The organism is Streptomyces albidicamelliae, assembly GCF_025642175.1.
Classification (GTDB): domain Bacteria; phylum Actinomycetota; class Actinomycetes; order Streptomycetales; family Streptomycetaceae; genus Streptomyces; species Streptomyces albidocamelliae.
Genome location: NZ_CP106795.1, coordinates 5,934,421 through 5,991,908, shown reverse-complemented (window position 1 = coordinate 5,991,908; position 57,488 = coordinate 5,934,421). Strand labels below are relative to the sequence as shown.

At 70.8% G+C, this 57,488-nt stretch carries 48 protein-coding genes and 4 pseudogenes (2 of these 52 only partly in view); 17 read left to right on the top strand and 35 right to left on the bottom strand.

Annotated features, from left to right (window positions below; translation table 11 throughout):
* Nucleotides 1-555, bottom strand: the 5' portion of a protein-coding gene (locus tag N8I86_RS27480) for a GNAT family N-acetyltransferase (RefSeq protein WP_073890113.1). Its footprint begins 294 nt before the window's first position; 555 of the gene's 849 nt are visible here — the first part of the coding sequence; it begins with the start codon at nt 553-555; its stop codon lies beyond the left edge, outside the window.
* A gap of 119 nt (nt 556-674) precedes the next feature.
* Between N8I86_RS27480 and N8I86_RS27475 the strand changes: the two genes are divergently transcribed.
* The gene (locus N8I86_RS27475; protein ID WP_263278933.1) at nt 675-1,022 is read left to right on the top strand and encodes a barstar family protein; all 348 of its coding nucleotides are present in this window, start codon (nt 675-677) and stop codon (nt 1,020-1,022) included.
* A gap of 29 nt (nt 1,023-1,051) precedes the next feature.
* Here N8I86_RS27475 and ispG read toward each other — a convergent pair whose 3' ends face one another.
* The 8 genes and pseudogenes from ispG to N8I86_RS27440 all read right to left on the bottom strand — a co-directional run bounded on the left by ispG (nt 1,052) and on the right by N8I86_RS27440 (nt 12,898).
* Nucleotides 1,052-2,209: a flavodoxin-dependent (E)-4-hydroxy-3-methylbut-2-enyl-diphosphate synthase gene (gene ispG, locus N8I86_RS27470; protein WP_073890111.1), complete on the bottom strand. Its 1,158-nt coding sequence runs from the start codon at nt 2,207-2,209 to the stop codon at nt 1,052-1,054.
* Nucleotides 2,210-2,379: 170 nt separating this feature from the next.
* A complete protein-coding gene (locus N8I86_RS27465) occupies nt 2,380-3,684 on the bottom strand; it encodes a M50 family metallopeptidase (protein WP_073890109.1) in 1,305 nt (434 codons plus the stop codon).
* Entirely contained in the window at nt 3,681-4,952 is a 1,272-nt protein-coding gene (gene dxr / locus N8I86_RS27460) for a 1-deoxy-D-xylulose-5-phosphate reductoisomerase (protein ID WP_073890108.1), read from the bottom strand. Before dxr ends, N8I86_RS27465 begins: the two co-directional genes overlap by 4 nt.
* Nucleotides 4,953-5,179: 227 nt before the next feature.
* Nucleotides 5,180-7,120, bottom strand: coding sequence for an acyl-CoA dehydrogenase family protein (locus N8I86_RS27455; protein WP_073890106.1), 1,941 nt, complete (start codon nt 7,118-7,120; stop codon nt 5,180-5,182).
* Nucleotides 7,121-7,340: 220 nt separating this feature from the next.
* The gene (locus N8I86_RS27450; protein WP_073890104.1) at nt 7,341-8,786 is read right to left on the bottom strand and encodes an aldehyde dehydrogenase family protein; all 1,446 of its coding nucleotides are present in this window, start codon (nt 8,784-8,786) and stop codon (nt 7,341-7,343) included.
* Between the two features lie 221 nt (nt 8,787-9,007).
* Nucleotides 9,008-9,745 carry a PucR family transcriptional regulator gene (locus N8I86_RS39435; RefSeq protein WP_404830881.1) on the bottom strand — a complete coding sequence of 246 codons (738 nt, stop codon included), beginning with the start codon at nt 9,743-9,745 and terminating at the stop codon, nt 9,008-9,010.
* Nucleotides 9,722-10,665 (bottom strand): annotated as a pseudogene (locus N8I86_RS39430) (PucR family transcriptional regulator ligand-binding domain-containing protein); the annotation flags it as partial. The gene N8I86_RS39435 and the pseudogene N8I86_RS39430, both read right to left, overlap by 24 nt.
* A 106-nt stretch (nt 10,666-10,771) precedes the next feature.
* Nucleotides 10,772-12,898, bottom strand: a complete 2,127-nt coding sequence (locus N8I86_RS27440; protein WP_073890101.1) for a 6-phosphofructokinase — start codon at nt 12,896-12,898, stop codon at nt 10,772-10,774.
* A 292-nt stretch (nt 12,899-13,190) separates the two neighbouring features.
* On the opposite strand from N8I86_RS27440, the gene gabT reads away from it, so the two are divergent.
* Nucleotides 13,191-14,525, top strand: coding sequence for a 4-aminobutyrate--2-oxoglutarate transaminase (gabT, locus tag N8I86_RS27435; protein ID WP_263278932.1), 1,335 nt, complete (start codon nt 13,191-13,193; stop codon nt 14,523-14,525).
* A gap of 434 nt (nt 14,526-14,959) precedes the next feature.
* Here the strand turns inward: gabT and N8I86_RS39075 are convergent, their stop codons facing one another.
* Complete coding sequence (locus N8I86_RS39075) at nt 14,960-15,082, bottom strand: hypothetical protein (RefSeq protein WP_317633658.1); 123 nt, start codon at nt 15,080-15,082, stop codon at nt 14,960-14,962.
* On the opposite strand from N8I86_RS39075, the pseudogene N8I86_RS39425 reads away from it, so the two are divergent.
* Nucleotides 15,026-15,607: pseudogene (locus N8I86_RS39425) on the top strand (phosphatase PAP2 family protein); the annotation flags it as partial. The gene N8I86_RS39075 and the pseudogene N8I86_RS39425 overlap by 57 nt on opposite strands.
* Here the strand turns inward: N8I86_RS39425 and N8I86_RS27425 are convergent.
* From N8I86_RS27425 to N8I86_RS27390, 8 genes are all read right to left on the bottom strand, one after another.
* The gene (locus N8I86_RS27425) at nt 15,549-17,375 is read right to left on the bottom strand and encodes a chitinase (protein ID WP_263278931.1); all 1,827 of its coding nucleotides are present in this window, start codon (nt 17,373-17,375) and stop codon (nt 15,549-15,551) included. The pseudogene N8I86_RS39425 and the gene N8I86_RS27425 overlap by 59 nt on opposite strands.
* Before the next feature lie 69 nt (nt 17,376-17,444).
* On the bottom strand, nt 17,445-17,921 hold the full coding sequence (locus N8I86_RS27420; RefSeq protein ID WP_263278930.1) for a hypothetical protein: 477 nt from the start codon (nt 17,919-17,921) through the stop codon (nt 17,445-17,447).
* Between the two features lie 120 nt (nt 17,922-18,041).
* Nucleotides 18,042-19,472, bottom strand: a complete 1,431-nt coding sequence (locus tag N8I86_RS27415) for an NAD(P)/FAD-dependent oxidoreductase (RefSeq protein ID WP_073890095.1) — start codon at nt 19,470-19,472, stop codon at nt 18,042-18,044.
* A gap of 22 nt (nt 19,473-19,494) precedes the next feature.
* Nucleotides 19,495-20,295: an ABC transporter permease gene (locus tag N8I86_RS27410; RefSeq protein ID WP_073890093.1), complete on the bottom strand. Its 801-nt coding sequence runs from the start codon at nt 20,293-20,295 to the stop codon at nt 19,495-19,497.
* Entirely contained in the window at nt 20,296-21,225 is a 930-nt protein-coding gene (locus N8I86_RS27405; RefSeq protein WP_073890091.1) for an ABC transporter permease, read from the bottom strand. It lies immediately after the preceding gene.
* 2 nt (nt 21,226-21,227) lie between these two features.
* A complete protein-coding gene (locus tag N8I86_RS27400; RefSeq protein ID WP_073890089.1) occupies nt 21,228-22,394 on the bottom strand; it encodes an ABC transporter ATP-binding protein in 1,167 nt (388 codons plus the stop codon).
* Nucleotides 22,391-23,638 carry an ABC transporter substrate-binding protein gene (locus N8I86_RS27395; protein WP_263278929.1) on the bottom strand — a complete coding sequence of 416 codons (1,248 nt, stop codon included), beginning with the start codon at nt 23,636-23,638 and terminating at the stop codon, nt 22,391-22,393. The genes N8I86_RS27400 and N8I86_RS27395 overlap by 4 nt, the downstream gene beginning before the upstream one ends.
* Before the next feature lie 112 nt (nt 23,639-23,750).
* A complete protein-coding gene (locus N8I86_RS27390; protein ID WP_263278928.1) occupies nt 23,751-25,286 on the bottom strand; it encodes a gamma-aminobutyraldehyde dehydrogenase in 1,536 nt (511 codons plus the stop codon).
* A gap of 209 nt (nt 25,287-25,495) precedes the next feature.
* On the opposite strand from N8I86_RS27390, the gene N8I86_RS27385 reads away from it, so the two are divergent.
* Nucleotides 25,496-26,059, top strand: a complete 564-nt coding sequence (locus tag N8I86_RS27385; RefSeq protein ID WP_263278927.1) for an NADAR family protein — start codon at nt 25,496-25,498, stop codon at nt 26,057-26,059.
* A gap of 414 nt (nt 26,060-26,473) precedes the next feature.
* On the opposite strand, the gene N8I86_RS27380 is transcribed toward N8I86_RS27385, so the two are convergent.
* Entirely contained in the window at nt 26,474-27,679 is a 1,206-nt protein-coding gene (locus N8I86_RS27380; RefSeq protein WP_263278926.1) for a DUF4190 domain-containing protein, read from the bottom strand.
* 75 nt (nt 27,680-27,754) lie between these two features.
* Between N8I86_RS27380 and N8I86_RS27375 the strand changes: the two genes are divergently transcribed.
* The gene (locus N8I86_RS27375; protein WP_382987401.1) at nt 27,755-28,921 is read left to right on the top strand and encodes an adenosine deaminase; all 1,167 of its coding nucleotides are present in this window, start codon (nt 27,755-27,757) and stop codon (nt 28,919-28,921) included.
* Between the two features lie 34 nt (nt 28,922-28,955).
* The gene (locus N8I86_RS27370) at nt 28,956-29,642 is read left to right on the top strand and encodes a glycerophosphodiester phosphodiesterase (RefSeq protein ID WP_073890452.1); all 687 of its coding nucleotides are present in this window, start codon (nt 28,956-28,958) and stop codon (nt 29,640-29,642) included.
* A gap of 36 nt (nt 29,643-29,678) precedes the next feature.
* Here N8I86_RS27370 and N8I86_RS27365 read toward each other — a convergent pair whose 3' ends face one another.
* Nucleotides 29,679-30,206 carry a hypothetical protein gene (locus tag N8I86_RS27365; RefSeq protein WP_263278925.1) on the bottom strand — a complete coding sequence of 176 codons (528 nt, stop codon included), beginning with the start codon at nt 30,204-30,206 and terminating at the stop codon, nt 29,679-29,681.
* 46 nt (nt 30,207-30,252) lie between these two features.
* Here N8I86_RS27365 and N8I86_RS27360 point away from each other — a divergent pair.
* Nucleotides 30,253-30,530, top strand: a pseudogene (locus tag N8I86_RS27360) (GNAT family N-acetyltransferase); the annotation flags it as partial.
* Between the two features lie 5 nt (nt 30,531-30,535).
* Here N8I86_RS27360 and N8I86_RS27355 read toward each other — a convergent pair.
* Both N8I86_RS27355 and N8I86_RS27350 read right to left on the bottom strand, forming a co-directional pair.
* Nucleotides 30,536-31,729, bottom strand: coding sequence for a polyamine ABC transporter substrate-binding protein (locus N8I86_RS27355; protein WP_073890075.1), 1,194 nt, complete (start codon nt 31,727-31,729; stop codon nt 30,536-30,538).
* A 310-nt stretch (nt 31,730-32,039) separates the two neighbouring features.
* Entirely contained in the window at nt 32,040-33,479 is a 1,440-nt protein-coding gene (locus N8I86_RS27350) for a gamma-aminobutyraldehyde dehydrogenase (RefSeq protein ID WP_073890073.1), read from the bottom strand.
* Between the two features lie 205 nt (nt 33,480-33,684).
* Between N8I86_RS27350 and N8I86_RS27345 the strand changes: the two genes are divergently transcribed.
* From N8I86_RS27345 to N8I86_RS27315, 7 genes are all read left to right on the top strand, one after another.
* Nucleotides 33,685-34,203 carry an Lrp/AsnC family transcriptional regulator gene (locus N8I86_RS27345; protein WP_073890070.1) on the top strand — a complete coding sequence of 173 codons (519 nt, stop codon included), beginning with the start codon at nt 33,685-33,687 and terminating at the stop codon, nt 34,201-34,203.
* Nucleotides 34,204-34,205: 2 nt separating this feature from the next.
* On the top strand, nt 34,206-35,570 hold the full coding sequence (locus tag N8I86_RS27340) for an aspartate aminotransferase family protein (protein ID WP_073890069.1): 1,365 nt from the start codon (nt 34,206-34,208) through the stop codon (nt 35,568-35,570).
* A 198-nt stretch (nt 35,571-35,768) separates the two neighbouring features.
* Complete coding sequence (locus N8I86_RS27335) at nt 35,769-36,509, top strand: ABC transporter ATP-binding protein (protein WP_073890068.1); 741 nt, start codon at nt 35,769-35,771, stop codon at nt 36,507-36,509.
* A complete protein-coding gene (locus N8I86_RS27330; protein WP_263278924.1) occupies nt 36,491-37,960 on the top strand; it encodes a hypothetical protein in 1,470 nt (489 codons plus the stop codon). The genes N8I86_RS27335 and N8I86_RS27330 overlap by 19 nt, the downstream gene beginning before the upstream one ends.
* A 113-nt stretch (nt 37,961-38,073) precedes the next feature.
* Nucleotides 38,074-38,481 carry a VOC family protein gene (locus N8I86_RS27325; protein WP_073890450.1) on the top strand — a complete coding sequence of 136 codons (408 nt, stop codon included), beginning with the start codon at nt 38,074-38,076 and terminating at the stop codon, nt 38,479-38,481.
* Nucleotides 38,482-38,518: 37 nt separating this feature from the next.
* Entirely contained in the window at nt 38,519-39,643 is a 1,125-nt protein-coding gene (locus N8I86_RS27320) for an LOG family protein (protein ID WP_263278923.1), read from the top strand.
* A 159-nt stretch (nt 39,644-39,802) separates the two neighbouring features.
* The gene (locus N8I86_RS27315) at nt 39,803-40,492 is read left to right on the top strand and encodes an LAETG motif-containing sortase-dependent surface protein (RefSeq protein ID WP_263278922.1); all 690 of its coding nucleotides are present in this window, start codon (nt 39,803-39,805) and stop codon (nt 40,490-40,492) included.
* A 109-nt stretch (nt 40,493-40,601) separates the two neighbouring features.
* On the opposite strand, the gene N8I86_RS27310 is transcribed toward N8I86_RS27315, so the two are convergent.
* The 6 genes from N8I86_RS27310 to N8I86_RS27285 form a co-directional block, all read right to left on the bottom strand.
* On the bottom strand, nt 40,602-41,621 hold the full coding sequence (locus N8I86_RS27310; protein ID WP_073890062.1) for an ABC transporter ATP-binding protein: 1,020 nt from the start codon (nt 41,619-41,621) through the stop codon (nt 40,602-40,604).
* Nucleotides 41,621-43,222, bottom strand: coding sequence for an ABC transporter permease (locus tag N8I86_RS27305; RefSeq protein ID WP_073890448.1), 1,602 nt, complete (start codon nt 43,220-43,222; stop codon nt 41,621-41,623). Before N8I86_RS27305 ends, N8I86_RS27310 begins: the two co-directional genes overlap by 1 nt.
* Before the next feature lie 38 nt (nt 43,223-43,260).
* Nucleotides 43,261-44,334, bottom strand: coding sequence for a thiamine ABC transporter substrate-binding protein (locus tag N8I86_RS27300; RefSeq protein WP_263278921.1), 1,074 nt, complete (start codon nt 44,332-44,334; stop codon nt 43,261-43,263).
* Nucleotides 44,335-44,547: 213 nt separating this feature from the next.
* On the bottom strand, nt 44,548-45,654 hold the full coding sequence (gene rlmN / locus N8I86_RS27295) for a dual-specificity RNA methyltransferase RlmN (RefSeq protein ID WP_073890059.1): 1,107 nt from the start codon (nt 45,652-45,654) through the stop codon (nt 44,548-44,550).
* Between the two features lie 169 nt (nt 45,655-45,823).
* Nucleotides 45,824-46,390: a hypothetical protein gene (locus tag N8I86_RS27290; protein WP_263278920.1), complete on the bottom strand. Its 567-nt coding sequence runs from the start codon at nt 46,388-46,390 to the stop codon at nt 45,824-45,826.
* Between the two features lie 359 nt (nt 46,391-46,749).
* Nucleotides 46,750-47,337: a TetR/AcrR family transcriptional regulator gene (locus tag N8I86_RS27285; RefSeq protein WP_263278919.1), complete on the bottom strand. Its 588-nt coding sequence runs from the start codon at nt 47,335-47,337 to the stop codon at nt 46,750-46,752.
* Nucleotides 47,338-47,463: 126 nt separating this feature from the next.
* Between N8I86_RS27285 and N8I86_RS27280 the strand changes: the two genes are divergently transcribed.
* Entirely contained in the window at nt 47,464-48,489 is a 1,026-nt protein-coding gene (locus tag N8I86_RS27280) for a hypothetical protein (RefSeq protein ID WP_263278918.1), read from the top strand.
* 86 nt (nt 48,490-48,575) lie between these two features.
* On the opposite strand, the gene N8I86_RS27275 is transcribed toward N8I86_RS27280, so the two are convergent.
* The 6 genes and pseudogenes from N8I86_RS27275 to N8I86_RS27250 all read right to left on the bottom strand — a co-directional run.
* Entirely contained in the window at nt 48,576-49,505 is a 930-nt protein-coding gene (locus tag N8I86_RS27275; protein WP_263278917.1) for an NmrA family NAD(P)-binding protein, read from the bottom strand.
* Between the two features lie 334 nt (nt 49,506-49,839).
* A complete protein-coding gene (locus N8I86_RS27270; protein WP_263278916.1) occupies nt 49,840-50,670 on the bottom strand; it encodes an alpha/beta fold hydrolase in 831 nt (276 codons plus the stop codon).
* Between the two features lie 404 nt (nt 50,671-51,074).
* Nucleotides 51,075-52,481 (bottom strand): Dyp-type peroxidase, encoded by a 1,407-nt coding sequence (locus N8I86_RS27265; protein WP_263278915.1) that lies wholly within the window; start codon nt 52,479-52,481, stop codon nt 51,075-51,077.
* A gap of 121 nt (nt 52,482-52,602) precedes the next feature.
* A complete protein-coding gene (locus N8I86_RS27260) occupies nt 52,603-53,187 on the bottom strand; it encodes a hypothetical protein (RefSeq protein WP_198960331.1) in 585 nt (194 codons plus the stop codon).
* A 164-nt stretch (nt 53,188-53,351) separates the two neighbouring features.
* Entirely contained in the window at nt 53,352-54,473 is a 1,122-nt protein-coding gene (locus N8I86_RS27255; protein ID WP_263278914.1) for a catalase family protein, read from the bottom strand.
* A gap of 1,161 nt (nt 54,474-55,634) precedes the next feature.
* Nucleotides 55,635-55,775 (bottom strand): annotated as a pseudogene (locus N8I86_RS27250) (NUDIX hydrolase); the annotation flags it as partial.
* A gap of 214 nt (nt 55,776-55,989) precedes the next feature.
* Between N8I86_RS27250 and ku the strand changes: the two are divergent.
* Together ku and N8I86_RS27240 are read left to right on the top strand one after the other, a co-directional pair.
* Nucleotides 55,990-56,913, top strand: coding sequence for a non-homologous end joining protein Ku (ku, locus tag N8I86_RS27245; RefSeq protein WP_263278913.1), 924 nt, complete (start codon nt 55,990-55,992; stop codon nt 56,911-56,913).
* 125 nt (nt 56,914-57,038) lie between these two features.
* Nucleotides 57,039-57,323 (top strand): YfbM family protein, encoded by a 285-nt coding sequence (locus N8I86_RS27240; protein ID WP_263280159.1) that lies wholly within the window; start codon nt 57,039-57,041, stop codon nt 57,321-57,323.
* Nucleotides 57,324-57,433: 110 nt separating this feature from the next.
* Here N8I86_RS27240 and N8I86_RS27235 read toward each other — a convergent pair whose 3' ends face one another.
* Nucleotides 57,434-57,488, bottom strand: the 3' portion of a protein-coding gene (locus N8I86_RS27235) for a hypothetical protein (RefSeq protein ID WP_073890046.1). It continues 134 nt past the right edge of the window; only the last 55 of its 189 coding nucleotides appear in the window; its start codon lies beyond the right edge, outside the window — the gene reads right to left on this strand; its stop codon occupies nt 57,434-57,436.

Below are 57,488 nucleotides of genomic sequence, written 5' to 3'. Positions count from 1 at the left end.
GAGTTCGGCGACCCGGGCCTGGTAGAGCAGGCCGCCGTCGCCGGCCAGCGGGGAGACGCCGACCTCCTCGGTGAACATCGCGACGCACGCCGGCATGATCGTCTCCATCTCGTCCTTGCGGACGCGGCGGACGTACGGGTCCGGGGCGATGTCGGCGGGCATCCGGTCGGTGACCATGAGCGGCTGGTGGGCGCGGACCTCACGGGCGGGGCCCCACTGCGGCTCCAGCAGCCGCCACAGCTCCGCGGTGGGGCCGGCGGGGCCGACGATGGAGGAGCAGCGGCGGCCGGCCCGCCGGGCCCGGTCGGCGAAGGCCCGGACGGCCCGCGGGGTGGCGCAGATCGGGACCAGGTTGGCGCCGGCGTAGCACAGCGACGTGAGCATGCCGTCCTCGTACCAGCCCCACATCTCGCCGCCGAGGCGCCAGGGGTCCAGTCCGGCGATCTGGACCCGGGAGGCCACGAAGGCGTTCGCCACCGGCTCGCGGTCGAGGACGGCGAGCGCGGCGTCAAGGTCGCTCGGTTCGAGCACCCGTGAGGTGGTCTGGGTCAACACGTGCGGGGCCTCACCCTGGGGGTTCTGCTGGTCCCGGCACTGTACCTCGCTCGTTTGTGCCGCGCTTCGCCTCGTGTCCCGCCCGACGCCGCCTCCCGTTCGCCCGATCCCCGGCGGCCTTGGCGGGAGTTCTCCGGTGCGGGGGCGCGCTGGACCTCACCGGGGTCACCGACAAGCCCGGCCTGACGGACCGCGTCGCCCGGGCCCTCGCGCTGCCCGACTGGTTCGGCCGCAACCGGGATGCGCTGGCCGACTCCCTGTGCGACCACACCGTCTGGCCCGAGGGCGCGGTCGAACAGGGAAGCGCAGAGGTGGCCGGGTCCCGTCCGCCGGGATGGACGGGACTCATGGACGCAGTGGTGGCCTGCCGGCAGGCGCGGTCGGCCCGCCGGGAGGCGCGGTCGGCCCCCTGGCAGGCGCGGTCGGCCCCCTGGCAGGCGCGGTCGGTCCGCTGGAAGGAGCGGTAAGGAGTGGTCGGCTTGCTGGAAGGGCGCGGTCAGTCCGCGACCGAGACCGACGGCTCGCCGGAGGCCACGCCGTCCTTCTCCATCTGCTCGGCCAGCTTCATGGCCTCCTCGATGAGGGTCTCCACGATCTTGGACTCGGGGACGGTCTTGATGACCTCGCCCTTGACGAAGATCTGGCCCTTGCCGTTGCCGGAGGCGACGCCGAGGTCGGCCTCGCGGGCCTCGCCGGGGCCGTTCACGACGCAGCCCATGACGGCGACGCGCAGCGGGACCTCCATGCCGGTCAGACCGGCGGTGACCTCTTCGGCGAGCTTGTAGACGTCGACCTGGGCGCGGCCGCAGGACGGGCAGGAGACGATCTCCAGGCCGCGCTGCTTGAGGTTCAGCGACTCCAGGATCTGCAGGCCGACCTTGACCTCCTCGGCCGGCGGGGCCGACAGGGAGACGCGGATGGTGTCGCCGATGCCCTGGGAGAGCAGGGCGCCGAAGGCGACGGCCGACTTGATGGTGCCCTGGAAGGCGGGGCCGGCCTCGGTGACACCGAGGTGGAGGGGGTAGTCGCACGCCTCGGCGAGCTGGCGGTAGGCCTCGATCATGACGACCGGGTCGTTGTGCTTGACGGAGATCTTGATGTCGCGGAAGTCGTGCTCCTCGAAGAGGGACGCCTCCCACAGCGCGCTCTCGACCAGCGCCTCCGGGGTCGCCTTGCCGTACTTCTGGAGCAGGCGGCGGTCCAGCGAACCGGCGTTGACGCCGATGCGGATCGGGGTGCCGTGCTCCTTGGCGGCCTTGGCGATCTCCCTGACCTTGTCGTCGAACTGCTTGATGTTGCCCGGGTTCACGCGGACCGCGGCGCAGCCGGCCTCGATGGCCGCGAAGACGTACTTGGGCTGGAAGTGGATGTCCGCGATCACCGGGATCTGGGACTTCCTCGCGATGGTCGCGAGGGCGTCGGCGTCGTCCTGGGTGGGGCACGCCACGCGGACGATCTGGCAGCCGGACGCGGTCAGCTCGGCGATCTGCTGGAGGGTGGCGCCGATGTCGGACGTCCGGGTCGTGGTCATCGACTGGACCGAGACGGGCGCGTCTCCGCCGACCGCCACGGTCCCGACCTGGATCTGCCGGCTCTTCCGGCGCTCGGCGAGCTTGGTCGGAACGGACGGCATGCCGAGAGAAATCGCAGTCATCTGCTGTGCAACCCCAAGTCGTGGATCAAGGTCCGGTCCCGTGGACGGCGGGCTCCAGGCTTCGAGATTACGTCACCGCCCCGGGCGACAGCACATCCCACCCGCCAAACCCACCCGATGGAAGGGGCCCGGAACCAGAGGGTCCCGGGCCCCTGTCGAACAGCGTGGGGCTAGGAGATTTTGACGGGGTTAACGACATCCGCGATCAGGACGAGGATGGTGAAGCAGACGAAGATTCCGGCCACCACGTAGGCCACCGGCATCAGCTTGGCCACGTCGAACGGGCCGGGGTCCGGGCGGCGCAGGATGCGGGCCAGGTTGCGCCGCAGGGACTCCCAGAGCGCGCCCGCGATGTGCCCGCCGTCGAGCGGGAGCAGCGGGAGCATGTTGAACAGGAACAGCGACAGGTTGAAGCCGGCGAGCAGCATCACGAACATCGCCACCTGCTGGGAGGCGGGGATGTCGAGGGTGGCGATGTCGCCGGTGATGCGGGCCGCGCCGACGATGCCCATCGGGGAGTCCGGCTCGCGCGGGCCGTCGCCGAAGGCGGCGTCCCACAGGGCCGGGATCTTCCCGGGCAGGGCGGCGAGGGAGTCGACGGCGTCGCCGACCCGGTCGGTCATCCAGGTGACGGAGTCCCCGAAGTCCAGCTTGACCACGCCGGTGGCGGAGCTGAAGCCGAGGAAGCCGGCCTTGACGTACTTGCCTTGGACGTAGGTGCCGCTGGAGTCCTTCTTGGCGACCAGGTTGGTGGCGATCTTCGCGTGCAGGGTCAGCTGCTTGCCGTCCCGCTCGACGACGATCGGCACGGTTTTGCCGGCGCTGTCGCGGATGAGGTCCGAGAGGGTGTTCCAGTTCTCGGTGGGCCTGCCGTCGAAGGAGACGATCCGGTCCCGCTTCTGCATGCCGGCGGCCTGGGCCGGGGAGGCCGGGTCGGACTTCTTGCAGCTGTCGCGGTTCTCGCTCTGGGAGATGACGCAGGGCGAGACGGAGGCGACGGTGGTGGTCTGCTGCTGGATGCCGAAGCCCATGAGCACGGTGAAGAACAGGGCGACCGCGAGGACCAGGTTCATGAACGGTCCCGCGAACATGACGATGACCCGCTTCCACGGTTTGCGCGTGTAGAACATGCGCGTCTCGTCACCGGCCTCGAGCTCCTCGAAGGCCGCCGAGCGGGCGTCCTCGATCATGCCGCGCCACGGTGAGGTGGAGCGGGCCGAGACCCGGCCCTGGTCGTCGGGCGGGAACATGCCGATCATGCGGATGTAACCGCCGAGCGGGACGGCCTTGATGCCGTACTCGGTCTCGCCCTTCCTCCGTGACCAGACGGTCGGGCCGAAGCCGACCATGTACTGCGGGACGCGGATGCCGAAGAGCTTGGCCGTGGACAGGTGCCCCAGCTCGTGCCACGCGATGGAGACGAGCAGGCCGACCGCGAAGACCACTATGCCGAGGATGAACATCAGGGTCGTCATGCACGCGCCTCCGCGGTCGCCGTCGTGGCTGTGAGTTCACGGGCCCGGGCTCGCGCCCAGGTCTCCGCTTCGAGGACGTCCGACACGGTGAGTGAAGTTCCCGTGGCCGGGGTGCCGTGTTCCTCGACCACCCGGGTGACGGTCTCCATGATGCCGTTGAAGGGCAGCGCGCCGCCCAGGAAGGCTTCGACGCACTCCTCGTTGGCCGCATTGAACACCGCCGGAGCGGTGCCCGCGAGCTGCCCCACGTGCCGGGCGAGGTTCACCGAGGGGAAGGCCTCGTTGTCCAGCGGGAAGAATTCCCATGTGGAGGCCTTGCTCCAGTCGAAGGCGGGCGCCGCGTCCGGGACGCGTTCGGGCCAGCCCAGTCCGATGGCGATGGGCCCGCGCATGTCGGGGGGCGTCGCCTGGGCGATCGTGGATCCGTCGGTGAACTCGACCATCGAGTGGACATACGACTGGGGATGCACGACCACCTCAATGCGGTCGAAGGGAATGTCGTAGAGGAGGTGTGCCTCGATGACTTCCAGACCCTTGTTGACGAGGGTGGCCGAGTTGATCGTGATGACCGGGCCCATCGCCCAGGTGGGGTGCGCGAGGGCGTCCTGGACGGTGACGTCCGCCAGCTCGTCCCTGGTCCGGCCGCGGAAGGGGCCGCCGGATGCGGTGACGACCAGCTTGCGCACGTCGGCGCGGGTGCCGGCGGCCAGGGACTGGAAGAGGGCGGCGTGCTCGGAGTCGACCGGGATGATCTGGCCGGGCTTGGCGAGTGCCTTGACCAGCGGGCCGCCGACGATCAGCGACTCCTTGTTGGCCAGTGCGAGGGTGCGGCCGGCTTCCAGGGCGGCGAGAGTGGGCGCGAGGCCGATGGAGCCGGTGATGCCGTTGAGCACGGTGTGGCAGGGGGAGGCGGCGACCTGGGTGGCCGCGTCCGGTCCGGCGAGGATCTCGGGCAGCGGCTCCCCGGCGCCGTACTCGGCGGCGAGCGCCTCGCGCAGGGCGGGTACGGCGTCCTCGCGGGCGACCGCGACGGTCCGCACCCGCAGCCGGCGCGCCTGCTCGGCGAGGAGGGCGACCCGGCCGCCGTTCGCGGAGAGGGCGGTGACGCGGAAGCGGTCGGGGTTGCGCAGCACGAGGTCGATGGCCTGGGTGCCGATGGATCCGGTGGAGCCGAGGATCACCACGTCCTTGGGGCCGTCCCCGGCGAGGGGGTCGTAGACGAGGTGCGGGTCGGCGAGGGGTGCCGGACGGGCGGGACTGTCGGTCATCCCCCCATTGTTGCCGCAAGCGCGCGGTGTCAGGACAGCGCGGTCCCTCGGGTGGGTGGGCGGGCGGCGGGCGTTGCCGGGTGAACGGTCGTACATCGCGTCGAACGCCGCCCTGTATGCGGCTTTTACCCCTCTCCTGAACCCGCGTGAAGGACGAGCCGTCGCACACATGCCCGGGTGCCGCACCGCCCCTACGGCGGACGGGTGCGGAACCCGGGCGGCGGGGACTACTGGCCGCCGAAGGGACGGCGGGCGTTCTCCCGCTCGGAGGGTCCGGGGGTCGCGTCGGCGATCCAGGGTCCGTCACCGGAGGGGTCGACGATGCCCTCCTCCAGCCACGCGTAGGCGCCGCCGAGGACGCCCTTGACCACCTTGCGGTCGACGTCGTCGGTGTTGGTCCACAGCCGGCCGAAGAGCTCCTCGATCCGGATGCGGGCCTGGCGGCAGAAGGCGTCGGCGAGCTGGTAGGCCTCGCGGCCGTGCTCGCCCCGGCCGCGCAGCAGTTCGGCCCGGACGCAGGCCGCGCTCATCGCGAACAGCTCGGCGCCGATGTCGACGATCCGGCCGAGGAAGCCCTGCTTGGTCTCCATCCGGCCCTGCCAGCGGGACATGGCGTAGAAGGTGGAGCGGGCCAGCTTGCGGGCGGTGCGCTCGACGTAGCGGAGGTGGCCGGAGAGATCGACACCGTTCTTGAACTCGCCGTACGAGGTGGGCAGTTGTCCGGGTCCGGCGACCAGTTTGGGCAGCCACTTGGCGTAGAAGACACCCGCGTTGGCGCCCGCCTTCGCCTTGTCGGACAGGGACTTGTCGGGGTCGATGAGGTCACCGGCGACCGACAGGTGGGCGTCGACCGCCTCGCGGGCGATGAGGAGGTGCATGATCTCCGTCGAGCCCTCGAAGATGCGGTTGATCCGCAGGTCGCGCAGGATCTGCTCGGCCGGGACCGCGCGCTCGCCCCGCTCGCGCAGCGACTCGGCGGTCTCGTAGCCGCGGCCGCCGCGGATCTGGACCAGTTCGTCGGCCATGAGCCAGGCCATCTCGGAGCCGTACAGCTTGGCGAGGGCGGCCTCGATGCGGATGTCGTTGCGGTCCTCGTCGGCCATCTGCGAGGACAGGTCGAGTACGGCCTCCAGGGCGAAGGTGGTGGCCGCGATGAAGCTGATCTTCGAGCCGACGGCCTCGTGCAGGGCGACCGGCTTGCCCCACTGCTCGCGCTCGGCGGCCCACTCGCGGGCGATCTTCAGGCACCACTTGCCGGCCCCGGCGCACATCGCGGGCAGCGAGAGCCGGCCGGTGTTGAGGGTGGTGAGCGCGATCTTCAGGCCGGCGCCCTCGGGCCCGATGCGGTTGGCTGCGGGGACCCGGACCTGGTGGAAGCGGGTGACGCCGTTCTCGATGCCGCGCAGGCCCATGAAGGCGTTGCGGTTCTCGACGGTGATGCCCTCGGAGCCGGCCTCGACGACGAAGGCGGTGATGCCGCCCTTGTGGCCTTCGGACTTCGGCACCCGCGCCATGACCACGAGCAGGTCGGCGACGACCCCGTTGGTGGTCCACAGCTTGACCCCGTCGAGGACGTAGTCGTCGCCGTCGGGTACGGCGGTGGTGGCGAGCCGGGCCGGGTCGGAGCCGACGTCCGGTTCGGTGAGCAGGAACGCGGAGATGTCGGTGCGGGCGCAGCGCGGCAGGAAGGCGTCCTTCTGCTCCTGGGTGCCGAACATCTTGAGCGGCTGCGGTACGCCGATCGACTGGTGGGCGGAGAGCAGGGCGCCGACGGCGGGGCTCACGGAGCCGACGAGGGCGAGGGCCTTGTTGTAGTAGAGCTGGGTGAGGCCGAGACCGCCGTACTTGGGGTCGATCTTCATGCCGAGCGCGCCGAGCTCCTTGAGCCCGGTGACGACCTCGTCGGGGATGCGGGCCTCGCGCTCGATGCGCGCGGAGTCGATCCCCGACTCGCAGAAGGCGCGCAGTTTGGTGAGGAACTCCTCGCCGCGCCGGACCGACTCGTCGTCGGGGAGCGGGTGCGGGTGGATGAGGTCGAGCCGGAAGCGCCCGAGGAACAGCTCCTTGGCGAAGCTGGGCTTGTGCCAGTCCTGTTGCCGGGCGGCCTCCGCCACCTGACGTGCCTCGCGCTCTGTGACGTTGGTGCGTGGGGTGGTGGTGGCGGACATTGAGGCTCACCTCGCCGCTGAGAGGGACGATTGGGACCGTTCGTTACCGACCAGTGCTACTGGATCGTTGGTACCCGAAACGGCCGCACGTCACCACCCCTCGCGGTCCGATCGGGTCGATGACGCGCCCGCAGCCGCGGGCGTCGCGGCCCGCAACAGGAACGGCCGCAGCCCCCGCACAGTGGGCTGCGGCCGTTCTGTCCGACCTGTCCGTGGCAGGTCAGAGCGCGAGACCGGTGAGGACCAGCACGCGCTCGTAGGTGTAGTCCTCCATGGCGAACCGGACGCCCTCGCGGCCCACGCCGGACTGCTTGGCGCCGCCGTACGGCATCTGGTCGGCACGGTAGGACGGGACGTCGCCGATCACCACGCCACCGACCTCGAGGGCGCGGTGGGCACGGAAGGCGACCTGCAGGTCGTGGGTGAACACGCCTGCCTGGAGGCCGTACTTGGAGCTGTTGACCGCGGCGAAGGCCTCGGCCTCGCCGTCCACCTTCTGCACGGTGAGGACCGGTCCGAAGACCTCCTCGCAGGCGAGGGTGGCGTTCGCGGGCACGTCGGTGAGGACGGTCGGCGCGTAGGAGGCGCCGTCGCGGTCGCCGCCGGTGTGCAGCGTGGCGCCGGCCTCGACCGCCTCCTTGACCCACGACTCGACGCGCTTGGCGGCGTCCTCGCTGACCAGCGGGCCGACGTCGGTCTTGTCGTCGGTGGGGTCACCGGTGACCTGGGCCTCGACGGCGGCCACGACGCGCGGCAGCAGCCGGTCGTAGACGGACGCGTCGGCGATCACGCGCTGCACGGAGATGCAGGACTGGCCGCCCTGGTAGTTGGAGAAGGTCGCGATGCGGGTCGCGGCCCAGTCCAGGTCGGCGTCGCTCGCGAAGTCGCCGAGGACGACGGCCGCGCCGTTGCCGCCCAGCTCCAGGGTGCAGTGCTTGCGCGGCACCGAGTCCATGATCGCGTAGCCGACCTTCTCGGAACCGGTGAAGGAGATGACCGGCAGGCGCTCGTCCTGGACCAGGGCGGGCATGCGGTCGTTGGCGACCGGCAGGATCGACCAGGAGCCGGCGGGCAGCTCGGTCTCGGCGAGCAGGTCACCGATGATCAGACCGGAGAGCGGGGTGGCCGGGGCCGGCTTCAGGATGATCGGGGCGCCGGCGGCGATCGCCGGGGCGACCTTGTGGGCGCACAGGTTCAGCGGGAAGTTGAACGGCGCGATGCCGAGGACGACGCCCTTCGGGAAGCGGCGGGTGAGCGCCAGACGGCCCTGGCCGCCGGCGTCGGTGTCGAGGCGCTGGGCCTCGCCGCCGTTGAAGCGGCGGGCCTCCTCGGCGGCGAACCGGAACACGGAGACGGCACGGCCGACCTCGCCCCGGGCCCACTTGATCGGCTTGCCGTTCTCGGCGGAGATCAGCTGGGCGATCTCCTCCGTGCGCTCGGCCAGCCGCTTGCTGACGTGGTCGAGGGCGGCGGCACGTACGTGCGCCGGGGTGGCGGCGAACTCGTCCCGCACGGCGTACGCGGCGGCCACGGCCTCCTCGACCTGGGCGTCGTTCGGCACGCTGACCTTGCCGACGAGACGACCGTCCCACGGGGAGGTGACGTCGAAGGTGTCCTCGCCGATGACCTGGCGGCCGGCGAGCCAGAAGGCGTGGGTGGAAGTCATATGCGAGTCCCGGCCCTTCCGCGTTGGGGGTGTGCTTTCGGTTCGCTGTCCACGGTAGGGCGGCCCCGGCCGAGGGTCGCTTGTCCGAGTCGTAGCAGTCGCGGCGGGGGGTACGCCGGAATGGCGGGGTCGGTGAGGAGTGGGTCGGGGTGCCTACAGCCAAGGTGCCCGGCAGCCTGGGTGCTGGACACGCGAGCCGTCCCTCCCCGTGTCCGGGCCGGCTACTCCGTCGTCGTCGCCTTCAGGGCGAGCCACAGTTCCATCCGGACGTCCGGGTCGTCCAGGGAGCGGCCGAGGATCTCCTCGACGCGGCGCATCCGGTAGCGCAGCGTGTGCCGGTGGACGCCGAGGTCCGCGGCGGCCGCGTCCCACTGGCCGTGCCGTGACAGCCACGCCCGCAGCGAGGCGACCAGGTCCCCCCGGCCGGTCGCGTCGTGCTCGTGCAGCGCCCGCAGCAACCCGTCGGCGAACGCCTTCACCGCGTCGTCGGCCAGCAGCGGCAGCACGGAGCCCGCGGCCAGCTGCTCGTGCTCCACGAACCCCCGGCCCCGCCGTCGCGCCACCGACAACGCCTGCTCGGCCTGTTTGTAGGCCGCCGCCGCGGCGATCGGCCCGGTGGGCGCGGAGAGGCCCACGACCAGCTCGTACTCCTCCGCGACCGCCTGCTCGGGCACCGCCCGTGCCGCTTCGAGCGCCATCGCGTACTCCACGCACGCGGCCACCGCCGCGCCCTCGTCCGCGGCGAGCACCACCAGCCGCTCGCCCTCGGGCACGACCAGCACGGCCTCGCCGGAGCGCGCGGCGGCGGACTCCACGGTCTCCGTGAGAGCGCCCAGCGGATCACCGCCCGCGTCGACGGCGTCCGGCGCGGCCGCGCCGGACTTGGCCGCGGTGACGGACTTGGCGGCGGTGACCGGCGTCCGCGCGGCCGGCCCCGGCAGCGACTCGGCGACGATCATGCGGAAGGGCGCGTCGAGCAGCCCGCCGTACAGGTCCCCGGCGACGGCGCGGGCGTGGTCGGGCTCCCCGGCGAGCAGCATGCGCAGCACCGCCGTGCCGATCCGCTGCTCGGCCGCCTGCAGGGAGCGGGACCGCTCGGTGACGAGGGTGAGCAGGGCGATGGCGGAGTGGACGGCGTAGCGCTCGGCTGTGCCGAGCGCGGCGGCCGTGCCGACGGCTAGCGCGGCCCGGGGCGGCGGCCGGTGCCCAGCGAGTGCAGTTCGACCCGGTCCTCGTGCTCGGGTCCGCCGACGACGGAGGAGGCGGGCGCGGGCCGCTCCCGGAGCCGCTCGACCTCGGCGGTCAGCCGGGCGGCGCGCCGGCCGGCCCACTCCGGTGCGGCGGCGACGACGGCGCCCGAGGCGTCGTACAGGGCGGCCCAGCCGTCCACCTGTACGGCGAGGGCGGTGAGGAGTCCTTCCGGGCCGGCGTTGAGGGCCTGCCTGGTCAGTTCGCGCTGGGCGGCGAAGCCCGCCGTGACCGCGCGGTACTGGTCGGCGGCGATCGCCGCGGACACGGCCTTGCTGATGGCGAGGAAGGGGGTGCGGCGGGGGACCTCAAGCAGCGGCAGGCCCTCCTGGGCGCAGGCGTCGACCAGGGCCTTCGGGATGTCCTCGTAGTTGACGCCGACGGCGAAGCCGAGTCCGACGACGCCCGCGCCGACCAGTCGCCGCACGTAGCGGCGCATGGCCTCCGGATCGTCCGCGTCCAGCTTGAGCGCGGTGATCAGCAGCAGCTCGCCGCCCTCCATGTAGGGGACGGGGTCGGCCAGCTCGCTGACGTGCGCCCAGCGGACGGGCACGTCGAGGCGGTCCTCGCCCGCGCGCACGGTCAGCTTGAGCGCGGAGTGGTGGACGAGCGAGGCGAGGGTCGGGGGCATGGGGCCTTCACGGTGAGCCGGACACGGTGATCGAGGTGATCTTTTGGCCGCCGCGTATGAACGGCCTATGCCGATTCTGCCTCACCGTACGATCGGCCGCTGGCCCTCACGCCCGCAGGTCCACCAGCAGCGGCGGCGCGTGCTCGCCCTGCACGGTGGTCAGCGACAGCACGGCGTGGCCGGGCGGCACCGCGTGCGCCAGCTCGGACGCCGACCACCGCTCCCGCTCCACCTGCCGCACGGTGACGGCCCGGGCCGTCGGCGCCTGTCCGGTGATGACCCGGCGCAGCATGTGCACGGCCTTGCCGGCGGGCGTCTCGGCGATGATCTGCCGGTCGGTGACGTCCCGGGTCTCGGTCCACTCCTTGCCCCACACCTCGGCGAAGTCCTGCCCGTCCCAGGGGGTGAGCCCGGACAGCGCCATGCGGCATCCGGTGGCGCCGAGCAGCGGGCCGCGCAGCGGCCGGGGCACGTCGTCCAGGGTGCGCAGGGTGAGCACCGCGCCGGCGCCCGCGGAGCGCAGCCGCTGAATACCCCGCACGGCCTCCGGTGTGACGACACCGGAGGCGTCGTCGAGCAGCAGGCAGGCGAACAGCGACCGGTCCTCCCTGGCCGTCACGGCGGCCGTGAACTGGGCCAGCACCAGCCGGGCGAGGATCCGGGAGGCGTCGGCGTGGCCCCGCTGGGGCAGGTCGATGCGGACGCGGACCGGGTGGTCGAGGGCCTTGAGCGAGAACGGGCGTGACTGTCCGGAGGTGTCGAAGAAGGCGGCGAAGGCGGGCCGGTCGAGCAGCGCGATCCGGTCGGCGAGCACCGTGCCGACATCGCCCGGGTGGGCCATCTGCCGTTCGCGGGCGTCGAGTTCCCGCAGCAGCGAAGCGTGGCCGGTGTCGGTCAGGCCCTTGCGGAGCGCGGCCAGCGGGCCGGGCGCGCCGTCGAGCAGCTGGCGCAGCTCGGGTACGGACGGGAAGCGGTCGTGGACGGCGCGGAACGGGCCGAGCAGCTGGGCGAGCACCGTGGTGGAGCGGCGGCTGTCGCTGCCGGGGTGCGGGTCGGCGAGGTCGCCGACGAGGGCCTCGGCGAGTATGGCCGCGGCCTCGTCGGGGTCGGTGGTGCCGCCGTAGAGGTCGAGGTCGTACACCGACTCGGGATGGCCGATGCGTACGACGACGTCATAGGCCTCGGCCGGGCCGAGCCCGGCGCCCGACGCGCCGACGACCACGACGGAGGCGCGGCCGGCGAGGGCGTGCAGGCACAAGGACTCGGCGAGCGGCCGTACCACCGCGCCGGTCTTGCCGGAGCCGGCCGGGCCCACGGCGAGCAGCGAGGTGCCGAGCAGGTCCGGGCCGAGGCCGAGCCCGGCGCCGCGGTAGTGGTAGGGGTTGCGGGGGTCGTCGGCGGTGGTGCCGAGCCTGACCTGCCCGGTGAACAGGTCGTGCCGGGCGTGCCGGGCGGGCAGGTCGCGTTCGCCGGAGGGGTGCAGGCAGGCGGCCGCGCCGTCCTGCAGTACGGCGCCGGTGAAGGTGGCGAGGGAGTGCTGTCCGGTCCGTACGCCCTGCCAGGCGCGGTTGATCCGCGCGTGGTCGACGTCCCGCATGAGTCCGGCCTTCGCCTCGGCGGCGAGCCGCTCGGCCGCCTCGTGGGCCCCGGCGGCGCGCAGGTGGGGGAACTCGGCGGGGTCCTGGTCCGGTGCGGGGGGTGCCTCGGCCGCGGGACCGGCGGTGCTCCAGGCGGGCGGGCCGTAGCGGCGCCAGACCTCGCCCCAGCGGCCGAGCCGGCCGACGACCAGCAGGATGGCGAAGGCGATGAGGGTGTAGTAGCTGTACCAGAGGATCGCGTTGCCGACGCGGTCGTTGCCCTGGCGCCAGGATTCCGGGGTGAACAGCTCCAGGGGCAGCACCCACCAGCCGCCGAGGTAGCCGTTCCACAGCAGGGACCACACCAGCCAGCCCACGAGGAAGGCGATCAGAGCGCCGCTGAGCAGCTGGCGGGCCGGGATCCGCTCGGGCTCCTGCTCGGGCCGGGGGCGGTGACCGAAGCGCCAGACGCCCGGAGCGGCCTCGGGGCGGGTGGCCCGCAGCCAGACCAGGAAGGTGGAGCCGTCCGGTTTCGGCGGCGCGCCGGGCGGCGCCGTGGGCATCGGCGGTACCCCGCCCCCCTCAGGGGGAGTCGTCGGGCGGGGTACCGGGTTCGCATGCGTGCCGCGTGCGTCCCGTGTCCCGTCGCTGTCCATCCGTCCTGCCCCCTGACCAGCCGTTCCATCCACCATCAGCGAGCCAATCTAACGCCCCGGCAAGGGGAGTTCACCGCTTACGCGGCCGTACGTTCCCCGCTTGGCCGCCGCGGGGCCGAGGGGCCCGCTATGTCCACCACGGACAACCGTCCGCGCCGAAGACGCCCACATGGAGCATGCCCACCCACCATGCACGGCCCTAGCCTGCGAAGAAAGATAGGTAAGCGTCCGAAAACGCACCGCCCGGAACCGCCCGGGAACGCCCGGTACGCAAGATCATCAGGGAGCCCCCATGACCGCACTTCCGCAGGAGCGCCGCGTCGTCACCGCCATCCCCGGCCCGAAGTCGCAGGAACTGCAGGCCCGCCGCACCGCCGTGGTCGCGCAGGGCGTGGGCTCCGTACTGCCGGTCTTCACCGCGCGCGCGGGTGGCGGGATCATCGAGGACGTCGACGGCAACCGTCTGATCGACTTCGGTTCCGGCATCGCCGTGACCTCCGTGGGCGCCTCCGCCGAGGCCGTCGTCCGCCGGGCCACCGCCCAGCTGGCCGACTTCACCCACACCTGTTTCATGGTCACCCCGTACGAGGGCTACGTGGAGGTCGCCGAGGCCCTCGCCGAGCTCACCCCGGGTGACCACGAGAAGAAGTCCGCGCTGTTCAACTCCGGCGCCGAGGCCGTCGAGAACGCCGTCAAGATCGCCCGCGCGTACACCAAGCGCCAGGCCGTCGTCGTCTTCGACCACGGCTACCACGGCCGCACCAACCTCACCATGGCGCTGACCGCCAAGAACATGCCGTACAAGCACGGCTTCGGTCCGTTCGCCCCCGAGGTCTACCGCGTCCCGGTCGCCTACGGCTACCGCTGGCCGACCGGTGCGGAGAACGCCGGCCCCGAGGCCGCCAAGCAGGCCATCGACCAGATCACCAAGCAGGTCGGCCCGGACAACGTCGCCGCGATCATCATCGAGCCGGTGCTCGGCGAGGGCGGCTTCATCGAGCCCGCCAAGGGCTTCCTGCCGGCGATCCGCCAGTTCGCCGCCGACAACGGCATCGTCTTCGTCGCGGACGAGATCCAGTCCGGCTTCTGCCGCACCGGCCAGTGGTTCGCGTGCGAGGACGAGGGCATCGTCCCCGACCTGATCACCACCGCCAAGGGCATCGCCGGCGGTCTGCCGCTGGCCGCCGTGACCGGCCGCGCCGAGATCATGGACGCCGCCCACGCCGGTGGCCTGGGTGGCACCTACGGCGGCAACCCGGTCGCCTGCGCCGGTGCGCTCGGCGCCATCGAGACCATGAAGGAGCTCGACCTCAACGGCAGGGCGAAGCACATCGAGGAGGTCATGAAGGGCCGCCTCGACGCCATGGCCGAGAAGTTCGACATCATCGGCGACGTCCGCGGCCGTGGCGCGATGATCGCCATCGAGCTGGTCAAGGACCGCGCCACGAAGGAGCCGAACCCGGAGGCGACCGCCGCGCTCGCCAAGGCCTGCCACGCCGAGGGCCTGCTGGTCCTCACCTGTGGCACCTACGGCAACGTGCTGCGCTTCCTGCCCCCGCTGGTCATCGGCGACGACCTGCTCAACGAGGGTCTGGACATCATCGAGCAGGCCTTCGCGCGCATCTGAGCGACTGGTCCGCACCTCTGAAGGGGTCCTGCGGCAGGCCGTGTGAAGAAGGTGTGCGAGGTGGATGTCGGGACGCGATTCCGGCTGCCCAAGCGCCCCGGCCTGCCGTAGGTTCTACCCAGATGAGAGATACACCCCGCCCACAGGGGACTGTGGGCGATTTCAGGGCGGGGCCTCCCCAGCTTCGACCTGGTCGTGCCCTCGCGCACACAACCGGCGCCTGACGCCGGGATCTCCTCACCGATCGGACGGTCGCCGCCCCAAACCCCCCGGGGCGCGCGACGTTCCGGTCCGGACGGCCGCCCCGGAACCACCCCCCCTGTTCCGGGGCGGCCGACCTCCTTCCACCCCCTGACAGGCCCGGACCTGTGTACGGACGGCCGTCTTCCGGCCCTCCACGGGATCCGACCTGCGAAGCTGGGCCGGTGTCGACCTCAGTCCGCCGCTCGCTGCTCCTCGGTGTCCCGGCTGTCCTCTTCGCCCTGATGACCTGGCAGGTGCTGGTCCACGGCCCGCTCCTGCGCCTGGACACCCGCCTCAGCGGGGCCCTCCGTCATCCGGACCTGTTCTCCGCCGCCCTGTCCGACCTCGGCAACGCCGAGGTCGCCCTGCCCGTCCTCCTGGCCGCCCTCGGGTACGCGGCCTGGCGGGGCCGGGCCGCCGGTGCGGCCCGCTGGTGGCTGCCGCCGCTGGCGGCGGCGGTACCGATGGCGCTGGTCCCGGCGATCGTCGTACCGCTCAAGGACTGGACCGCCCGGCCGGGGACACCCGTGGTGCCCCCGGGGGTCGGCTACTTCCCGTCCGGGCACACGGCGACGGCGGCGATCGCGTACGGCGGTGCGACCCTGCTCCTGCTCCCCTGGCTCCGCTCACCGGCCGCCCGCCGGACGCTCGTGGCCGGCTGCGCGCTCCTGGTCCTCGGGGTGTCGTTCGGTCTGGTCCGCCGTGGCTGGCACTGGCCGCTGGACGTGGTGGCCAGCTGGTGCCTGTGCACCGTGCTGCTGACCACCCAGGTCCTGGTGGTCAGCCGAAGTAGGCGTCGAAGTTCCTCTGGAACTCCCAGTTCGCGAAGCGGTCCCAGTTCACCGACCACGTCATCAGACCGCGCAGCGCGGGCCACGTCCCGTGTGTCGCGTACGAGCCGCAGTTCGTCCTCTTCGTCAGGCAGTCCAGGGTCCTGGTGACCTCTCCCGGTGAGACGTAGCCGTTGCCCGCGTTCGTCGACGCCGGCATGCCGATGGCGACCTGGTCGGGGCGCAGCGGCGGGAAGACGTTGCCCGCGTCGCCGGCCACCGGGAAACCGGTGAGCAGCATGTCGGTCATGGCGATGTGGAAGTCGGCGCCGCCCATGGAGTGGTACTGGTTGTCCAAGCCCATGATCGGCCCCGAGTTGTAGTCCTGGACGTGGAGCAGGGTGAGGTCGTCGCGCAGGGCGTGGACGACCGGGAGGTACGCCCCGCAGCGCGGGTCCTGGCCGCCCCACTTGCCGGAGCCGTAGAACTGGTAGCCGTTCTGCACGAAGAACGTCTCCGGAGCCATGGTGAGCACGAACTTCGTGCCGTAGCGAGCCTTCAGGGTCTTCAGCGCCGAGATGAGGTTGACGATCACCGGGGTGGTGGGGTTGCGGAAGTCCGTGTCGCCCGTGTTCAGGGACAGCGAGTGGCCCTCGAAGTCGATGTCGAGGCCGTCGAGGCCGTAGGTGTCGATGATCTTCGACACGGAGGTGACGAAGGCGTCCCGGGCCGCGGTCGTGGTCAGCTGGACCTGGCCGTTCTGGCCGCCGATCGAGATCAGCACCTTCTTGCCGGCCGCCTGCTTGGCCTTGATCGCCGCCTTGAAGTCGGCGTCGCTCTCGACGTTCGGGCACTCGGCGACGGGGCAGCGGTCGAACCGGATGTCGCCGGAGGTGACCGAGGTGGGTTCGCCGAAGGCCAGGTCGATGACGTCCCAGCTGTCGGGGACGTCGGCGAGGCGGGTGTAGCCGGAGCCGTTGGCGAAGCTCGCGTGGAGGTAGCCGACGAGGGCGTGGGCGGGCAGGTCCGGGGAGCCCCCACCGCCGCCCGGGCCGGTGGTCGCCGTCACGACCGCGGACCTGGCGGACTCCCCCGCGTCGTTGTTCGCGGTGACCTGGAAGCCGTACGCCGTCGCGGCCGCGAGTCCGCTCACGGTGGCCGACGTGCCGGTCACCGTCTGGACCCTGGTGCCGTCGCGGTAGACGGAGTAGCCGGTGGCACCGGTGACCGCGGACCAGGACAGGCCGACGGAGGACGAGGTGACGGTGGTGGTGCGCAGGCCGGCGGGCGGGGCGGGGGGCTGTCCTGTACCGCTGCCGCCGGGGCCGATCAGGGAGATGTCGTCGGCGTAGTAGGCGCCGGTGCCGTACCAGCCGTGGGTGTAGATGGTGACCTTCGTGGTCGTGGCGCCGGTGCGGAAGGTGGTGCTGAGCTTCTGCCAGTCGGGGGCGGACTGGGTCCAGGTGGAGACGTCGGTGGTGCCGGTGCCGTTGGCGCCGAGGTAGACGTAGGAGCCGCGGACGTGGCCGGACAGCGTGTACTGGGAGTCGGGCTGCACGGTCACGGTCTGGGCGCACTGGGCGTTGTCGCTGCCCGCCGGGGTGGCCTGCAGCGCCGAAGTCCCGCTGTGCACGGGCGAGTTCACGGTCGTACCGGCCGTGCAGGTCCAGCCGGACAGACCGGATTCGAAGCCGCCGTTCCGGCTCACGTCCGCGTCGGCCGCGCGGGCGGCCGACGAGAGCGCGGTGATGCCGGGCACGGCGAGCAACGCGGCCGTGAGCAGGGCGAGGACGGACCTGGGGCGTCTGGTGCCGTGAGCGCGTCGGGCGCGATCCACAAGGGCCTCCGGAAGAGGGGGAGTTGGAGGGGTGGAGCGCCCACAACTTGGTCCAGACCAATCCTCTTGTCAAGGGGTCGGGGCGCTACCCGTCCGCCGCCCGTCGCCCGGCCGGCCCCCCGCCGCCGCCTCGTGCATCGCCAGTTCCAGCAGCGCGGGGTCGGTGAGCATGCCCGAGCCGTCCGGTGCGACCAGCCAGCGCACCGCCCGGGTCGCCCGGCCCGGGTACGGCACGACGATCCAGGTGCCGGGTCCGGCGGTTCGGATGCCGGTGCCGAGCCAGCGGGCCGCGGTGCCGGGCGGCACGAAGAAGCCGACCCGGTTGTCGCCGAAGTCGACGAGCACCGGCCCGGGCCGGTCGAGGATGCGGGTGAGCACGTCCAGTGTCGGGTAGCCGAGCTCGCCCGGCAGGATCAGTACGTCCCAGGCCTTGCCCGCGGGCAGCAGGGCGACCCCGAGGGGGTTGCGCTCCCACTCCCAGCGGCAGGCCTCGGGGTCCGGTGCGACGGCTGCCAGCCATTCGACCGCCGTCTTCGCCCCACTCATCGATAAGCCTCCCTCTCTCGTGCGACGCGGTGGCGTCGGGGAGAGAGAGGGAGGCTTTGCGCAGGGCATTACGCGACTTCCGTGCCCTCTTTCGAGTGAGGTGGGGCACACCCCGCGGGATCAGCTGTCGAAGCCCAGCCCCAGCCGGTCCATCGTCCGCAGCCACAGGTTGCGGCGGCCGCCGTGCGCGTCCGCGCGGGCGAGGGACCACTTGGTGAGGGCGATGCCCGTCCAGGCGAACGGCTCCGGCGGGAACGGCAGCGGCTTCTTGCGGACCATCTCCAGCTCGGTCCGCTCGGTGCGCTCCCCGTCCAGCAGGTCCAGCATCACGTCGGCCCCGAAGCGGGTCGCGCCGACGCCGAGACCGGTGTAGCCGGCCGCGTAGGCGACCTTCCCCTGGTGGCCGGTGCCGAAGAACGCCGAGAAACGGGAGCAGGTGTCGATCGCGCCGCCCCACGCGTGGGTGAAGCGGACGCCCTCCAGCTGCGGGAAGCAGGTGAAGAAGTGGCCCGCGAGCTTGGCGTACGTCTCCGGCCGGTCGTCGTACTCGGCGCGCATCCGGCCGCCGTACGGGTAGATGGCGTCGTAGCCGCCCCACAGCACGCGGTTGTCGGCGGACAGCCGGAAGTAGTGGAACTGGTTGGCACTGTCGCCCAGCCCCTGGCGGTTCTTCCAGCCGATCTCCGCAAGCTGGTCGGCGCTCAGCGGCTCCGTCATCAGCGCGTAGTCGTAGACCGGCACCGTGTACGAGCGCACGCGCCGCAGCAGACTCGGGAAGATGTTCGTACCGAGCGCGACCCGGCGGGCGCGGACGGCGCCGTACGGGGTGCGGACGGCCATCCCGGCGCCGTAGCTCTTCAGGGTCAGGGCGGGCGTGTGCTCGTAAACCCGGACGCCGAGCCTGATGCACGCCTGCTTCAGGCCCCAGGCCAGCTTCGCCGGGTGCAGCATGGCCACACCGCGGCGGTCCCACAGGCCCGCCTCGAAGGTGGGCGAGTTGACCTGTTCGCGCACGGCGTCCGTGTCCAGGAACTCGACGCCGTCGGCGAGCCCCTGCTCCGTCAACCGGCGGTGCCAGTCGCGCAGTTCCCAGGCCTGGTAGGTCTCGGTGGCGACATCGATCTCACCGGTGCGCTCGAAGTCGCAGTCGATGTCGTGCCGGGCGAGGGCCGCCTCGATCTCGTCGAGGTTGCGGCGGCCCAGCTCCTCCAGCTTGCCGATCTCGTCCGGCCAGCGGCTGAGGCCGTTGGACAGGCCGTGGGTCAGGGAGGCGGCGCAGAAGCCGCCGTTGCGGCCGGAGGCGGCCCAGCCCACCTCGCGGCCTTCCAGCAGCACCACATCGCGCTGCGGGTCGCGCTCCTTGGCGTTGAGCGCGGTCCACAGTCCGCTGTAGCCGCCGCCGACGACCAGCAGGTCACAGGTGTCGGTGCCGGTGAGAGCGGGCTCGGCGGGGGGCTTGCCGGGGTCTTCCAGCCAGTACGGGACCGGCTGGGCTTCGGAAAGAGAGGCGATCCACTTGTCTTCACCACGGCTCATGGCGCTCGGGGCCATGATTTCAACTCCCTACAGGGGCTTATGCCTTTTGCTTGTTGCGGCGATTGCTGATGATCATCGAGGTCAGGACGAACAGTACGGCGAGGAGGAACATGGCCGTACCGATGACATTGATCTGAACGGGCGTTCCGCGCTGCGCCGAACCCCATACGAACATGGGGAACGTGACGGTCGAGCCGGCGTTGAAATTGGTGATGATGAAATCGTCGAAGGAGAGCGCGAAGGAGAGCAGCGCGCCCGCGGCGATTCCCGGTGCCGCGATGGGCAGGGTGACCCGCAGGAAGGTCTGCGCGGGCCCGGCGTACAGGTCGCGGGCCGCCTCCTCCAGGCGCGGGTCCATCGACATCACACGGGCCTTGACCGCGACGACGACGAAGCTGAGGCAGAACATGATGTGCGCGATGAGGATCGTCCAGAAGCCGAGCTGCGCGCCCATGTTGAGGAACAGCGTGAGCAGCGAGGCCGCCATGACGACCTCGGGCATGGCCATCGGCAGGAAGATCAGCGAGTTCACGGCGGAGCGCGCGCGGAAGCGGTAACGGACCAGCGCGAAGGCGATCATGGTGCCGAGGAGCGTTGCGCCGACCGTCGCCCAGAAGGCGATCTGGAGGCTGAGGGAGAGCGAGCCGCACATGTCGGCGACTCCGCACGGGTCCTTCCAGGCGGCCGTCGAGAACTGCTGCCACTCGTAGTTGAAGCGGCCCTTCGGTTTGTTGAAGGAGAACACCGTGACGACGATGTTCGGCAGCAGGAGGTAGGCGAGTGTGCAGAGCCCGGCGATGACGACGAGATTGCGCTTGAGCCAGTTGACGAAGGGCATTTAGACCAGATCCTCCGTCCCGGACCGGCGGATGTAGATCGTGACCATGGCCAGGATCCCGGCCATGAGGATGAAGGAGAGCGCGGCCGCCGTCGGATAGTCCAGGATGCGCAGGAACTGCGTCTGGATCACGTTTCCGATCATGCGGGTGTCGGTCGAGCCGAGGAGTTCGGCGTTGACGTAGTCGCCGGCCGCCGGAATGAAGGTCAGCAGGGTTCCCGAGACCACACCGGGCATCGACAGCGGGAAGGTCACCTTGCGGAAGGTGGTCGACGGCTTGGCGTACAGGTCGCCGGCCGCCTCGTGCAGCCGCCCGTCGATCCGCTCCAGCGAGGTGTAGAGCGGCAGGATCATGAACGGCAGGAAGTTGTACGTCAGACCGCAGACGACCGCCAGCGGGGTGGCGAGGACGCGGTCGCCGGCCGTCCAGCCGATCCAGTCCGTGAGGTCCAGGACGTGCAGCGAGTTCAGGGCGTGCACGACCGGGCCGTTGTCCGCGAGGATCGTCTTCCAGGCCAGCGTGCGGATCAGGAAGCTGGTGAAGAACGGCGCGATCACCAGGATCATGATCAGGTTCTTCCAGCGGCCGGCGCGGAAGGCGATCAGGTACGCCAGCGGGTAGCCCAGCAACAGGCACAGGACGGTCGCGGCGGCGGCGTAGAACACCGAGCGCAGGAACTGCGGCCAGTACTCGGCGAGGGCGTCCCAGTAGGTCGCGAAGTGCCAGGTGACCTTGTAGCCGTCCTCCAGGGAGCCCGTCTGCACGGAGGTGGAGGCCTGGTAGATCATCGGCAGCGCGAAGAAGACGATCAGCCACAGCAGGCCGGGCAGCAGCAGCCAGTACGGGGTGAACCGGCCGCGCTTGCGCGCGGGCTTCTTCGCGGGTTCGGCGGCCGCGAGGGGCGGCGGCGCTTCTTGGAGCGTCGACATGGTCACGCGGCCTCTTCCTCGACGGTCTCCACGCCGGCGTCGATGTCCTGGGCCGCGTCCAGACCGAAGGTGTGGGCCGGGCTCCAGTGCAGGACGACGTCGGCGCCGGGCAGGAGACGGCCGTCGCGCTCGACGTTCTGCACGTAGACCGCGAACTCGTCGCAGACCGGGGTGTCGATCACGTACTGCGTGGAGACGCCGATGAAGCTGGCGTCGGCGATCTTGCCGGTGAGGCGGTTGCGGCCCGCCGGGATCTCCCCCGCGTCGTCGGCGTGGGTGAGCGCGATCTTCTCGGGGCGGATGCCGACCAGCACCTTGCCGCCGGCCGTCGTCGGCGCCGAACAGCGCGCCTCGGGCAGCACCAGCTTGCCGCCGCCGGCCTTGAGCACGATGTCGTCGCCGTTCTTCGTGTCGATCTCCGCCTCGATGAGGTTGGAGGTGCCGAGGAAGTTGGCGACGAAGGTGGTCTGCGGGTTCTCGTACAGGTCGGTGGGCGCGCCGAGCTGCTCCACGCGGCCCGCGTTCATCACGGCGACCGTGTCGGCCATGGTCATGGCCTCCTCCTGGTCGTGCGTGACGTGCACGAAGGTGATGCCGACCTCGGTCTGGATGCGCTTGAGCTCCAGCTGCATCTGGCGGCGCAGCTTCAGGTCGAGGGCGCCGAGGGGCTCGTCGAGGAGGAGCACCTTCGGGTGGTTGATCAGCGCCCGGGCCACGGCGACACGCTGCTGCTGGCCGCCGGAGAGCTGGTGGGGTTTCTTCCGCGCCTGCTCGCCGAGCTGGACCAGGTCCAGCATGTCCTCCACCTGCTTCTTCACGCTCTTCAGACCGCGCCGGCGCAGGCCGAAGGCGACGTTCTCGAAGATGTCGAGGTGCGGGAAGAGGGCGTAGGACTGGAAGACCGTGTTGACCGGCCGCTTGTACGGCGGCAGGTGGGTGACGTCCTGGTCACCGAGGTGCACGGTCCCGGAGGAAGGTTCCTCCAGGCCGGCGATCATGCGCAGTGTGGTGGTCTTGCCGCAGCCGGAGGCACCGAGCAGGGCGAAGAAGGAGCCCTGCGGCACGGTCAGGTCCAGCGGCTGTACGGCGGTGAAGGCGCCGTACGTCTTGGAGATACCGGAGAGGCGGACGTCGCCGCTGTTGTCTGGTGTCGTCTTCATCGTCGTCACGCCCCTGTGAGCTTCGCGAACTTCTCTTCGTAGGCCGTCTCTTCCTTCGGGCTCAGGGAGCGGAAGGCATGGGACTTCGCCTGCATGGCCTTGTCCGGAACGATCAGCGGATTGTTCGCCGCGTCCTTGTCGATCTTCGCAAGGTAGGGCTTCACGCCCTCGACCGGAGACACGTAGTTGATGTAGGCGGCGAGCGCGGCGGCCTGCTCGGGCTCGTAGTAGAAGTCGATCAGCCGCTCGGCGTTCGTCTTGTGCCGCGCCTTGTTGGGGACGCACATGTTGTCGGTCGACGTCATGTAGCCGCTGTCCGGGATCACGAAGTCCACGTCCGGGCTGTCCGCCTTGAGCTGGACCACGTCGCCCGCCCAGGCGACACAGGCCGCGAGGTCGCCCTTGGTGAGGTCGGACGTGTAGTCGTTGCCGGTGAAGCGGCGGATCTGCCCCTTGTCGACGGCCTTCTGGAGACGGGCGATCGCCGCGTCGAAGTCGTCGTCGGTGAACTTCGCCGGGTCCTTGCCCATGTCGAGCAGGGTCATGCCCACGGAGTCGCGCATCTCCGACAGGAAGCCGACGCGCCCCTTGAGCTTCGGGTTGTCGAGCAGGTCGGAGACCGACCTGACCTCGACGCCGTCGAGCGCCTTCTTGTTGTAGGCGATCACGGTGGAGATGCCCTGCCAGGGGTACGAGTACGCCCGCCCGGGGTCCCAGTCCGGGTCGCGGAACTGGGGCGAGAGGTTGGTGTAGGCGTGCGGCAGGTTGGACGGGTCCAGTTTCTGGACCCAGCCGAGGCGTATCAGCCGGGCGGCCAGCCAGTCGGTGAGGACGAGGATGTCCCGGCCGGTGTCCTGGCCCGCGGCGAGCTGCGGCTTGATCTTGCCGAAGAACTCGTTGTTGTCGTTGATGTCCTCGGTGTACTTGACCGAGATGCCGGTCCGCCGGCGGAAGGTGTCGAGCGTCGGGTGGCCCTTGCCCTTGTCGTCGACGTCGATGTACTCGGTCCAGTTGGAGAAGTTCACCACCTTCTCCTGCGCCGAGTGGTCCTGGGCGGACATGCCGCCCGCCGTCTTGCCCGCGGCGGGGATGCCGCAGCCGCTCAGGGCTCCGATACCGCCGGCCGCGAGTGCGCCGCCCGCGGACACCCGCAGCAGCGATCGGCGGGTCATGGCGGCCCGGCCGTTGCGCAGGCTGCGGCGCATGGCGGCGACTTGGGCCGGGGTCAGGCGGTCGGGCTCGTACTGCTCCATGCTCGTGGTGCCCTTTCGGGAGGGAGAGGGGTCGGCCTGGTCGGGGCCGGGTCTTCACACCCGGCGGCAGCCGCTGTCCGTGCCGCCCGGCTCGCGCCGGGCGCGACGGCTGCTACCGGTCCCCGAAGATCGTGCGGTGCCAGTCCTTGCGGGCCTGTGCGGTGTTGTCGAACATTACGTGCTTGACCTGCGTGTACTCCTCGAACGAGTACGCCGACATGTCCTTGCCGAAGCCGGACGCCTTGTAGCCGCCGTGCGGCATCTCGCTGATGATCGGGATGTGGTCGTTGACCCAGACGCATCCGGCCTTGATCTCGCGGGTGGCCCGGTTCGCCCGGTAGACGTTGCTGCTCCACGCGGAGGCGGCGAGGCCGTACGGAGTGTCGTTGGCCAGCCCGATGCCCTCATCATCACTGTCGAAAGGCAGGACGACCAGTACAGGGCCGAAGATCTCCGACTGGACGATCTCGCTGTCCTGCGCGGCGTCGGCGATCAGGGTGGGCCGGTAGTAGGCGCCGGCCGCGAGGTCGCCCTCGGGTGCCTCACCGCCGGTCACCACGCGCGCGTAGGCCCGCGCACGCTCCACGAATCCGGCGACCCGGTCCCGCTGGACGTGCGAGATGAGCGGTCCGAGGTCGGTGCCGGGGGCGAAGGGGTCCCCGAGCCGTACGGTCTCCATCAGAGCGGCCGTCCGCTCGACGAAGGCCTCGTACAGCGGGCGCTGCACGTACGCGCGCGTGGCCGCCGTGCAGTCCTGCCCGGTGTTGATGAGCGCACCGGCCACGGCCCCGTGGACGGCGGCCTCCAGGTCGGCGTCGTCGAAGACGACGAAGGGGGCCTTGCCGCCCAGCTCCAGGTGCAGCCGCTTGACGGTGGCGGTGGCGACCTCGGCGACGCGCTTGCCGACCGCGGTGGACCCGGTGAAGGAGGTCATGACGACGTCGGGGTGCCCGACGAGGTGCTCGCCGGCCTCCCTGCCGGTCCCGGTGACGATGTTGACGACACCGTCGGGGATGCCCGCGTCCGTCGCGGCCTGGGCGAAGAGCAGCGAGGTGAGCGGCGTAAGCTCGGCTGGCTTCAGCACGATGGTGTTGCCCGCGGCGATCGCCGGGAGGATCTTCCAGGCGGCCATCTGGAGCGGGTAGTTCCACGGCGCGATCGACCCGACGACCCCGATGGCCTCGCGCCGTACGTACGACGTGTGGTCGCCGGAGTACTCACCGGCGGACTGCCCCTGCAGGTGCCGGGCGGCGCCCGCGAAGAACGCGGTGTTGTCGACGGTTCCCGGCACGTCGAACTCGCGGGTGAGCTTCAGCGGCTTGCCGCACTGCAGGGACTCGGCGCGGGCGAAGTCCTCGGCGCGGTCGGCGAGCACGGCGGCGAACCGGTGCAGCGCGTCGGAGCGCTCGCCCGGGGTGGCACCGGACCAGCCGGGGAAGGCCGCGCGTGCGGCGGCCACGGCCTCGTCGACGTCGTCGGGGCCGGCCAGCTCGTAGGTGTACACCTCCTCGCCGATGGCGGGGTCGACCACGGTGTGGGTGCGGCCCGAGGTGCCCTTGGTCAGCCGGCCGGCGATGAACTGCGCGCCGTCGGCGAAACGGTCCTGTGCGGGAAATCGTTCCGGGGTGACGCTGCCCGGGTTGTGCATGTCGCTCTCCTCCGCCGTTCGCCCCGTCCCGGGGGGTGGGTGGCGTAGCTCCAGCTCGATTTGAGTGCCGATCCTGACAGAGCAAGTGCACTCCAACAAGTGATTCCGTTGTTGCCTTTTGGTTACGCGACGGAATCTGTCGACCAGGTGTCGAGTCGGAAAGGAAAAGGACGGACGGAGTGTCAGTGGTACGTGCCACACTCGCATGCATGGGGAAGATCGACGGGGTGGACGCCCTGATCAGGGAGGTCCGGGCGGGGGCGCGGATCAGGTACCTGCACTTCTGGGGGCACCGGCCGCGGCCGGACGGCAGGATCGGCGCGAGCTGTCTGAGTCAGTGGTGGCCGTCACCCTTCGTGGTGGACGGCGTGCACTACGCGACGGCCGAGCACTGGATGATGGCGGCCAAGGCCCGGCTGTTCGGGGACGCGGAGGCGGAGCGCCGGGTGCTGGCCGCCACGCATCCCGCGGAGGCCAAGAAGGCCGGGCGGCTGGTCCGCGACTTCGACGACGCGGCGTGGCAGCGGGAGCGCTTCCGGATCGTGGTCGAGGGCAGCGTGCACAAGTTCGCGGCCGACGACGCCCTCCGTATGTACCTGCTGGGCACCGGCGACCGGGTCCTGGTGGAGGCGAGTCCCGTGGACCGCATCTGGGGCATCGGCCTCCCGGCCGACGACGAGGCGGCCTACGACCCGCAGCGCTGGCGCGGCCCGAACCTGCTGGGCTTCGCCCTGATGGAGGCGCGGGAGAGACTGGCGGGCGCGGGGGCCTGAGGCGGGGCCGCGGCCGCGGGGCCGTCCGTCCCGGCTCGGCGTGGACTTGGTGCGGACTCGGCGTGGATGTGGCCGGGTGGCCCCTGACACGCGAGGGGGGCGGGCCCCGGCGCGGGGCTGCCCGTCCCGGCTCGGCGTGGCTTGGTGTGGACACGGCGCGAATGTGGCCCCTGACTTAAGGGGGCGTACCCCTGCGCCCGTCTGCCCGTCCCGGCTCGACGTCGACTCGGCGCGGATCCGGACCCTGATCGCGGGCCCGGCGTCGGCGGGGGCAGGATCCCGGGCGTCGGGCAAACGTCGGGGTCCGTCCCGTCCGCGGGGTCCCCGTAGGGCGCCTCGACGGCGGTGCCGGCCCGGGCCTCCGCCGCGGCCCGGCTCGGGGGACGTCCGCGCGTCCCCGCCCCGGCCGCCCGCTCAGACGGCGAACGCGAGGATGAAGGCGAACAGTCCTAGGACGAGGACGATGCCGGCGGCTCCGCAGATGATGCCGGCCAGGGCCACGCCCGGGTTGGTCGCCTCGCCCCGGTTGGCCTTACCGCGGCCGATCGCGCCGAAGATGATCGCCAGGACACCCAGCACCAGGGCCACCGGCCAGAGAAGGAAGCCGACCGACGCCAGGATGCCCAGCACCAGCGAGGCCGTGCCCATGCCGTCGCTCGGGGGCGCCTGCATACCGGGCCAGCCGTAGCCGTTCGGGGCCGGGTAGGGGCCGCCGTAGGGAGGCTGGGGCTGGGGCTGCCCCGGGTAGCCGTATCCGGCGGGCCCGCCCGGATACCCGTACGGCACCTGTCCGGGGCCGTCGGGGGCGATGGGCGGCGGAGGTACCGATCCCGCTTCCCCGTGCGGCGCGGCGGGCGCCGGCGGGGCGAAGGGATTACCGGTCGCCGCCGGGGCCGGCGGCGCGAAGGGGTTCGCCGGGGCGGCGGGCGGCGGATACGAAGCGGCGGCCGAGGGAGCCGAGGAGACCGTCTGGGCCGGCGGGGCGAAAGGGTTCGCCGGGGCGGCGGGCGGCGGATACGAGTCGGCGGCCGAGGGAGCGGACCGGGCCGGCGAGGCGAAGGGATTCCGCGGAGGCTCGGGGGCCTGGGGCGCGGACGGACCCGCCGGGGAGGCAGGGTGACCGGCCTGGGGCGCGACGGGTACGGCCGGCGATGCGTACGGGTTCGCCGGGGCCGCGGACGGGTCTGCCGTGGGAGCCGCGTACGGATGCGCCGGGGGCGTGTACCCGTTGTCCGGCGCTGCGTACGGGTTGTCCCGGGGTGCCGCCGGGCCCGCCGGATTGGCCCATGACGCGGGCGGAGGCGCGGCACCGGCGGGGTTCCCCGGCGCGCCCGGCACCGATATGAGCGTCTGCTGGTCGTGCACGGATCCGGGGGCCGGGGCGGATCCCGGACGCCCCGCCGCGAAGGAGCCCTGCTGTCCCGCGGCCGCCGAGCCGTACTCAGGTGCGGCCGGCCGGTCCGCGGGTGGCACGGAGTCCCGCACGTCGCCGGCGGCCGGGGCCGAGTCCCGCACCGGTGCCGAGGCACCGGCCTCCTTGCCCAGGGAAACCCGAGGCGGCACCGGCCCCGCTCCGGTGGGCTGCTCCGGTGGCGTGGACTGCGGCACCTCGTCGGACATGGTGGAAGACCCCTTTGGTGGACGTCCCGTCCGTGCAGGACGTCCCGTCATGCTACGGGCCGCCGGGGCCGGTCGCTGGCCGGGGCCTACGATGATCCCGCGTCATCGATCAGCCGATCACCGCGCCGCGACGGATCTCGCTCCGCAGGCGCCTGCCCCGGGGAGGACCCCATGACCGACAGCAGCTCCGTGCCCGCGGCCGGCACACCCGACCGCGATCTGCGCACCTTCATCGCGGGACTGCCGAAGGCCGAACTGCACGTGCACCACGTCGGCTCCGCCTCCCCCCGCATCGTCTCGGAACTGGCCGCCCGCCACCCCGACTCCAAGGTGCCCACCGATCCCGAGGCCCTGGTCGACTACTTCACCTTCACCGACTTCGCGCACTTCATCGAGGTGTACCTGTCGGTCGTCGACCTCATCCGCACCCCGGAGGACGTCCGGCTGCTCACCTACGAGGTGGCCCGCGACCTGGCCCGTCAGCAGGTGCGGTACGCCGAGCTGACCATCACCCCCTTCTCCTCCACCCGGCGCGGGATCGAGGAGACCGCCTTCATGGCCGCGATCGAGGACGCCCGCAAGGCGGCCGAGGCCGAGTTCGGGACCGTACTGCGCTGGTGCTTCGACATTCCCGGCGAGGCCGGCCTGGAGTCGGCGGAGGAGACCGCGCGGCTCGCCACCGACGACCGGATCCGCCCCGAGGGCCTGGTGTCGTTCGGCCTCGGCGGACCCGAGATCGGTGTGCCCCGGCCGCAGTTCAAGCCGTACTTCGACCGGGCCATCGCCGCGGGCCTGCACTCCGTGCCGCACGCCGGTGAGACGACCGGCCCGGAGACGGTGTGGGACGCGCTGCGGGAGCTGGGTGCCGAGCGCATCGGACACGGCACCAGCTCCGCGCAGGATCCGGCGCTGCTCGCCCATCTCGCCGAGCACCGCATCCCGCTGGAGGTCTGCCCGACCTCCAACATCGCGACCCGGGCGGTCCGCACCCTCGACGAGCACCCGATCAAGGAGTTCACCCGGGCCGGGGTGCTGGTCACGATCAACTCGGACGATCCGCCGATGTTCGGCACCGACCTCAACAACGAGTACGCGGTGGCCGCCCGCCTTCTCGAGCTGGACGAGCGCGGCCTCGCCGACCTCGCCAAGAACGCCGTGGAGGCGTCCTTCTTCGACGCGCAGGGCAAGGCGCGGATCGCGGCCGAGATCGACGCGTACACCGCGGCCTGGCTCGCCCCCTGACCGGGGCCGCACGGCACCCACCACAATGGGGGCCATGCAGACCGTGACCGCCGTGGCCCACCGCGGCGACCCCTACCGCTTCCGCGAGAACACGATTCCTTCGCTGCGGTCCGCGCTCGACCAGGGCGCGGACGCGGTGGAGGTCGACGTACGACTCACTCGTGACGGTGTGCCCGTGCTGCTGCACGACGCGACGCTGGAGCGGCTGTGGCGGCACGACCGGCCGCTGCGCGCGCTGTCCGCCGAGGAGGTGCGCGGACTCACGGCGGGCGGTGTGCCGACGCTGGCGGAGGCGCTGGCCGCGACCGGGGACAGCCGGATGATGCTGGACCTGTGCGGGCGGGTCGACCGCCGGATCGCGGACCGGGTGGCGGACGTGGTCCGGCAGACCGGATCGCGGGACCGGGTCTACTACTGCGCGGGCGCCGAGGCGATGCTCGCCGTCCGTGCCGCGGACCCGGGTGCGGAGATCGCCCTGACCTGGACGAGCCTCGCGCCGCCACGGGCCGCGGTCCTGGACGCGGTTCGCCCGCGCTGGCTCAACTACCGCTTCTCCCTGGTGGACCGGGAGCTGGCGGCCCGGGTCCACCACGGCGGCCACCTGCTGTCCGTGTGGACCCCGGACACCCGTCGCGCCATGCGCCGCCTGCTGGACCTGGGTGTCGACTCGATCACCACGAACCGGATCGACGCGCTGGAGACGCTGCGCGGCGGCGGCTGACGGGACGGCACGGCCCTGCCGGGCCCGGCCGCGGATCTAGCCGACGGCCGGGGCGGGCAGGGCCGTCGGCGCGCCGAGCGCCTCCAGCCGCTTGATCTTCTTCCGTACGACGTACAGCGGGACGACGCCGAAGATCCCGAAGGACATGTCGATCAGGGTCCACCAGAAGGGGATCCCCCGGACCGGTCCGCACACGAGGGCGAGCGGGACGATCCCGGCGCAGGCGATCATCCCGAACTCGATCACCCATATGTTGCGGACCGGGTCGCGGTACGGGCCGTAGAAGGCGACCGCGATGACGAGGTGGGCGAAGGCGAGCCAGTCCGTGCCGTACAGCACGAACGGGTACTCGGCGTCGACCGTGTCGAGCCCGTCCCGCACCCGGGAGATCCACTCCATGAGCCCGGGCAGGAGGTCGGGCACGGCCAGCGCCCGCAGGAGGCCCTCGGTCCAGCGCAGTTCGTGCACCAGGGGGAAGGCGGTGGCCCCGCTGAGGACGAGACACACCACGAAGATGACCAGCCAGACGCGAATGCCCTTGAGCAGGGCGGCTCTGTCGCTCATGACACCAGCGTACGCCCATATTTGAACACGTTCAAAACCCGCCCGAGTGGAAGCCGACTCGCCGGAGGTGCCGAAGAGACGACCGGCATCGTGTCGAAGCCGTCGGCCCGTGACCTGGTGCATGCGGACCTGGCCTCGTGCGGATGGGCGGGGTCCGCGCACCGCCTGGAGGGTGTCGCCGGGCAGTTGGAACGCGCGCGGACCGGTGAGGTCGACCACCTGGCCGTCTGCCCCGCGACCGACATCCCGGTGGCGAAGGGTGGCGTCGACTACCAGGCCAAGGACGGGGTCGGCACTTTGTGGCAGCCGGCGGTCCACCCGGCGTTCAGTCAGAGCCCCACGATCCCGTTCCACCGCTTCGCGAAGTCCACCCGCTCCTCGGACGTGATGTCGCGCGCGACGGCCAGGCGGGACCGCATGTCGGTGTCGGGGAAGATCAGGGTGTTGTCGGCGAGGGCCGCCGTGTCCTTGTCCTTGTCGGCGGCCAGGATCTCGCGGGCCGCCGGGACCGGGCAGACGTAGTTGACCCAGGCGGCGAGCCGTGCGGCGACCGCGGGGTCGTAGTAGTAGTCGATCAGGCGCTCGGCGTTGGCCTTGTGCCGGGCCCGGTCGGGGATCATCAGGGAGTCCGCCCACAGCTCGCCGCCCTCCTCGGGCACGACGAAGTGGATGTCGGGGTTGTCCGCCTGGAGCTGGATGACGTCGCCGGAGTACGCCTGGCAGGCCAGCACGTCCCCGCTGACCAGGTCCTTGGTGTAGTCGTTGCCGGTGAATCGGCGGATCTGGCCGCCGTGGACCTCCCGTTCCACCTGGTCGCAGACCCGGTGGAAGTCGTCCGCGGTCCACCGGGTGATGTCCACCCCGTTGCCCTGCATGAGCAGCGCGAACGCCTCGTCCAGGCCGGACAGCAGGGTCACCCGCCCCTTGAGGTCGCTCGCCCAGAGATCCTTCACGTGCCGTATCTCGCGGCCGAGCTTGCGGCGGTCGTAGGCGATGCCGGTGATGCCGGACTGCCACGGCACGGTGAACCGGCGGCCCTTGTCGAAGGCCGGCGAACGCAGCAACGGGTCCAGGTGTGCCGCCACGTTCGGCTGGGCCGCGCGGTCCATCTCCTGCACCCAGCCCAGGTGGACGAAGCGCGCGCACATCCAGTCGCTGGTGACGATCAGGTCCCGGCCCGTCGGCTGGTGGTTCATCAGCGCGGGGCTGATCTTGCCGAAGAACTCGTCGTTGTCGTTGATCTCCTCGACGTAGTCCACGGAGATCCCGGTGCGCTTCTCGAACGCCTCCAGGGTGGGCCGCCGGTTCGGGTCGTCGTCGTCCGTGTCGATGTACAGCGGCCAGTTCGCCCACTTCAGCTTCTTGTCGGCCGCGGACTCGTCGGCCACGGCCCGGTCACCGGGCCCGACGTAGGCGGCGGGGACCCCGCAGCCGGTCAGGGCACCGAGCGCGGCGGTACCGCCGAGCGCGGCCAGAAGGGAACGGCGGGACAGCGCGGAGGTACGGGAGGAAGTCTGGGGCACCCGGGAAGCATGCCGCTCCGCTCGGTGGACGGGCAATCGACGCAGCGTCGAGCGGGACGGGCCCTGTCCGACACCCTGTCGATCACCGCGCCGGGCCGGGCGGGAACAAAGCTCCGCGGCGAGCAACAGGCCCCGGAAGCAGAACGCACACCGCCCCGGCGAGGAGCGGAGCCCGCCACAGGGCACACCCGACCCCGCCATCCAGCGGAGCCCTCCCCGCCCCCCGGACGGGAAACGCGCGGCCCCCGGACGGGGAGGTGTCCCGTCCGGGGGCCGTGGCCGGCGCGGTTCCGCTCGAACCGCGGCAGGTCTACTCGCCGAGCGACGTCATGACGTGCTTGATCCGCGTGTAGTCCTCGAAGCCGTACGCCGACAGGTCCTTGCCGTAGCCGGACTTCTTGAAGCCGCCGTGGGGCATCTCGGCGACCAGCGGGATGTGGGTGTTGATCCACACGCAGCCGAAGTCGAGCTTCTTGGACATGCGCATCGCGCGGGAGTGGTCCTTGGTCCACACCGAGGACGCGAGGGCGTACTCGACGCCGTTCGCCCACTCGACGGCCTGCTCCTCGTCCGAGAAGGACTGGACGGTGATGACCGGGCCGAAGACCTCGTTCTGGATGATCTCGTCGTCCTGCTTGAGGCCGGAGACGACGGTCGGGGCGTAGAAGTAGCCCTTGTCGCCGACCCGCTGGCCGCCCGTCTCGACCTTGGCGTGAGCCGGCAGGCGGTCGATGAAGCCGGTGACCTGCTTGAGCTGGTTGGGGTTGTTCAGCGGGCCGTAGAGCACGTCCTCGTCGTCCGGCTGCCCGGTCTTCGTCTCGGCGGCGGCCTTGGCGAGCGCGGCCACGAACTCGTCGTGGATGGACTCCTGGACGAGGACGCGGGTCGCGGCCGTGCAGTCCTGGCCGGCGTTGAAGAAGCCCGCCACCGAGATGTCCTCGACGGCCTTGGCGATGTCGGTGTCCTCGAACACGACGACCGGGGCCTTGCCGCCCAGCTCCAGGTGGACGCGCTTGACGTCCTTGGAGGCGGACTCGGCCACGGACATGCCCGCGCGGACGGAGCCGGTGATGGAGGCCATCGCCGGGGTCGGGTGCTCGACCATCGCGCGGCCGGTGTCGCGGTCGCCGCAGACGACGTTGAAGACGCCCTTGGGGAGGATCGAGCCGATGATGTCGGCGATCATGACGGTCGACGCGGGGGTCGTGTCCGACGGCTTCAGGACGACGGTGTTGCCCGCGGCGATGGCCGGGGCGAACTTCCACACGGCCATCATCATCGGGTAGTTCCACGGCGCGACCTGCGCGCAGACGCCGACCGGCTCACGGCGGATGATCGAGGTCATCCCCTCCATGTACTCGCCGGCCGAGCGGCCCTCCAGCAGCCGGGCCGCACCCGCGAAGAAGCGGATCTGGTCGACCATCGGCGGGATCTCCTCGGAGCGGGTCAGCCCGGTCGGCTTGCCCGTGTTCTCCACCTCGGCCGCGATCAAGTCCTCGGCGCGCTCCTCGAACGCGTCCGCGATCTTCAGGAGGGCCTTCTGGCGCTCGGCGGGCGTCGTGTCGCGCCAGGCCGGGAAGGCGCGGGCGGCGGCCTCCATGGCGGCGTCGACGTCCGCCTGTGCGGACAGCGGCGCGGTCGCGTACGCCTCGCCCGTCGCGGGGTTGACCACCTCGGTGGTCCGTCCGTCGGCGGCGTCCCGGAACTCACCGTCGATGTAGTTGCGCAGACGACGCAGCTCGGTGCTCACTGCCGGCCTCCTGATCTGGTTCGAGGGTTCGAGCTGTCCAGCGCGGTCAGCCGGTCCGGCTGTCCGATCACTGAGACACCCCACCCTAATCCGCCGACCCACGTTTTCAACACCCCCGTCGCCACTCCTTCTGCGAAATCCGCAAGACGGAGAGTCCCAAACAACGAATTTCATCGCTACGGCCTTGCAAAACTGTCGAGACGTCGTGCAGAGTGAGGTCGTGGCCAGTCGAAGCGCAGACCAGAGGGACTCGTCCCGCGAGTCCAGGAACGGCACTCCCCAGCTGGATGCCGTCTCCCTCGCCATCATTCAGCAGCTCCAGGAGGACGGCCGGCGGCCGTACGCCGCGATCGGCAAGGCGGTCGGCCTGTCCGAGGCCGCCGTGCGCCAGCGCGTCCAGAAGCTGCTGGACCAGGGCGTGATGCAGATCGTCGCCGTCACGGACCCCCTCACCGTGGGCTTCCGCAGGCAGGCGATGGTCGGCGTCAACGTCGAGGGCGATGTCGAGTCCATCGCGGACGCGCTGACCGGCATGTCGGAAGTCGAGTACGTGGTGATGGCCGCGGGCTCGTTCGACATCCTCGCCGAGATCGTCTGCGAGGACGACGACCACCTGCTGGACGTCATCAACAAACGCATCCGGGCGCTGCCCGGAGTGCGCTCCACCGAGAGCTTCGTCTACCTCAAGCTCAAGAAGCAGACCTACATGTGGGGAACCCGATAACCGTGAGTTCAAAGGACCTCAGCAAGACCGCGTACGACCACCTGTGGATGCACTTCACCCGCATGTCCTCGTACGAGAACTCCCCCGTCCCGACCATCGTCCGGGGTGAGGGCACCTACATCTACGACGACAAGGGCAAGCGCTACCTCGACGGTCTCGCGGGCCTGTTCGTGGTCCAGGCCGGACACGGCCGCACGGAGCTCGCCGAGACCGCCCTCAAGCAGGCCCAGGAACTCGCCTTCTTCCCGGTGTGGTCCTACGCCCACCCCAAGGCCGTCGAGCTGGCCGAGCGCCTCGCGAACGAGGCCCCGGGCGACCTGAACAAGGTCTTCTTCACCACGGGCGGCGGCGAGGCGGTCGAGACCGCCTGGAAGCTCGCCAAGCAGTACTTCAAGCTGGTCGGCAAGCCCACCAAGTACAAGGTCATCTCGCGTGCGGTCGCCTACCACGGCACCCCGCAGGGCGCCCTGTCCATCACCGGCCTGCCGGGCCTGAAGGCCCCCTTCGAGCCGCTGGTGCCGGGCGCGCACAAGGTGCCGAACACCAACATCTACCGCGCGCCGATCTTCGGTGACGACCCGGAGGCCTTCGGCCGCTGGGCCGCCGACCAGATCGAGCAGCAGATCCTCTTCGAGGGCCCGGACACGGTCGCCGCGGTCTTCCTGGAGCCCGTGCAGAACGCCGGCGGCTGCTTCCCGCCCCCGCCCGGCTACTTCCAGCGCGTGCGCGAGATCTGCGACCAGTACGACGTACTGCTGGTCTCGGACGAGGTCATCTGCGCCTTCGGCCGCCTGGGCACGACGTTCGCCTGTGACAAGTTCGGCTACGTCCCGGACATGATCACCTGCGCCAAGGGCATGACCTCGGGCTACTCCCCGATCGGCGCCTGCGTCGTCTCGGACCGGCTCGCCGAGCCGTTCTACAAGGGCGACAACACCTTCCTGCACGGCTACACCTTCGGTGGTCACCCGGTGTCCGCCGCGGTGGGTCTCGCCAACCTCGACCTGTTCGAGCGCGAGGGCCTCAACCAGCACGTGCTCGACAACGAGGGCGCCTTCCTGCAGACCCTGCAGAAGCTGCACGACCTGCCGATCGTCGGCGACGTCCGCGGCAACGGCTTCTTCTACGGCATCGAGCTGGTGAAGGACAAGCACACCAAGGAGTCCTTCAACGACGAGGAGACCGAGCGCGTCCTGTACGGCTTCCTCTCCAAGGCGCTGTTCGACAACGGCCTCTACTGCCGTGCCGACGACCGCGGCGACCCGGTCATCCAGCTCGCCCCGCCGCTGATCTCCAACCAGGAGACCTTCGACGAGATCGAGCAGATCCTGCGCGCGACGCTGACGGAGGCGTGGACCAAGCTCTGATCCACATCCGTCCGATCAGCTGATCAACACCGGCCCCGGTGCCACCCGTTCGAGTGAGAACGGCGGCCCGGGGCCGTGTGCTGTCCGGCCTCCCTGGTAGGGCTGCCTAGCGTTCCAGTGACCGATCGGCCCAGCCTTCGTTCCCCCGCACGGGGGAACGGGCACGGGAAAACGGATCAGAACCGAGGTGTAACGCCCATGGAGGCCCCGCCGGACAACGACGTGCTCTGGGCACGCTCCCTGCACTTCACCCACCCCGACGGCTCCCCCGGACTCGCCGGTGTCTCGCTCGGCGTCCGGGAGGGCGAGATCCTCGCCGTCAGCGGCCCGCGCGGCAGCGGCAAGACCACCCTGCTGCGCTGTCTGTCCGGCCAGGTGCCGGTGCGGCGCGGCGAGGTCTGGTTCAACAGCGCGCCCGTGCACACCCTGGGCCCGATCGCCCGGGAGCGGCTGCGCCGGGACCGATTCGGCTGGATCGACCCCGAGCCGGTCCTGGTGCCCGAGCTGAACGTGTGGGAGAACGCCGCGCTCCCGCTGATGCTGCGCGGTGCCGGCCGCCGGCGGGCCAAGGTGGCCGCGCTGGAGTGGCTGGAGCGCCTGGACGTCGGCGACCGGGTCCGCAACCGCCCGCACGAGCTGCGGCACGCCGAACGCCAGCGCGTCGCCATCGCCCGCGCGCTCGCCCCCGCCCCCACGGTCCTCTTCGCCGACGAGCCGACCGCGCCGCTGCACCGCGCCGACCGGGGCCACGTCCTGCGCACCCTGACCGCGGCGGCCCGCTCGCACGGCATCACCGTGGTCCTGGCCACGCACGACGCGGAGACGGCCGCCCTGGCCGACCGTACGGTCGCGCTGCTGGACGGCCGCAGCGTCCGTACCGTGCACCTGCCCGAGGCCGCCGGCACGGAAGGCCGGGCGGCGTGCTCGCTCTCCGTCTGACCCGCGCCGCCCGCCCCGCCGTACAGCTGCGCCGCCTGCTGGTGGCCGCCGCCTCGGCGGGCACCGGCTTCCTCCTGCTGTCCTGCCTCGGCTACGCCCTGGACCGCCCGGAGGCGGCGGGAGGCGGCGCGCTGCGCCTGGCCTGGTGCGCGGTGCCGCTCGCCGCCACCGTGTACCTCGCCCTCGCGGTGGCCCGCACCGACCCCGGCACCCGGCCGCGCCCGGGGCTCTCCGCCGTCGGCCTCGGCCCGGCCCGTCTGATGGCGATCTCGGCGCTGACCACGGCCCTGTCCTGCACGGTCGGCTCGCTCCTTGCGCTGCTGTTCTTCCTGCATCTGCGCGGCGACCTGAGGGGCCTGCCCTTCGACGGCGCCGCGGCGGACTTCCTCGCCGCCGGCCGGCCCCTCCCCGTCCCGGCGGCCCTGACCCTGCTGGCCCTGGCCCCCGCGGCCGCCTCGGCCACGGTCGCCCTCGTCTTCCGCCCGACGGACCCCCGCCCGGCTCCCCGGAGTGCGCTGCGGCTCGGAGGCTTCGGGGCGCACGGCCGCGCGGCGGCGAAGGACACGTTCGGGTCGTACGGCAGGTTCGGGACCGGCACCCGGACACGGACGGCCGGCACCGGGCCGGACGCGGCCGAGGCGCACAGCGAGGGCGGCCGTGCCACCGGGGCGGCGCAGACCCCGCGCGAGCACAGCCGGACGTCGGCGCTGGTGGGTGCGGACGGCACCGTCTCCGCGCCGGAGGCCACCCTGCCGGCGCCGGGCGCCGCGGCGGACGCCGAGCCCGCGGGCCAGGACACCGGCCCGGACGCCGCCGAGGCCGCACCCTCCGCGGTCACCGTCCCCGCGCCCGTCGGCAAGGTCCCCGCGGATCTGCCCTGGGGCATCGCCCTGCTCGCCGCCGGCCTGACCGTCCACGCGTACGCCGGCCGGTCCGGTCACGCCCCGTCCCTCACCACCCTGCCCGGCGAGGCCGTCACGGTGCTGCTCGGCTGGCTGCTGACGACCGTCGGTTTCGTCCTCGCCGCCCCCGGCCTCACCCACCTCTGCGGTCTGCTCCTGCAGTGCGCGCGCCCCGGTGCGCTCCGGCTGCTCGCCGGCCGCGTCCTGATGTCCGAGGCCGGCCGGATCGGCCGTCCTCTCGGCGTGGTCTGCGCGGTGGCGTCGGCCGGCTACGCCATGACCCTGTACTCGGGCTCGGCGCCCTCCTTCGGTCCGCTGACCGCCCTCGGCGCGCTCCTCGTCGCCGGCTGCACGGTCGCGACCCTGCTCACCGCGGCCGTCGAGGCCCGCCAGTGCCGCGCGGACACCATCGCGGCGCTGCTCCGGCTCGGCGCGCCCGCCACCATGCTGCGCGGCGCGGCCGCCCTGCGCGTGGCCGCCCTGCTGGCCCTGTTCGGCCCGCTCACCGCGATGATCGCCGCCCTGGCGGCACTCCCGGCGGCCCGCTGACCGGCACGGCCCGGAAAGAAGGCCGCCGGCCGCCGATGAGTTCGGCCCGGGCCGCCGGTCTACCCACCGACCGCGAGCACCGCGGCCGGAACACCCCGACGGGAGACGCCTCCATGTACCAGCAGATGATCTTCGTGAACCTGCCCGTGAACGACCTCGACGCCTCGAAGAAGTTCTTCACGGAGCTGGGCTACTCGATCAATCCGCAGTTCAGCGACGAGAAGGCGGCCTCGGTGGTGATCAGCGACACCATCGTCGCGATGCTGCTCACCAAGCCGTTCTACTCGACCTTCACCAAGAAGGAGATCGCCGACGCGACGACGACCAGCGAGGTGCTGATCTGTCTGAGCGCCGAGAGCCGCGAGAAGGTCGACGAGCTGGTCGACCGGGCCATCGCGGTCGGCGGCACCGCGAGCGGCGAGACCCAGGACCACGGCTTCATGTACGGCCGGTCCTTCGACGACCCCGACGGTCACACCTGGGAGGTCGTGTGGATGGACCCGGCCGCGATCCAGGGCTGACCCTCCCCCGTCCCAACAGCCGTGCCAGCATGGGCGGGTGCATCCGACACCCGCCCAGCCGCACCGCGCCGCCCCGGACCGCGAGATAGAGTCGCTCGCCGAGTTCGACGAGGTGGTCGCCGCGCACGGCTCACTCGCCCGGTTCCGCATACAGGCGGTCGACCTGACCGCCCGCACCGCCGACCTCCTCCGCCTGGACACCGACGGCGCCGTCTTCCTCGGCTGCCCGATGAGCCCCGAGGCCGCCGCCCGGGTCCGCTCGTCCGGCGCCCTGGTCTTCCCGCCCGTCCCGGGCCTCCCCTTCGATCCGTACCGCGGCTTCGTCTACTCGCCCGATGAACTCTTCGAGTCCCTGGCGGAGGGCTACGAGGCGACGCCGGACGCGCGGGCCTACGCCTGGTTCCAGCGGACGAAGGCCGACGGTGACGTCTTCTCCTCCATGCTGCGCGCCGTCCACGACGACGCCGTCTCCGACGCGCTGGACGAACTCCTCGTCGGCGCCCGGGTGGTGGGCGTCATGGGCGGTCACGCGATGGAACGCGGGACCGCCGCGTACGCCGGTGCCGCGCGGCTCGGCCGCGAGCTGACACGGGCCGGTTACACCGTCGCCACGGGCGGCGGACCGGGCGCGATGGAGGCCGCCAACCTCGGCGCGTACGCCGCCCCCTTCGCCGACCGCATGCTCGACGAGGCCCTGCGACTGCTCGCCAAGGCGCCCTCGTTCCGGCCGTCCGTCACGGACTGGGCGCGGTCCGCCTTCGAGGTACGCGAACGCTGGCCCGGCGGCGGGGAGTCGGTGGGCATCCCCACCTGGTTCTACGGCCACGAGCCGCCGAACGCCTTCGCCTCGCACCTCGCCAAGTACTTCGCCAACGCGACCCGCGAGGACGGACTCCTGGCCCGCTCCAACGCCGGTGTGGTCTTCCTGCCGGGCGCCGCCGGGACCGTACAGGAGATCTTCGACAACGCGACCCCGAACTACTACGAGTCGCGCGGGGAGCCGACTCCGATGGTGCTCGTCGACGAGGCGCACTGGACGACGGAGTTGCCGGCATGGGGGTTGCTGCAGTCGCTGGCGCGGGGCCGTTCGATGGAGTCCCGTATCGCCCTCGTTGACCGGATCGAGCACGCCGCGGACGCCGTCAAACGTCTGGGCAGTTAATAAGACGGCAAAGCCAACGGTTGTTGACGGCATATGCATTGACACTGCTTACGGAGCGCTTATAGACCTGTGAGCCTCTTGGGGGTGCTGGGGCCTCACCTCATCCGTCGCCCCAACACCCTGTAAACCCCCCGCAGTTATGCTCTGTAAAGGACAAACGTGTCCATAACTCGCCGCAGCGTACGCCGTTCCGTGCGCATCCTGGGTGTTGCGTCCGCCTCCGCCGCGGTGGTGCTGGGTCTGTCCAGCTCCGCTCTCGCGTGCAACATCCGTGACTTCAAGGCCGAAGCCAAGTGCGACGGCGAAAAGGGCCTCATCGTCGTCACCGACACCGACGCCTCCCGCGTCAAGGCCACCGTCACCGTCTTCCTCAAGGGTGACGGCGGCGTCGAGACCAAGGTGGGCGAGCAGGAGGTCATCGGCTCGAAGGAGGGGACCCAGGTCACCTTCCCGGAGAACTGGAAGCCCGACGCGACCTACCGCGTCCACATCACGGCCGGGAAGATCGTCGACGAGGACATCAAGCCCGACCTGGTGACCCAGTCGACCGCTTGCAAGACCGAGGAGAGCGAGTCTCCGACGCCGACGGCCCCCACCACGCCGTCGCCGTCCGAGTCCACCCCGGCCGAGTCGGCGACGCCGGCCCCGGCGGAGTCCGAGTCGAGCTCCGCCCCGGCGGGCACGTCGAGCAACGCGCCGTCCCCGGCGGCCGGTGACTCCAACCTCGCCGAGACCGGTGCCAACTCCAACACCGGCCTGATCGCCGGTGTCGCGGGCGCCCTCGTCGTCGTCGGCGGTGGCGCGGTCTTCTTCGGCATGCGCCGCCGTGGGACGCGCGGCAACGGCTGACGCACTCCCGCACGGCACCGCGGCCCGTCCTCCTATCCCCAGGGGGCGGGCCGCGGTCATGTCCGGCGGAAGCGGGTCCGGGCCGTGAATCGGCCGGGCGTCCCGCCGGTCAGTCGAGTACGACGATCTCCGCGGCGTCGAACTCCACGCCGACCCGGTCCCCGGCCTCCGGCGCGTCCCGGAGCGCGCAGGCCGCCTCCAGACGGGGCCCGTCCTGGGGCTGGAGGTGGACCGCCACATGGGTGCCCCGGAAGGTGCGGGCGGTCACCGTGCAGGGCAGGCCCGCGTCGGACGCCACCAGCCGTACCCCGGCGGGCCGGACGAGGACCGTGCGATTCCCCTGCGGTGAGCCCTCGGGGACCGGCACCTTGCCCCAGGGGCTGTCGGCGGCCGAGCCGACGACGGTCGCCGGGGCCACGTTGTCGAAGCCGAGGAAGCGGGCCACGAACGCGTCGGCGGGCCGCTGCCACACCTCCAGGGGCGTCCCGGACTGCGCGATCCGCCCGTCCCGCATCACCACCACCCGGTCGGCCAGCGCGAACGCCTCCCCCTGGTCGTGGGTGACGGCCAGCACGGTCGTCCCCAGCCGGCCGAACAGCTCACGCAACTCGACGACCAGCCGTTCCCGCAGGGACCGGTCGAGCTGGCCGAGCGGCTCGTCCAGCAGGAGGATCCGGGGCCGGGGCGCGAGCGCCCGGGCGAGGGCCACCCGCTGCTGCTCCCCGCCGGACAGCCCGGCCACCGCCCGCCGGGCCGCCCCCGGCAGCCCGACCAGCTCCAGCAACTGGCCCACCTCGGCGTCCCGTTCACGCTTGGCGACCCCGTGCATACGCAGCCCGAAGGCCACGTTCGCGCCGACGTCCCGCTGCGGGAAGAGCTGGTGGTCCTGGAACATCAGGCCGACCCCGCGCCGGTGCGCGGGCGTGCGCGTCCGGTCGCGGCCGTCCAGCAGCACCCGCCCGGCGTGCAGCGGCTGGAGCCCGGCCACCGCCCGCAGCAGCGTCGACTTGCCACTGCCGCTGGGCCCGAGCACACACACCACCTCGTGCTCGGCGACGTCGAGGCCGACCGCGTCGAGCACGGCCCGCTCGCCGAAGCGCACGGTCGCGGCGTCGAGGCTCAGCAGCATCAGAACTCCCCCGTCCGGTCGGTGCGCAGCCGCTCCAGCACCAGCAGCGCGGCGGCGCACACCACCATCAGAATGGTCGAAAGGGCCATCGCCTGGCCGTAGTTGAGCTCTCCGGGACGGCTCAGCAGCCGGGCCACGGCGACCGGGAGCGTCGGGTTGTCGGGACGCGCGATGAACACGGTCGCGCCGAACTCGCCGAGCGACACGGCGAACGCGAAGCCGGCCGCGACCAGCAGCGCCCGCCGCACCATCGGCAGGTCCACCTCGCGCCACGCCCGCCAGGGGGACGCGCCGAGCACGGCCGCCGCCTCCCGCAGCCGGCCGTCCACCGCGCGCAGCACGGGCAGCATGGTCCGTACGACGAAGGGGGCGCCCACCAGCGCCTGGGCCAGCGGCACCAGGATCCAGGACTGGCGCAGATCCAGCGGCGGCCTGTCGAGCGCGATCAGGAAGCCGAAGCCGACGGTCACGGCGGACACGCCGAGCGGCAGCATCAGCAGCGCGTCGAAACCCCGTACCAGCCGTCCCGCGTCCCGGCGGGCCAGCGCGGCGGCGGCGAGGCCGCCGATCACCACGGCGATGGCGGTGGCGGCGAGGGCGTACTCGAGCGAGGTCCACACGGCCCGCACGGGCGCCACCAGGAACGTACCGCCGTCGGCGTCGGTCAGGGCCCGGTAGTAGCCGAGGCCCCAGCCGTCGAGGGAACGCCGGACGAGTACGGCGAGCGGCAGGAGCAGCAGCACCGCGACGGAGGCGAGGACCCCGGCGAGCAGCGCCCACTGCGCGAAGCCGCGCGGCCGGCGGGCGGTCGTCTTCGGGTCGACGAGCCGCAGGGCGGTCTCCCGCCGCCGTACGGTCCAGGCGTGCACGGCGAGGATCGCGCCGACCGCGGCGAACTGGACGAGGGTGAGGACGGCGGCCGTGGACAGGTCGAAGACCTCGGAGGTCTGCCGGTAGATCTCCACTTCGAGGGTGGAGAAGGCCGGCCCGCCGAGGATCTGCACGACACCGAAGGAGGTGAAGGTGAACAGGAACACCATCAGGGCGGCGGCGGCCACGGCGGGCGCGAGCGCGGGCAGGGTGACCTTGCGCCAGGCCGTCAGCGGTGAGGCGCCCAGCATCCGGGCGGCCTCCTCCTGACGGGGGTCGAGCTGGGACCAGAGCCCGCCGACCGTGCGGACGACGACCGCGTAGTTGAAGAAGACGTGGGCCAGCAGGATCGCCCACACCGTGGTGTCCAGCCGTACCCCCCACAGCTCGTCCAGCAGCCCGTGGCGCCCGACCAGCGCCAGGAAGGCGCTGCCGACGACGACGGTGGGCAGCACGAACGGCACCGTGACGACGGCCCGCAGCAGCTGTTTGCCCGGGAAGTCGAGGCGGGCGAATACATGGGCGGCGGGCAGCGCGAGCAGCAGGGTGAGCGCGGTGGAGGCGAGCGCCTGCCAGGTGGTGAACCACAGCACGTGCCGGATGTCCGGCTGGGTGACCACGTCCACGAGCCGCCCGAACCGCCAGGCGCCGTCCGCCTTCAGCCCGCGCGTGACGATGGCGGCCACGGGCCAGGCGAAGAACAGCGCGAAGAACGCGACGGGCAGGGCCATCAGGCCGAGCCGCGCCGCGCTCCCCCGCCGGGACACGGCTACCTCAGTACGAGCGACGTCCACGACTTGACCCACTGGTCGCGGTTGGCGGCGATCTTCCCGGGCGCCATCGTCTCGGGGTGCTCGGCGGCCGGGCCGTACTCGGTGAACTCGGCGGGGATCCGTGCTCCCCGCGCCACCGGGTAGACGTACATGTTCAGCGGCATGTCCTCCTGGAACTCCTTGGAGACCAGGAAGTCGATGAACGCCTTGCCGCCCTTGGTGTTCCGCGCGTTGTCGAGCAGCCCGGCGAACTCGATCTGCCGGAAGCAGGTGCCGGTGGCGACGCCGGTCGGGGCGGTGCCGGGCCGCTTCTTGGCGTAGAGCACCTCGGCGGGCGGCGAGGAGGCGTACGACACCACGAGCGGACGGTCACCGCCGGCCTTCCTGCCGCCGGTGGAGCCGGAGAACTCCTGGGAGTAGGCCTGCTCCCAGCCGTCGACCACCTTGACGCCGTTGGCCTTGAGCTTCTTCCAGTAGTCCGGCCAGCCCTGGTCGCCGTACTCGGCGGCGCTGCCGAGCAGGAAGCCGAGGCCGGGCGAGGAGGTGGCCGCGTTCTCGGTGACGAGGAGGTCTTTGTACGCGGGCTCGGCGAGGTCCGCGAAGGTCCGCGGCGGGGCCAGCTTGTGCTTGTCGAACCAGGCCTTGTCGTAGTTGACGCAGATGTCGCCGTAGTCGACGGGCGTGACCCGGTGCTTGTCCTTGTCCAGCTGGTACGCGGCGCCGACCTTGTCGAGGCCCTTGGCCGCGTAGGGCTGGAACAGCCCGTTGTCGAGGGCACGGGAGAGCAGGGTGTTGTCGACGCCGAAGAAGACGTCGCCCTGCGGGTGGTCCTTGGTCAGGATGGCCTTGTTGACGGCCTGGCCGGCGTCGCCGTCCTCGAGGACCCTGAGCTTGTAGCCGGACTGCTTCTCGAAGTCCCGCTGCACCTTCTTGGAGACGGCCCACGAGTCGTGGCTGACCAGGGTGACGGTCTTGGAGTCACCGGACGACGTGCTCTCGCCGGAACCGCACGCGGACAGGCCGATCAGGCCGAGCCCGACGGCCACGGCCACGAAGGTCTTGTGGTGCACTGGATGTCCTCCTGGGGGTTGGCCAGGAAGAGACGCGGCCCCGCCCGGGTCCCGCGGAGGGGGCCCGGGCAGGGCGCAACAGCTTGAGTGAAAGACCGAACTTCCTACCCAGAATGACCTGGGCGAGGTTCAGAGGGTCTGCGGCCCGGTTGCCGCACTCTCAGCGCTGTGGCGCTCCCCTGTCGGAATATGAGGTTGTCGGACGTGGCCAGATTACCGCTCGGTCGCCGCGAGCTGACCGCAGGCTCCGTCGATCTCCTGGCCACGGGTGTCCCGGATCGTGACCGGTACCCCGTGCGCGGCGATGGCCTCGACGAACGCCTTCTCGTCCTCCGGCCGGGAGGCGGTCCACTTGGAACCGGGCGTCGGGTTGAGCGGGATCAGGTTGACGTGCACCGGCTTGCCCTTGAGCAGCCGGCCCAGCCGGTCGCCGCGCCAGGCCTGGTCGTTGATGTCCCGGATCAGCGCGTACTCGATCGACAGCCGGCGGCCGCTCTTCTCGACGTAGTCGAACCCGGCGTCCAGCACCTCGCGCACCTTCCACCGCGTGTTCACGGGGACGAGGGTGTCGCGCAGCTCGTCGTCGGGGGCGTGCAGGGAGATCGCGAGCCGGCACTTGAAGCCCTCGTCGGCGAACCGGTGGATGGCCGGCACCAGCCCGACGGTGGAGACGGTGATACCGCGCTGGGACAGACCGAGCCCGTCCGGGGCGGGATCGGTGAGCGCGCGGATGGCGCCCACGACCCGCTTGTAGTTGGCGAGCGGCTCGCCCATCCCCATGAAGACGATGTTGGACAGCCGCGCCGGACCGCCGGGCACCTCGCCGTCGCGCAGCGCCCGCATGCCGTCCACGATCTGGTGGACGATCTCGGCGGTGGACAGGTTCCGGTCGAGGCCGGCCTGGCCGGTGGCGCAGAACGGGCAGTTCATCCCGCATCCGGCCTGCGAGCTGATGCACATGGTGACCCGGTCGGGGTACCGCATCAGCACGGACTCCACGAGCGTCCCGTCGAACAGCCGCCACAGCGTCTTGCGCGTGGTCCCCTGGTCGGTCGACAGATGCCGTACGACGGTCATCAGCTCCGGGAACAGCGCCTCCTGCAGCTTGCCGCGCGCCCCGGCGGGGATGTCGGTCCACTGCTCGGGGTCGTGCGCGTACCGCGCGAAGTAGTGCTGCGAGAGCTGCTTGGCACGGAACGGCTTCTCCCCGATCTCGGCCACCGCGTCCTTGCGCTCGGCGGGCGAGAGATCGGCGAGATGCCGCGGCGGCTTCTTGGCTCCACGCGGCGCGACAAAGATGAGTTCTCCGGGCTTCGGCATAACCCTTCCAGTGTCGCAGATCAACTCGGGGAGCCCAGGCCAGAGCGGGGTGGGGGTAGTCACCTGCGGGCGCCGAGTGTCAGCGTTGGTCGACCTCGGACGGCCGAGGGACGGCCCAGGACTCGGTCATCCCGTACCGGTCGCGTCCAGGCCACGGCGCATCCGCCCGTCACTCCACGTGCACGGGAGCGACCCAGTGGATGGCGTGGATGCCGTTCTTGGCATCAGCCGTGAAGAACACACAGACCAGCCTGGTGGAAGCTCCCAGCTCCTCGAACGCTTCGCGCAGCCCCAAGTACTCCTCGGTGGCCAAGTCCTCGTCGACGTCGAACGGGCCTTCCGGAGGCTGCGGACCGTGCGCCCGGAACAGCCGGTGCCGAGTGGGCGACGCATTGGCCGGCAGCCGGGCCCGGTCCAGGGGCCTCGGCCTGTCCGCGTATCGGAACGGGAAGAGTGCGTGATCGTTGATCACCGCATATTCGTACCCGCGCACGTCCCGCACGGCTTCCCCCAGTTCCCGCGCCGCCTCCGCCGGATTCTCGCGGACCAGCCCCGCAAGGGCGACACCGTACGGACTCCGCTTCTTCAGCCCCGCAGCAAGGTGCGCGGCATGAGCCTTCCCGTGCGCCTTGGCCAGCTGCACCGGGACCGCAACGGCAAGCGCGCCGGCGTGCCGCCCGAATCGTTCGACGGCCCAGGCCGACGGCCCCACCGGATGGCCACCCAACACCGACACGCAGTGCCCCCTCCCCCAGGTCCCGCCTTTGAACTGTTTGACACGTGCACGAAGGGCACACAAGGGGGCGATCCGGCCAGGACATGGCGGCACACTCACTTTTCAGAACAGCCACAACTGATCACCGGCGGCCGTAACCTGCGTCCGCCTAATCGATCAACGCCCTGACCAGCTGTCGGCAGCTGTCGATGTTGGTCATCACAGAGCGCTCTTCCGCGGCCCCAGGACGGCCCGGGAGGGCGCTCGTGCGCGAGCACCGCCCTAGGAGTTCGATCCGAGCGCAGACCCGCTGCTGCCGACGACTGATGCGACGCCCGGACGCAGCCGCTGGTGTACGCCCCCGTCCGACGTCGTTGATGTCAGCAGTGGATGTCAGACACGGGGTTTTGCGGGGCGGGTGACAGCGCGGCGCGGGCGGCGGAGAGCACCTGCCCGGACAGCGGGGAGTCCTTGGTGGCGCGGGCCAGGAGGAGGGCGCCGAGCATGGTGCACAGCCGGGCGATGCCGTCCTCGTCGTCGGTGGCGAGCCACTGGGTGAAGTCCTGTACCCCTTGGGCGTAGGCGCGGGTGGCTCCGCGGTCGCCACTGTCCCGGGCCATGTCGGTGGCGAGCGCCGCGACGGGGCAGCCCGAGGCGGGGTTGTCCCGGTGTCGGACGGACAGGTACCCGTCGATCAGGGACTGCTGGGCCTCGACACGGTGACCCTCGTGCTCTTCGAGTGTGGTGGCGCGGAACTCGGCCAGTTCGCCGAACGCGTGGGTGACCGCCTCGTCGATCAGGGCCTCCTTCGAGGCGAACTGCTTGTAGAAGCCGCCATGCGTCAGGCCGGCCGCCTTCATCAGATCCGCGACGCTCACGCCCACGCCCTGCTCGCGGAACAGCTGCGAGGCCCGTTCCACGACCCGCTGGCGGTTTGCCTGTGCCTGCGCCTGTGAGACGCGACCCATAGGGCACCTCCCTTTTGGATGCTGGATGACATCTATCGTACGGTCTTGTTTAGATTATTTACATCATCTATTTGGTGCGCCCCTTCCCCTCATCCAAGGGCCCGCCCCCTTCACGGGAGACACTTCATGTCCACTCGCCTCGGCCCGGCCGCCGAAGCCGACCTGCCCACCACCGCTGCCACCTCCTCCGCAACCGCGCCACCGGTCCGGCTCTGGCTCCAGCCGACCGTGATCGCCTTGGTCGTCGTGGCGGCCTTCATCGGCTGCTACGTCGGTCTCCAGCGCAACCCCCAGCCGCACCGGGTGCCGGTGGCCGTCGCCGGCCAGGAGCTTGCGGGCGAGATAAGCCAGGTCCTTGGTGACAGCGTCGACGTCCATCCCGTCGCCGACGCCGCCACGGGGCACGCTGAGGTCGAGCGCCGCGATGTCGTGGCCGCGCTCAGCGGCCGCGCGGCCTCCGACCGGTTGCGCCTGGAGGTCGGCGGGGCCAACGGGCAGTCGACCACGACGGCCGTCAAGAGCCTGATCAGTGCCTATGCCCACGGGTCGGGCCAACGCGTGACCACGGTGGATGTCGTCCCGTTCGTCCGTTTCGACTCTCGTGGACTGGCCGGGTTCTACTTGGCGTTCGGCGTCACGCTGGCCGGCTTCGTCCTCGCCCAGAACGTTCTGGGTCTGGCGAACCGTCTGCACCTGCAACACCGGTTCTGGCTGCTGTCCGGCGCCTCTGTGGCCATCGGCATCGTCGCCACCGTCATCGCCGGACCCATCCTCGGGGCGGTGCCCGCGCCGGTGATGCCGCTGGCCTTCGCCCTGACCCTGCTTGCCGGGGCAGCCGCGTTCACCACCAAGCTGCTGGGCACCTACCTCGGCCCGGTCGGCGTGCCCGTCGCCACCCTGTTGCTGCTCACCGTCGGCAACTCCACCAGCGGAGCGGCCATCGGCCCGGACCTCCTGCCCGCCGCCGCACACGCCGTCTCCGCCCTGCTGCCGCCGGGTGCGGCCGTCCGCGCCGTGACCGACCTGAGCTACTTCCACGGCGCGCAGGCGGTGCAGCCATTGGCCACCCTCGCGCTGTGGGCGCTGATCGCCGCCATCCTGGTGGGCCTGCGTCCCCGCCTGAGGCGGCGACGCACGCGGGTTGCCACCTGACCCCACGGTCGGGGTGAAGGTCGTGCCGCAGGCATGGCACTACGGGCCCCCAGGGTCCTTCGCTTTTCTCAGGGCGGCTGTCGGCGTCAGCGAGTGAACAGCTCGGGGTGCTTGCGGACGAAGTCGGCTACTCCTCCGGCGGACCGCCCGGTGACCTCTGCCATGCCTTCTGCCTGGCGGTCATAGCGGCCGTCCAGGTGCAGGCGAGCCATGGTGGAGATGTGCTGACGTACATGGGCCGGCAGTTCCAGCGCCGCGAGATCGTTGTCCAGCCATTCCTGCAACGGGACGGCGGTGTAGTCGACCGTGTGGTGCAAAGCATCGGAAATCTCCGCGGCCAGCCCGGCGACGTCCTGTGATCGGGGGCCGGTCAGCTCGTAGCTCCGGCCGATGTGACCGGCCGGATCGGCCAAGATCTCCTCGACAACCGCGGCAACGTCATCGGCCGCGATCGGGGAGGTTCGCGCCTCGCCGAAGGGCCACCTGATCACGCCGTCCGTGGCGATCGAGGAAAACAAGGTCCGGAAGAGCGGGTTCTCCATGAAGACGGTGGGCCTGACCTGGACCACGGGCAGGCCTGACCAGTCGAGAACCTGCTCGACCAGCCACTGCTGTCGATGCTGGTGCGACTCGGAGCCGGTGGTGGGGTCCATCTCGGAGACGGTCAGCTGCGACATGTTCACGAACGCCTCCAGCCTTCCGTAGGCGCGCGCGACCGCCGCCGTGGTCACGGCAGCCAGCAGATACTGGTCTGACACGGCCATGCCGAAATACATCCGACCGCAGCCGTCGAGGGCGTCGGCGACATCACGAGCACACGTCAGATCTCCGACCACGACCTCGGCGCCCGTCGCGCGCAGCGCCTGGGCACGGTCGTCATCACGGCGCACCAGAGCACGGACCTGGAGACCCCGGCGCCGCAGACCCTGGACCACGGTTCTGCCGACAGCCCCGACGCTGCCCGCAGCACCGGTCACCAGAATGGGCCGCATGCCTGCTTCCGGGCTGTAGTCCATGTCGGCAGACTGCGGCCCGCATGGCCAGGACGCAACCGGGGGCGTTCTCCCGACCTTCGGGGCCGGAACGGTGGCCGAAGTGACTACCGCCCGCGTGCGGAGCTGGCGCGGCAAGCTCTTGGCGGCTGGGGCCACAGCAGCTCTCGCACCGCGCTGATCCGTCAGCGAAGCGCTCATTGCGAGGTGAGGACCGGACCTGCCTGAACGTGTGGTGTCCGTCGCCGCATGAGACGGAAACGAGACGGCCGGACGTCCGCCGGACCAGGTGCGCTCCCCCATGCGAACTACCGGTACGCCGGGGAACGGGCCGGACGCTGAGGCCGGCCCGTCGGGGTCAGGAACGGATGAACGCGAGGATGTCCGGGTTGAGGACCTCCGGGTGCGTCGACAGCATCCCGTGCGGGTAGCCCTCGTAGGACTTGAGGGTCCCGTTCTTCAGGAGCTTGACCGTCAGGGGTGCCGAGTCGTCGTACGGGACGACCTGGTCGTCGGTTCCGTGGGCGACGAGGACGGGCACCTCGATCTGCTGCAAGTCCTCGGTGAAGTCGGTCTCGGAGAACGCCGCAACGCACTCGTAGTGCGCGTTCGCCGCGCCCATCATGCCCTGGCGCCACCAGTTGTCGATCAGGCCTTGCGACACCTGAGCTCCGGGACGGTTGAAGCCGTAGAACGGCCCCGAGGGAATATCGATGAACGACTGAGCCCGGTTGCCGGCAACGCCCGCACGGAAGCCGTCGAAGACTTCCATCGGCAGGCCGCCGGGGTTGGCCTCCGTCTTCAGCATCAGCGGTGGCACGGCGCCCACCAGGACCGCCTTGGAGACGCGGCCGGGCTTGGCGCGGGCGACGTAGCGGGCGACCTCGCCGCCGCCGGTGGAGTGGCCGATGTGCACGGCACCCCGCAGGTCGAGGGCGTCGGTCAGCGCGGTCACGTCCGCGGCGTAGGTGTCCATGTCGTGGCCGGTCGCGGTCTGGGTGGAGCGTCCGTGGCCACGGCGGTCGTGAGCGATGACTCGGTAGCCCTGCGCCAGGAAGAACAACATCTGGTTGTCCCAGTCGTCGGCGCTCAACGGCCACCCGTGGTGGAAGACGATCGGCTCCCCCTCCCGAGGACCCCAGTCCTTGTAGAAGATCGTGGTGCCGTCGTCGGTCGTGACTGTACCCATCGCAGATCCTCCGCTAGTCCGAGCGCACCCCCGGCTACAGAGCAATGGGTGCGGGGCACGCGGGACTTCACGCCCAGCGGGCGCGGTCCGGATGTATGGCCCACGTTACGCCCTGCCCCTGCGGGCCACATCCGCAGCTTGTCGGCGTCCGCCAAGTCTCAGAGATGGCATCAAGCTCGCCCGCCCGTCGTGGTGGCTCGTGGCCCTGGCTCCTGGGATCGGTCTCTAACTTGTTGACGGTCAGGCCACGAGCAGAAGCGCCGCTCCCGGCATCGGGGCCGGCCGTACCCTCGCCCACCGCGGGCACCTCCCGTCCTCAGCGGGCCAGGTCCGCGCGCCCTGACCCAGATCGGTGCAACTCGGGGTTCGTGAAGCTTGCGGTCGTCAGGGGGTCGCGACGGCTTTCAGGATGGTTCGGCTCGTTCATCAGCGTGGCCGCTGGATTGGCGGAGCTCCCCGATCCATCTCAAGGCGGACAGGGAGGGCATGAAGAAGTATTCGCCGCCGCGCAGCACGTTGAATGTCTGGATGCCGTGGATGCGACGCCGCACCGGATGTTGCGGGATGGTGAACGTCGCCCCGTCCTCTTGCAGCCCGACGTTCGGATCGCGTTCGTCGCCCAGGTCCATGAAGTTGCCGTTGTTGATCCACTCCTGCTGCAGGAACTCCATCGTGGCCATTGCCTTGGCGCTGAGGAAGATGAAGTAGGTGCCGCGCCGTACCTCGTCGTCCTGCTTCGAGGTCGCGTCAGGGTCGTAGGGTGCCCCATAGGTCGTGCTGCGCCGGATGATCCGGTGAACGTTCACGTCGGCGAGTAGGGCCATCTTGGTGTCGCGCGGGTTCATGCGCCGCATGTGTGAGCCGAGCGGCACCTGGCGGCCGTGCGGATCCGCGACGTAGGTGAAGTCGTTGTTCCGGCGCGCGTCCGCGCCGAGCGCCGGGTCGTCCTGCGTCGGGGCGAGCGTCAAGGGCGCGCCGCTGCGCCAGCGGCCCACCAGCTTCGCGGCGAGCAGTTCCCGCTCCTGCTCGCTCTGCGCGTGCTCGCGCAGGAACCGGTTGAACGTCCCGACGCGGGCCTGGTAGTTGCGCAGCCCGACGAAGGTGCCGTTGCGGCCCAGCACGTCCGGACGCGGCATCGGCAGCGGCACGCCGGCCTCGCCGGGGTAGCCGAGGATGAATTCGCCGGCCTTGATCGGTGGTCCCTGGCCGGGCAACGAGTCGACGCCGCAGCCCTCGATGGCCGGCTGGCCGATCGAATCTCTGTAGCCCAGCGGATTGAGGTCGCCTGGCTGGGCGCCGAAGTCCTGCATCAGCATGACGGTGACGCCGGAGAACCCCTGATACTGCCGGCCCGCGGTCTCCATCGCGCGGCGCCACTTGTCTTCCGTGTCGCTGAAGATGCTGACCGCGATGTGGATCTCCCCGGTGCCGAAGGGCCTTTCCCAGTTCTTCGGGTCGTTTGGTCCGTAGTCCCGGAGCTTGTCGGCGCGTGCGGCCATCCCCACGCGGAATGCTTCGGGGAAGGACCGGAGCGAATCCGCTGGCAGGCCTAGAGCCACCAGCCCGGTGGAGCTGATGGCGATGGAGGTCCAGGCGTCGCCGCCCTGCCACCAGTCGGCGGCGGAGTCGACGTAGGGTGTCAGCCGCTGCACGAATTCGCGGCCGGCCTGGGCATCCTCCACGTGGAGCATGACGTGCGTGCCGTAGTAGGGCTCGGGCCGGTAGCGCAGCACCGTCGCCTGGATGTCGTCGAGCTCCACGGTGACGGGGGCACGCGGAAGGTCGCCTCCGAGGCGATCGACGAGCGGCATGGCGTTCTCCCCACAGAAACCGAGACGAGCCGGCTCACGGGGACACTCTCGCCGGGTGGCGCGGCCGCACCAGACTGTCCGGGTGGCTGGACTGGCAGGGCAGACTGTCCGGGTGGCTGGACTAGTCGCTGATCTTGTCCAGGAATTCTTCCAGCGCGTGGCCGACGCGGTTCAGCCGCCTGGTCTCCGCCACCGTCAGATCTGGATTCGCGACGTACCAGCCATCGGCCGTGACCTGGTACTTCGCGATCCAGTCCTTCACCGACGGGCTGCGCGTTCCCGGCCATCCCACGCAATTGCTCATAAACAGATCCAGTTCGTCCGGGATCTTCGTTGCGAAGTCGTCGATGTAGGGGTCCCACTCATCGTCGTAAGCGGTACAGAAGAGCAGCTTCCTGTCGTTGTCAAGGAATACGAAGCGCATATCGTGGACGGTGCCAACCCTGTCTGTGTCATCGAAGTTTCCGTCCCGCAGCTGCAGGAAGGCGCGCAGTCGCTCTGCTCCACCTTCGACGAACGGAGCGATCAGGGTGAGCTCCGAGACCCTGCCCTGTCGACTGCCGACCCGGCCAGCGGATTCCATCCGCGTTCGCGGCTTCCCCATAATCGACGTCGCGCCTTTTTGGAGTACGTTCTTCAACGCCTGCTTTCCCACCTCCGGCGCGTCGGCGTAGAGCTCTCGCAGCTTCTGGATGTTCTGTTCCACGGCCTGATCGGCTTCCGGTGCGGTCGCTGTCCCTTCTTGCATTGTCATAGCTGTCCTGTCCTTTCGATCCGGTTCGATTCCTGCGCCCGGATAATGGCCGGACGGCCCACGGATGCGCCGCGGACCGGGTGGTTACCGCCCGAGCCGGACCCGTGGGCCTCTGATCACGGCAACACCGAATCGGCACTGGTCGGCTCGGTTTGCGGCTGGTGGTTCAGCGTCCGGCGGACCTTGGCCGACGCCGTGTAGATCCGTCGCACGTTCATGATTTCGCCCAGCGGGCGGTGAGCGGACGTGACACGCCACTGATTGAACGCGAGCGCGTCACCCTTCTCGAAGTTCTCGGGTCCCGAGATGTCCTGGCGCGGTAGATGCACGCGCCCCACGGTGACAAAGGGAGACAACTTTTCGGGCCATTCCACGGTCAGGACGTTCACTGGCATCGCCGCGAGGTCCGTGCACAGCTGGACCTGAAGATCGAAATCGAATGGTCTCGCCTGTAGCTCGTCCGCCAGCGTCGGATAAAACACGTCCGGGCCAATCGTGAGGTCGAGATCACGATGGATCACGTGCGTGGCGCTCTCCGCGGCCGGCGCGACACGTATCTTGGCGATGTAGTCCCCATGACGTACCGCGCCCATGCTCCAGAACGTGGTGAGCAGCGGATTGCGCACATGCGTCTGCGTTGCCACTCTCACGATCGCGAATACCTCGTCCCATGCCCACTCTTGCTGCTGCAGCTGGCCCTTGCCCGTGAGCACATCCGCCAGCAGCTCGTGGAGACCCGCCTTGCCGCGTGTCACGTAGTCCTGCGCGTTGTTCGCGATGTCCTCGATGAACAGGTAGTGTTTCGCCGTATTGCTGATGAAGATGGGGTTATTTTTGAGCACGAGGTCGAAGGTGGTCGAGTCCGGCTCGTCCTCGACGAGTTTTGGTCCGTCGATATCGAATATTTTGATCGCGAAGCCAAGGCCGGGTCCGAGTTGTGCGTCCGTGCCCAGGTGGGTGGACGTGCTGGAGAAGCGAATCAGTGCGCCGTGGCGGCCCGGCTTGGCATAGATGCCCTGTGCATACGCCGCCGGCACATCAGTCAAGATCTCGACTTCTGCCTTGACCAGGCCGAATGACTTAGCGTGCGCGCCGCGGACGGCCCGACCGGTGCCCTCGGTGCTCGGCGATTCACGGCCCTTTTTCTCCCAGAAATCAATGATCTGTGCCAGCAGCTCGTCTAGATGGGGATCGATGGTCTCGACCTCAGGGGTATAACGAACGAACTCGGATGACATCTGTCGCTCCTCCAAGTCGATCTCGCTTGTCCCGTTCGTTCAATGCTTGTGGCTCTGCTGAACTCCACCCGAGTAATATTTGGCGGCCAAGTACAGCCTTTGAGTACTGCTGGACTTGATGGTCCCGAGTGTGCCCGGCACTGTCGGCGACTGGGCGGAGGTCGCCACTGGTGATCCACTTCTGCGTCCGAGAACTATCCATCACCTCGGCACTAACTCTGATCATTCATGCGCCCAGCAGACGGGAGGTGACCTCGTGCAGGTGATCTTTCGTCGTAAGCCCGTCGTCGCTTGCCGGCGTGAGTCCGGTCCGGGTACCTGCCAGGAGGCCCAAATGTTTCGAGCACGCTGGGGCCCGGCCTGGAAACGGGTCAACTACAACTGGGGCAGTCGCCGAAGGCGCATCACCCGACCTGAGTTGCAGCATTACGGTGTAATCATGGCAATTATCCCATGCGTTGAGCAGGTGCGCGAGCCGTTCGAGGGCGGCGGTGATCTCGCCGGAACGGCCTGCATCTGCACAGGCGGCCCCCGTAGAGCCCGGCGGACCGGGCCGTCTGTGGGCCGTCCGAGGGCGGCCAGCGACGACCGACAACGTTCAATGACGACCACAACCCCGCAGCTCTCCGGCGGAGTGTGGGGCGACGCTGCACCCCAGCGGAGGGGCGGTTCAATACCAGCGCTACTGATCACGGCTCTCGCTGACCAGCGAGGCTGACGAAGCCCACGGCTAGGTCGGTGGAGCGGCTTTGGGCTGGAGCTGATTTGGCGCGAGTGATCATGGCCCATTCCGCTAGCCAGCGGATCGGGCAGGTTTGTGAGCCTGCCCGTTAGTGCCCGATCTTGGGCCATGATCTTCGAGGCTCGCGCCAAATTGGCTGCCTAAAGCCGTGGAGCCGACCGCCCCAGCCACAGAGGGTTTCTCCCCATGACGTCCCCGCAGCCGCCGAGCGCGTCGCCGGGTGCGGCCAGCCCGGGCGAAGACAGGAGGCAGGAGGCAGGCCGCGCCGCAGAGGCGGCGCGCGCCCGCGCCGTGCGCGGGCCTTGATGAAGTAGGGAAAGTCTTATCCCGCTGGGATGAGCCGCCGTCTGTCTTGTCTCGGTTGATGCTCGACGTTGTGGCTTCACCTGATGCTTGATACCGCTTGCCTCGGCTTGGCTGATGAGCCGCCGTCCGTCGTGGCTCCGCACGTGGGGGCCGTTGCCATCCAAGGCGTCCAAGAGCCGAACGGCGAAAACCTCGGACATGCGCTCCGATACCTCGTCGGGCGTCAGCCAGCTGACCGCGGTCGACTCCCCGTGCCTCCTGGCTGAACCAGGCACGTCACCACGCCGCCGCGCTGCTGGCCTGATCCGTACGGCACTCCGCGCGTTCCGTCGGCGAGCGAGCACTTTCCCAGAAGGCCGGGCCGGAGTTCCCGGTCGGGGGCCGTCGGAGCGGCGGCGTCGGCCCACGTGCGGTGCGGCTGGGGCGCTCATAGGCTGATGGTGCTCGGGGCGACTGCGGAGGTTGGTCATGCCCCGAACCATCTGGTCCGGCGCCATCTCGTTCGGTCTGGTCACCGTGCCGATCAACGTGGTCGGCGCCACGGAGGACCACAGCATCCACTTCCACCAGTACCACCTGGAGGACATGGGCCGGGTGCGCTACCGCAAGGTGTGCGAGCTGGAGGACCGCGAGGTCCCGCAGGACGAGATCGGCAAGGGTTACGAGCTGACCAGGACGCAGGTCATTCCGATCACGGACGAGGACCTGAGCAACCTGCCGCTGCCCACGGCGAAGGCCATCGAGATCGACGCGTTCGTCCCCCTCGCGTCGATCGATCCGATCCGGATCTCCGACGGGTACTACCTCCAGCCGGCGGGCCAGGTCGCCGCCAAGCCGTACAAGCTGCTGGTACAGGCCCTCAGCCGCTCCAGCAAGGTCGCCGTCGCGAAGTACGCGTGGAGCGGCAGGGAGCGGCTGGGTCTGCTGCGGGTACGCGACGGCGTCCTCGTGCTGCACGCGATGCGCTGGCCGGACGAGATCCGCGATCCCACCGAGCTGCTCCCCGCTCCGGTCGAGATCACCGACGAGGAGATCGAGGGCGCCCTCGCGCTCATGGACACCATGACCGCCGACTCCCTCGAAGGGCCCGAGTTCCAGGACCAGTACACGGAGGCCGTCGCGCGGATCATCGAGGCGAAGCGCGGGAACAAGCCGCTCCCGGAGGCACCCGAACCGGAGGAGCCGGCGCAGGTGCTCGATCTCATGGCCGCACTCAACGCGTCCGTGCAGCAGGCGAAGCGGTCCCGGGGCGAGGGAGCGGGCCCGGCGGAGGTCCACGAACTGCCCCCACCGAAGAAGCGGGCACCCGCCAAGAAGCAGCCGGCCAAGAAGGCCACGGCGAAGAAGACCCCCACGAAGAAGGCACCGGGCAGAAACCCACGCAGTGCCTAGCCGTCCGGTCGGAGGTGCCACCCGGCCGGGGCTGCCTGACCGCCTGACGTCGTCGTAGGCGCGCACCTCCGCCGCCGGCGCATCCTCCGCCCGCCGTCGCGTGGGCCGCCGAGCGCAGGCTCCCGCTGCTTTGGACGTCGTCGAGGAGGTCCAGGACGCAGAGGAGCGGGCCGCCGAGATACCGGCGGGCCGAGCGGGTCCGGCTCGCGGCGCGGGCGCTGGGCGACACCACGTACGACCGGCTCCTCGCTGACGTGGCTCCCGCCGACCTGATCAAGGCCGAGGTGTACCCCCTGTGCTGGGACGAGCCGGATGCGCTCGAGTGGGGCGCCGATGGTAACGACGGGCTGAACCGGTTCTTCGGCGCTGCCGCGGCGGCCGACGACGCCGTGCTCGTCTGGCTCGACTGACGGCGAGCCCAGCCCGGTGCCGCGGCCTGCCCGGGCCGTGGCACTTCAGTCGTCGCCGGCCTGCCCACGCCGTTGCGCCTCAGTCTTCGCCGGCCTCACACGCGTGGCCCTCAGTCGTCGCCGGAGCTGTTGTTGCGGGACCGGCTCCGGCTCTTCGTGGAGGTG

Bases quoted from the DNA above. Each gene is read 5' to 3' on its own strand.
- N8I86_RS27420 (WP_263278930.1), bottom strand. From the start codon at position 17,921: ATGAGTGGGGCGAAGACGGCGGTCGAATGGCTGGCAGCCGTCGCACCG.
- N8I86_RS27325 (WP_073890450.1), top strand. From the start codon at position 38,074: ATGTACCAGCAGATGATCTTCGTGAACCTGCCCGTGAACGACCTCGAC.
- N8I86_RS27265 (WP_263278915.1), bottom strand. From the start codon at position 52,481: ATGCCGCTCGTCGATCGCCTCGGAGGCGACCTTCCGCGTGCCCCCGTC.
- N8I86_RS27280 (WP_263278918.1), top strand. From the start codon at position 47,464: ATGTCCACTCGCCTCGGCCCGGCCGCCGAAGCCGACCTGCCCACCACC.
- N8I86_RS27380 (WP_263278926.1), bottom strand. From the start codon at position 27,679: ATGTCCGACGAGGTGCCGCAGTCCACGCCACCGGAGCAGCCCACCGGA.
- N8I86_RS27395 (WP_263278929.1), bottom strand. From the start codon at position 23,638: ATGGAGCAGTACGAGCCCGACCGCCTGACCCCGGCCCAAGTCGCCGCC.
- N8I86_RS27410 (WP_073890093.1), bottom strand. From the start codon at position 20,295: ATGCCCTTCGTCAACTGGCTCAAGCGCAATCTCGTCGTCATCGCCGGG.
- N8I86_RS27385 (WP_263278927.1), top strand. From the start codon at position 25,496: ATGGGGAAGATCGACGGGGTGGACGCCCTGATCAGGGAGGTCCGGGCG.
- N8I86_RS27405 (WP_073890091.1), bottom strand. From the start codon at position 21,225: ATGTCGACGCTCCAAGAAGCGCCGCCGCCCCTCGCGGCCGCCGAACCC.
- dxr (WP_073890108.1), bottom strand. From the start codon at position 4,952: ATGACCGACAGTCCCGCCCGTCCGGCACCCCTCGCCGACCCGCACCTC.
- N8I86_RS27390 (WP_263278928.1), bottom strand. From the start codon at position 25,286: ATGCACAACCCGGGCAGCGTCACCCCGGAACGATTTCCCGCACAGGAC.
- gabT (WP_263278932.1), top strand. From the start codon at position 13,191: ATGACCGCACTTCCGCAGGAGCGCCGCGTCGTCACCGCCATCCCCGGC.
- N8I86_RS27465 (WP_073890109.1), bottom strand. From the start codon at position 3,684: ATGACGACCCTGATGTTCATCCTCGGCATAGTGGTCTTCGCGGTCGGC.
- N8I86_RS27275 (WP_263278917.1), bottom strand. From the start codon at position 49,505: ATGGACTACAGCCCGGAAGCAGGCATGCGGCCCATTCTGGTGACCGGT.
- N8I86_RS27285 (WP_263278919.1), bottom strand. From the start codon at position 47,337: ATGGGTCGCGTCTCACAGGCGCAGGCACAGGCAAACCGCCAGCGGGTC.
- N8I86_RS27440 (WP_073890101.1), bottom strand. From the start codon at position 12,898: ATGGACAGCGACGGGACACGGGACGCACGCGGCACGCATGCGAACCCG.
- N8I86_RS27270 (WP_263278916.1), bottom strand. From the start codon at position 50,670: ATGGGTACAGTCACGACCGACGACGGCACCACGATCTTCTACAAGGAC.
- N8I86_RS27455 (WP_073890106.1), bottom strand. From the start codon at position 7,120: ATGTCCGCCACCACCACCCCACGCACCAACGTCACAGAGCGCGAGGCA.
- N8I86_RS27310 (WP_073890062.1), bottom strand. From the start codon at position 41,621: ATGCTGCTGAGCCTCGACGCCGCGACCGTGCGCTTCGGCGAGCGGGCC.
- N8I86_RS27335 (WP_073890068.1), top strand. From the start codon at position 35,769: ATGGAGGCCCCGCCGGACAACGACGTGCTCTGGGCACGCTCCCTGCAC.
- N8I86_RS27370 (WP_073890452.1), top strand. From the start codon at position 28,956: ATGCAGACCGTGACCGCCGTGGCCCACCGCGGCGACCCCTACCGCTTC.
- N8I86_RS27415 (WP_073890095.1), bottom strand. From the start codon at position 19,472: ATGGCCCCGAGCGCCATGAGCCGTGGTGAAGACAAGTGGATCGCCTCT.
- N8I86_RS27450 (WP_073890104.1), bottom strand. From the start codon at position 8,786: ATGACTTCCACCCACGCCTTCTGGCTCGCCGGCCGCCAGGTCATCGGC.
- N8I86_RS39075 (WP_317633658.1), bottom strand. From the start codon at position 15,082: ATGACGGAGGGCCCCGCTGAGGCGGGTGTCCAGGCGCAGGAGCGGGCC.
- N8I86_RS27305 (WP_073890448.1), bottom strand. From the start codon at position 43,222: ATGGCCCTGCCCGTCGCGTTCTTCGCGCTGTTCTTCGCCTGGCCCGTG.
- N8I86_RS27255 (WP_263278914.1), bottom strand. From the start codon at position 54,473: ATGTCATCCGAGTTCGTTCGTTATACCCCTGAGGTCGAGACCATCGAT.
- ispG (WP_073890111.1), bottom strand. From the start codon at position 2,209: ATGACTGCGATTTCTCTCGGCATGCCGTCCGTTCCGACCAAGCTCGCC.
- N8I86_RS39435 (WP_404830881.1), bottom strand. From the start codon at position 9,745: ATGATCGTCGCCGAGTCGCTGCCGGGGCCGGCCGCGCGGACGCCGGTC.
- N8I86_RS27365 (WP_263278925.1), bottom strand. From the start codon at position 30,206: ATGAGCGACAGAGCCGCCCTGCTCAAGGGCATTCGCGTCTGGCTGGTC.
- ku (WP_263278913.1), top strand. From the start codon at position 55,990: ATGCCCCGAACCATCTGGTCCGGCGCCATCTCGTTCGGTCTGGTCACC.
- rlmN (WP_073890059.1), bottom strand. From the start codon at position 45,654: ATGCCGAAGCCCGGAGAACTCATCTTTGTCGCGCCGCGTGGAGCCAAG.